Consider the following 55,742-nt stretch of genomic DNA (forward strand, 5'->3'; position numbering starts at 1 on the left):
CTCTGCCCCCTTGCGCCGTTGGCATGTGTGAACGACACAGCAGAACATGCAGCCATAGCAACAATAGCCACCAGCAGCAGCGAATTGACCACCAGCCGCGTCCTTTTCTTGTTCATGAAGTTTTTCCTTGCCTGAAATAAAAAAGGCCCCGCGTCAGCGAGGCCCCAACTCGTTTATTTAACTCATAACCGGTCGTCAATAGCACCGAACATAACAATGCTTTTAATCGTATCGGATACGACGCTAAATCGCTCAGCGGTATCAATCGGGGGGACTTGGACAACCGTAGACTTGCCTCCAAAATCTACGAACAGCGTATCGCCCTTGTACCACACGGCCATTTCAAGGATGTAGTCTTTATAGGACGTGACCAACACATCAACCATCGTTTTTAGCGAGAAGTTCAACCGATGAGCATCATCAAGCTCAAGTGAAGCAATTGGTGTGTGCCTGAACACCCCACCAACAAGAATCCCTACACGCACATAACCTTGCTCTCTTCCTGCTGCATCAACCCAGTGCGAACCAGGCAACTGTAGTGAATCTCGGTAATACCCGACAAGGTCCGATACATCTCGCTGCAGCTTTATCTTCCGCTCTGAGCGTTTGGCCTCTAACTCCCTGTACTGCTGATTTATCGTTGCATAGGTGATCGTCATTTTCTGTTCCTAGTTCATATTTACAGTAACTAACATGCTGCCTCACACTATCAACGGGGAGCGAAAAAAGGCCACACAGAAGTGCAGCCCTGAATGGGTGCCAGAGTCCGTCTGGCGGCGTATACCCTGCCGGTGATAGGGTCACAAGTTTCGCGGTCTAATTTTCAATCGTCTACTCTGCTCAATCAGCTTTCCGATCATTGATACCACTATGGAGTTTCTGGTTTCCTGATCAGCTACTTGATAAAAGCGGAACAACGCATCTTCCGGTCGCTGCGATTGCGAAAGAACCTGTTCAATTTCATTAATGATAGGAGTTAAATTTTTCATGGGAGTTATTACCTTACATGATGTCGCTTGTCCACATTGTTTACGAGAGACGCCAACACTGACTTGTTCAGCGGAAGTTCGTCTGACATTAAAACGTCTATTAGCACTCATTTTTTTATGTAGGAATTGTAACGGGATAACAGTCGCTGAAGTTATCCCTGATGATAATCTAATGAGGCACTATGGTAGCTATATCCAATGGGCGCACAGCACCCAAAGAAATCACGCTATCTTCCCAACAAGTGAAGAGCACCCTCGCGTGGTTAATATTTACCCGAAGCCCAACACGCCATCTAGCCCTGAACATGTTCCCGCCAACATTCAAGCTGTTTATTCCGAATCTGAAGATAATTTCAATCGAGGAAGATTTTCAACGTGTGTCATGTTAGCCAGAAAAACCTTAGACCTCTCTACAAAAGTCTTAGGTGTTTCTGAAGGAATTGATGTCAACGATCTTTCAAAGCGAATTTTTAAGCTCAGAGAAAGCGGAAAAATAACACCTGAAATGGCGCAGTGGGCAAAGATAGTCAGGCTAGATGGAAATACATCGACCCATACAGACGACGAGTTCAACGAGTCAGAAACAAGAGAATTACTGGATTTTGTTGAAACCTTCCTTCTATATGCGTTCACTTTACCGGCGATGGTTGCAGCAAACAAACATGAGCAACAGTAGAGCGTTGAGCGGGCTTGAATGAATACTAACCACCATCGTGGTCAGCATCCCTTTCAACTTCTTCATAGTTCTGCCCGCGCTCTACTTTACCATCGTTACACACTTCTGGGGCATCATCATGATGCTCCATGGCGATAAACGCTGCATCGACATACTCTCCAGCAGATTTGGCCGACTCAGCACCCTCAAGGCAGTCCCTCACCAATAACGAACAGAGTGCAGTACGAGCGCAATTCTTCGTCTCTTCCGATAACTCTTCAAATTTCATGGTTTTCTCCAATAAAAAAGCCCACGCATATACATGGGCCTGTAGTTGCCGCCTAAAATCGGTAACATGACGAAATAATTCACATTGTGAATTATATTGAAATCCTGATGATACCCATTATCGTTAGTCCTGCCTCCTCACTCTCCTGAGGCAGGGCTAACAGTAGTGTTATTACTGATGTTACATTGTTCCAATTTATAGCCAGCGCTTTCCTGCTGGCTTTTTTTTACTTGGCGTTGGATACCACCAGCGGCTGAAATCAATGCCAAAATCGCTTGGCCTATCCTCTCTGCCGTTGCTATCAATACCGCAACAATCAAGGGGGGATGCATGAAATTCCTGGGATTAATAATCTACTGGTTTACCATACTGGCTCTTATTACAGGCTGGTTCCTGTTCATAATCTATGACTATGACGTCACCAAGCAATAATCGATAGAACAGCAAAGGCCCCGGCAGTTAGCCAGGGCCTAAATCAGTGTTGCAGTGCTGGGTGCCTCCCAGTGAGCCGTTGGCCAGCAGTCACCATGACTCGTGATTCTGTCAAGCAAATTCCCGATTTGAAATTCCGCTGTTTCACCCCGACGCATAGTGGGATTCACTGCAACTAAAATACTTTCAGATAGGTAGCTCCGTGCAGTCAATCGCCATAAACTCGCGGTTAGCCAGGGTTAGAAATGGAGCCGATTTTCCGACTTTCAGTGTGCATCACAATGAAGGAGCGCTCACGGTATTAGGTTGCCATTGTTCGATTTTGGTAAGCCCAATAATCATAAGCGCTCCGCCATTGTCTGGAGCGGTCAGCGGGAATCGAACCCGCATCATCAGCTTGGAAGGCTGAGGTAATAGCCATTATACGATGACCGCGTTGGTCCGCCATCGAGGCCTCGAACCCCGTACCGTTATCTCCATTAGGGATAACCGCTCTTCCTGCTAAGCTAATGGCGGTTTGGTAGCCCTTGCTGGGCTTGAACCAGCGACCGAGCGATTATGAGTCACGCGCTCTAACCATCTGAGCTAAAGGGCTGGGGTGCCGGTCTTTCCCGGCTGTCAATTCAACACCAGAATAGCAAGTGAGAGCAGGCCATAAACCGGCTCACGCAGAAAATATGAACGGGAGGATAATACCGCAAGCGTTTTTTCTCGCCGCAAATACTCTTGCCGTTGGATGCCGGTCTTTCCCGGTGTCACTTCACATCAGAAGGACGCACTCAGATACCCCCACCAAGGGATGCGATAGTGCGTATCAATACCAAGTGCGCCCTTCTGGAGCTGTTAGCGGGAATCAATCAGCTTCAGGTCAGTTTTACGCTGTCGCTTTTGTTCTTGGTAGAAGTTTTCATGTGACCCCAAACTCAAGAGATAAAGCTCCAGCTTGCCTTCAACCCAACTGTACCCTAAAAGCGTAAGCTGGTTATTGAGCTGAAACTTATGCACACGAAGGTAGTTAAGATCGCCCTTCTTCAACTCACCTATTTCTGGATCAGCGATTATCCGTTCAATTTCATCTTCAACGACTTTTAACAATTGCTCGGGTAATCTTGCCAACGCTTTAGAAAAACGACTGGTTTCATAAACATCAATCTGCTGACCGTTCGGTCCTTCTGACATAGCGCGTTACCTTATGATTCTTGACTTCGCTTTGTGCAAGCAAGGCTTCGCTGATGAAACTGAATGGCAAATCAGGGTTTTCTTCGGCTATACGGCCAATTCTCGCCCAGTGCTCAATCTGCTTCGGAATGCTTCGACTAGAAGCATCAGCATAAACCTTAACATCACTGACAAAATCGTCGTCGAGTCGGATGCTGGTTGCCATTGGTGCCTCTCACTAGATAGGGGTTGTATGTCGGTATCGCCATTATAATGCAACAAATTGTCGCGTAACGCAACCCTATGCAGCAAAAAACATCCGCTATTGTCAGAACGAAAAAAACCCGCTCGCAGGCGGGTCATTTTGTTGCATCGCTTGATGGTACAGCTTCGCGAAAGCATACCTGTATTATGCAGTTCCCTTGGCTATTTTCAAGCTATTTTTGCATTTTTCTTCATTTTCGATGCAGATAGCTGCACGAACGGCGACGAACACCGCAGAATTGAATATTTCAATGCACCAGCGCACCCGGTCATCAACCTGATCGCGCGTTAGCCAGGGCGCGTAATGATTTTGCATGTAGCGCCCCAGCACCGACACTGTATTGTTCCGGCCCGTGTAGAACAGCTTGCCGATGATGTAAACCGGGTTGTCGTGCTTCATCGACGCCAGCACCGCTTTTTCCATGAAGTCGCATTCCTCGCCAGCGTCAGCAGCCACCAGCATCGACTCAAGCGAGCGGTGCGGCCAAAGAATTGTGGTTGCCTTCTTCAACTGCTCCTCCCCGCGATACCCAAGTGTGCGCAGGTCGCCCAGCACCTTCACAATTCGCGCCGCGCTTTCGTCGTCCCACTGCTCAGGCATGATTTGCCCCCATACACCGCTGCCGCCGCTGCACTTCAATTTCCCATCTGTGTTGCCGCCGTACATATCGCCCCAGGCGTTCAGCAGCGAAGTGATCCACAATGTTTGCAGCCGGGTCAGGCGCTGGTACTTACCCAGGTATTTCTTGCGAGGAACACCGGCAACAGTCGCCCAGGCGTTGTGTTTGATTTCTCGTTTCTGTTTTGGGGTCATCATGCTGCCTTCTCCTGCTTCAATGCTTTGCGTTTAGCTTTATACGTGTCGCGGATGCGCTCATAGTCACTGCGGCCCAGCTTGCCGACTTTCGGCGGTGGCCCCATTAACCGGTCAAAACGTGCCTGGCCTATCTTGGCTATCAGGTTAGGGCGGTACTCGCTCAGGTTCGCGGATTTGAAGTTGTTACAGACCGAGCACTGCTTGTGGCAGTTATCTTCATCAAAGCGCAGCTCCGGATGACTCCCCACCGTGCGGTAATGCCCTGCGTGATATTGGCCTGTGTGGTAGCGCCCACAGCTGATGCATGGCTCGTCGGCATCGCGCTCGCGGATGTAGGCGTTAAATTCGGTCTGCGCCTGGTTGATGAAGTAGCGCAGCGGCTTAACGGCCAGTTTGCGAATTTTCAGCTTGTCCTTACGTTCCCTTTCCTCAAGACGCTTACGCGCGTCACGCTGGTATGCGATAGCGCAGAGCGGGCCACATACCTTTTGCAGGTACTTCACCGGCGTGAACGTTTCACCGCATTGGGCACACTTTTTTGCCTTGTACTGCTTCGGCTTAGTTGGTTTTTTCATTGTTTTCCTCGCGTGGGAATACCCACTCGTAGACCTCTGAGCCGTTAAGCAGCAGATCGTTAAAGTCGCCGGATTGCGGCCAGCGGATAGATACTTGTTTAAGATCGTTCTTTGCCAGCAGGTTGGCGCGGGCGCACTCAAACGCCGCTGCGTGACCGGATGCGTTCTTGTCAGCGTCGGCAAAGATGATTAGATGTTGCACTCCACGCGGTACGCGGAACTTCTTCATGAATGTGGTGTTCAGCGTCGCCCATGTGTTGCACTGCGTGATTTGATGGCAGGACAGCGCGGTTTCGATGCCCTCGGCGATACCGAGCGTTGATGACGGCGGGAACATGCGGATAGCGACCGAGCTGGCGTGTTCCAGATAGCTGTCCTCCTGTAGCTTCATCATCTTTTTCGGCGCGCCAGCTACCGTGGCCTTTTTGTCCCCGTCGAGCAGGGTGCGGTGCAGGTAACACAGCTCGCCTTTGTCGTCCGTTGCCAGCGCATAGATGGATTGGTATTCGCCACCCGCTGCGCGCTGCCGGTCGCAGTAGCGCACGTTGTCTTGTGGCAGACTGGTGATACCGCGCAGCTTCAGGTAACGGTCTGCGCCGGTGCCTTTCAGACTTGTCAGCGATGCAAACTTGCAGCTCACGCGCTGGCGTTGCGAGGCTATGCCAGATGAAGGGCCACCAGCTTGATAACCCTCTTCCGGCGAGTAGACTCGGCCAATCAGCTTATCGACCTCTGCCGCCAGCGTTTTAAAGTCCTTGCCGGTTGCCCCTGTCAGCAGCGCCCAACCGTCACCCGCGCCGCATGCGCAGATGTAAGAACCGGTGCCGTTCTTGTCGTCGCAACGATATTTGCCCTTGCGGCCACACAGCGGGCATTCACCCTTAAAATGTTTTTTCCCAGTTACCGGGGGGAGGCCGTAAAACTCGAATATTTTCGGCCAATGGCCGATAGCTGCCTGTTTGGTATTCATGCGGCTTTCCCTTCGTTTTGCTTAGATTTTGCGTAGGCGATCTGCGTTGATTTGATGAAGTTGCTCACCACTGGTGTGATGGCCATCGGTGCGTGATACAGCCCTTGCGGCCATACCCCGAATTTTTTGCGGTAGACATGCGAGCACCAGCCGTCACTAACCGGTTTGCCCTGGGCGGCGCGCATGCGTTGGTAGTAGATGATTTGACTCCACCAGGCTTGTTTCACTTCTTTGGTGACAACCTCCTTGGCTTGCTTCACTTTTTTTAAGCCGCGTGACTTATCGGTTTCGACGTCCTCACCAGCGATAGGCTTGAAGCCACATTTCGGGCAGATGTAGACGCCGACCGGCTTAACGTAGTGGCATTGGGTGCATTCTTTCGGCAGGCGCTCCGGCTGATCAGTCTTAACCACGCGCGCGGGCGTTTTCTCCATCCCGTCAGAACTGGCAGGCAGGTAGTCATATTCGATATCGTCGGGATAACCGAGCTTATGCACGGTGCCGGTGTGATCGAAGATGAGGCAGTGATCTTTACCGGGCGCAGTACGCAGGCCACGGCCAAGGCATTGCAGCCAGCGGATTTCTGATTTTGTCGGACGGGCGTAGATGATGCAGCGGACATCGCTATCAAAACCGGCCACCAGCACGCCGACGTTGATGATGATCTTCGTGATGCCCTGCTCAAACCGGCGGATCGTCATCTGGCGGTCTTCGTGTGGCGTCGCCGCCGTCATAACTTCAACTGTCACGCCCGCTTTGCTGAATTCAACGGTCACGTAATTTGCGTGGGCCACGTTGACGCAAAAACAGATCGTCGGGCGGTTTTCCCCGTTCTCCAGCCAGTTCTTAATGATGTCGCCCACCAGCGTCGGGTCGCTCATCACCTCTGCCGTTTGCGTTTCGTTGTAGTCGCGGCCATAGCCTGCCTGCTCTGACGTCTTAACGTCGCTCAGGTCTGGGTGCGATGGGGCGTAAAATTCGTATTTGCTCAGCGCGCCGATAGCGATCAGCTCTTTCATCGTCGTCGGCTTGATCAGCTTCTGGTAATACGTCCCCAGCCAGGCCGAGAACGGAGTACCGGACAACCCGATCACTTTCACGCCTTTAGCGGTCAGCTCGTCGATGAACTCCAGCATTTTTTTGCGCTTCAGGTGGGCTTCGTCGATGATCAGCAGATCGATGTTTTCGGGGAAGTCCCGGCGGATCAGCGTATCGGCTGATGCGATTTGAATAAGGCGGCTCGGGTCATAGGCCGGATGGTCGCGCCAGATGTAGCCGATTTCCTCGGCTGGCAACCCGTACTCAATAAAACGCGTTGCGGTCTGGTCGAGCAGGACGGTATACGGGGCCACAAACATTATGCGCATGTTGCGGCTGATGAACCCGCTGGCGATCAGCGCCGCGATTGCGGTTTTGCCGAACCCGACCGGGGCGTACATCATGAACGAGGCGTATTGCTTCCACGCCGCGCGCAGCATGTTCAGTGCAACTATCTGTTTTTCGCGTGGCTGGATTGTAAGCGTCATCGTTATCTCCTCGTTTAATCGTCTAGCCGTCTAAATGTCCGTTTGGCGTTTTTAAACACTCGATCCCTTAAAGATCTTCTCTCTGGTAAAGCCCGTTCCTTCCCCCACACCCCAACCCGATCACCCCCCTTTCCCCCCTCTTACCCTTCCCCTCTCCCCCGTTTAAAAAACACCGGCTAAAAAATTCATGCCGCTACCCTGTTTTGCCCCACCAGCGGTGGCGCGGTTGTCATGCCCTGGCCTGCCCGTGAATACCGCTCGACGTACAGCCGCAGGCGCGTGTTAGCCGCTTTGCGGCCTGCGTTCTCCTGCCGGTAAGAAACCTCCTCGGCGTCAAACGCTGTGCGGTAAGCCTCCTCGTAGGCGTGCGCAATCTTCCCGCGCTGCCCGTGCGGTAACTTACCTAGCTGGTCTTGAATCCATGCGGCATCCTCGCGGCAATACACCGCAGGCATGGCGGTTCGAACAAACGATGCAGGCTGCATACGCTTACCCTCCGGTTGTGAAATACAGCAGTCCCTACGGCATAGGAGCGCGCCACTTCGCTGTGTGGATTGGGGTGACTTCCGCCGGGCAGAACACGCTATAGAGCAACAGGATGTGCTCCTGGAACGTCGCGATCAGGCGGTAGGTATTGCCGTCCAGCGCTTTACGCTCAGCGGCGTCTATCTCGCCGTCTTCGGTAAATTTGCGGACAAGTTCGGAGTGCTTGCCGATGTACTCAATCGCTTCCATCAGCTTGGCGTTGATGTCGTCTCGATCGACGTCTTCAACTTCGGGCAGACGCACGTTCACGCTGCGAGACTGGCGGGATACAGCGTCGGCAAAGTGGGTATTGCCACCAGCCCGCTGTAAAACCATGAACCAGCCGATCGGGAAAATTTGGTTGCTGTTTGGGCGAAGACGGTTAAACAGCGCGTCTTCCGTAACCCCCAGCCACTGCGCAGCCTCAGCATAGCCACCAGGCAGACCAGTGATGATTTTTCGGGCGGAATTGACCACCCATTCAGGCTGTTTTTCTGCCTGCCAGTCCGGCGCTTTTTGCTGTGACACAGTTGTACTCCTCGGGCTGTGGTTACTAAGCCTTGAAAATTGCGCAATACTTTCCCCATCAAATTGATGGGCTTGTTTCACGGTGGTTTGTTGGGGGGAAAACATCATCCAACCCAACAGGCTCGCCAAGCTTGTTAAAAATCGCCACGAAACTGCGACAAGTTTGTATATCCATGCTCCGTCGTCCGGCCTCGTAATGGCCTATTGCACCCGGCGTGCATCCAGCAAGTTGAGCCAGCTCTGACTGCGTAATTCCCAGGCGCTTGCGAATCACTTGTATGTTGTTCATGGAGCCTCCTATTTCGACGAAGTATACATATCGTATTCATTGATCGCAAGTTAAGTATACAAATTGTGTCTCGATAGTGGCTATACAAACCGTATAATTCAGGAATGAATATGAAATGGTATGAAGCAGCCAAGGCCAAAATGAAGGAATCGCGCATTGGCCAAGAGCAACTCGCAGAGCACCTTGGGGTTACCAAAGGTGCCGTCAGTCACTGGCTAAACGGCAGAAGGGAGCCAGGGATAGAAATCATCGCCAACATAATGAATTTTATTGGTTTGAAAGATTTTGTTGTTAACCCTGGCAATTCTCAGCCAGCTTCGCACCACACCGAAACCTCAAACGTTAAATTTGCTGGGCCTTATAAAAAAGGCAGGGAGTATCCGCTGATCAGTTGGGTTCAAGCGGGAGCTTGGGCTGAGGCAATGGAGCCGTATACCGTCGATGAGATCGATGAATGGTTCGAGTCTGATGCAAAAGTTTTCGGTAAGGCGTTCTGGCTACGTGTCGATGGCGACTCTATGACAGCGCCAACAGGGATCAGTATCCCTGAAGGAACATTAGTCCTAGTAGATACGGGTCGTGAGGCCGTCAATGGTAGCCTCGTTATAGCCAAGATGGTTGACGCCAATGAAGCCACATTCAAAAAACTCATCATCGACGGCGGGCAAAAATACCTTAAAGGTCTGAACCCTGCATGGCCGATGAAAGAGATCAACGGCAACTGCAAGATTATCGGAGTTGCAATCCAAACCATGATGCGTTTGGTTTAATCAACGCCCAGCACAATGCTGGGCTTTCTCTTAATTCCCGATTCCCTCCCTCAAAGAACCCCCCTTCCTCACTCTAGGGCGAATTGTGCACAAATAATTTTTCAATAAAAATCACCACGATACGTATACTTCTGTATTTTATGTATACATTTCGTATTGCAAGATAAAAATACAATTCGTATACTCACTCCATCAACCCGGAACGCCACCAGCAAAACACCGCCGCAAACGTTACGGAACGCTCTTTAACAATCAGGGATGGGCAGTCACAAACCACAATCCGGTGGCCCGCTGGATGTCTCTGCTAACCCGTTAAAATCGGAATGCGAGATCGGCAGGTGACGAATTACTTTGAATTGACACAATTATGAGATGAGAAGTCCTCAACCACGCAGCCACATAACACGCATATGAGTTCTATTACAGGCTTCTGGCGACGCATGGCTGTGATATTTTTCCTTCTTGGTTGCTGACTGTAGTTCTTCCTCTTTCTTGCAGGTGCTATTTGCCCAGGACCAGAGGAACTTCTAGCCTCACCAATTGCATCAAGATATCCCCAGCCACCGCAATATGAGCACTGGGGGTTTCTTCCTTCGCAAACGCATTTTTTCCCGAGCGTTTCTATTTTCACTTTTTCTTTCCCTGACCAAAAGAGCCACCAGACACTGTTTTACCAGTATGTCGGTACTGTTTATTGCCCATCAGGACATCGGTAGCGTTGATATTACGTTGCTGAATGCTTAGGCGATCACTCTCAAGCTGCTCTTCAATGTATGAGTTTCTCAACGAAACAATAACTGCATTTCTGATAAGGAGCTCTTTTTCAGGTGTTATGTCTTTGTGTGTTTTGATATGCCGGTTAACCCTCCCAATTCGAAATTTCGCTTTGCAGAGAGGGCATACAGCGTATTTATTCCAAGATTGTGTATTCATCTTTGAATCCTTTTCAGTCCAGGAATTAACACTAATTCATCGTGGGATTTAAATCCAGACCGCAGGGGGGAATAACACTAAAGGCATGCAGCGGACAGGACAGGGTGACGAATTATCAACAAAGGAGATCAAACCAATGAAGCAGTAAATCGGTTCATGGCCTACAGGCCAGCCACGCGACGACGGTGTTACAGGTCGGGTTCCCACGGCGACGCAGTGAGGGAAAGGAGGCGTAAGGCATCACTAAGTAACCGGTTAGCGCCCGGCGAACGCACAAGCAGCTTAAAACGACGAGTGGATTTACCCTGCCGCTGCCAGTGTGGGGCGGTAGGCATAAAACCACTGAGGAGCAAAGCGATGAAAGAACTTGTGTTTCAACCAGCTAGCGCAGTCCCGTTGAGCACTGCCCGTAGACAATCCTTTTTAGTTATACACCCTAGCGATGGCTATTGCCTTGGCAGAGCTTTTTTTGACGAGCTTAATGAATTTGTCTGTTTCCTTATCGATGAAGAATATGGAGAAACAGCAGAAGCACTCCATCAGGGCCAATACTTAGCGTGGGCTTCCCTGCCCAGCGAGAGAATTATTTTAGAGAGTTTATAAAGTCGTTATAGAGTCCTAAGTCCTTACGACTCACATTGTCCATTGGAAACATTTGATGGTATAGGGGTTTTAGGTTCTTCTTACGCAGGAATTTAATAGCCGATTCCTGCAGTTCTTTCGCCCTGGCGATACGGGTATCTAGCATGGAAGCTCGACGCCCTATATTAGTGAGTTGACGCCGAGATATTGCATTTAAATCCACATTTTCAAGTGCCGTCAAAACCTGCGATATCTCCTTCTCATAGAGATCTCTTAAGCTGTTATCGGAAGCTAAAATCTCTATCTGCTGTATCTGCCCAATAACTACAAACACCGTTTTATATTCAATTGGTGCATCTTCGGCGGGGTTATTGTATTCGTTTTTATCCTTTGGAACAGATTGCGGGCTCAAAACCTTAGTGTCTCGGTTGGAAGCCATGCGCGATAACTCAGTCGCGGCGTAACGTCCGACGACAAGCGGATCTTTAATTTGCTCTATTTTTTCCGCTAATTTTAGTATTCCGTTCGGGCCACTGGTCAACTCGGCCGCTTGTTGCCAATATTCAAAGACTTTCTGCTTTTTGCTAGCAACCGTTTCTTTGTAGATTTCGAGGTTAACTTCACTTTCCATCCTTTGAGCCAACACTTCGAATTTTTCTTTAAAAATCGTAGTACCGCATATGTGGCCTATGCATGTTTCCAAACCATCTTCAGTTCTTACAATGAAGCCCTTTTTATGGCCAGCATGACAATTTTTAAGGCCACAAGCTCTCGATGGTTCGTTTTTGTAATAACCAAAGACCTCATTCAATACTTTACCTTTTGAATCGATATCCACAACATAATTTGGCCGCGTATAAACTTGTTCCCAATTATCAAGCTTTATCAGAACACCGCCTTCTTTCACGTAAAGCATGCTTTTCCCTTCTTGGATTGTGGAGATCGGATAGTACCACATCAATAAGGTCAGTATGCAACCAATAACTGTATACATACCCAGCAAGTTATCCACAGGCGAAGGAGCACCAGATGGCAATCATTCTAACCACGCGCGAACGCCGAAGAGCACGGCGGGAAATGCGCTCAATACGAGCTGCCGCTATTCGCAAGTTCGGCAATAGCGACGTCACCAGCTACCTAAACCGTCTGGTGCGCTGGTACTTCTGAAATAAATAGCCCCGGCTGCAGACGCCAATCTTTGCCGGGGCATGACCAGTAGAACGGAGATTCAACATGATCAAACACAATGCTAACACAATCGTTGTAGACGGTATGCGCGTTGTCCCTTCCGTGCAGGCCGTTCGCCTCACCTTCTTTACCCGCCTGGTGAAAATCCTCTGCCAGAAAGGCCACCCGCTCTAAATCTTTGCTGTGTGTAGTCTTTGGCGGCCGCCGAGCTTCAACCAACCCAAAGGAGGATGAAGATAATGTTCGTAGGCGAGCCGCCCTTTTTCATAGAGAGAAGAATTCAGGCATCCATTTAACCGTGGAGGGCGTCACCCGGCCCGAGTTCTTCTCTGTATGTGACGAGGAGAAATAGTATGTCTGAAAGCAAATGCACTCCCTTTAGCCAGCAGCTGGCTTATATCAACAAAGGCACCTTAGACCAGGAGCTTACCGAAGCTCTGGCCGAGGTTATTAAAATGGTTCGCGAAACCGGCAAGAAAGGCGCTGTTACTTTGACGCTTAATTGCCAGATGTTGAACAGCCGCGACGAAAACACGATGAAAATCACCCCGAACGTCAAGAAATCCATTCCTGAACTGGATCGGGCTGACACCATTATGTTCTCAACCGCCGATGGCGATTTAATGCGTGATGATCCTTCTCAAGTGCAAATGGATTTGAAAGTCATTGATACAGCCCCCGCCGCAGCGCCTATTAAGCTGCAAGCCAACGGCTAATTAATTTAGCCAGCAACGTTAATATTAATTAAGGAAAATAGCATGCAAGAACTTGCAAGCCTCGCTAATGGCTCAGTACGCGAAATTCAGGAATTGGCATTGACCGCGTTCACGCCAAAAACGGATATCCCGGTAGCTGTGGTTCCTGACAACCATGAAGTACAAACGCTCGAGCATTTTCAGCTTCAACCTTCGCTGATTCGTCAGGCGGTACGTCTTCTTTCGGCGTCCTCGCTGATTGCCTACGTTAAAAAATTCGCTGATCAGCGTACTGCAATCTTCGCCGACAAATCGCAAACCCGCATTGAGGCCGTGCTGGATTACCACTCTGCGGCATACTCACCAGAGTGGGCAAACCATCGCGCTGTCTACGACTGTCCGTATTCCGATGAATGGCAGGAATGGGCAGCACGCGATAAGCGCGCGATGAACCAGACTGACTTTGCCGAGTTCCTCGAAAACCACATCCAAGACATCGCGCCGGTCAGCGATGACTACAAAGGCCCATCTGGTACGGCGTTGTTGGAAATGGTGCTGGCGTTCCAAGAAACCCGCAAAGCTGAGTTTAAATCGGTGCGCCGCCTGCAAGATGGCACGTTCCAAATGAGCTACAGCGATGAAAAATCAGGAAGTGGTAACACCTCCCTGCCGGAAAAAATCAGCCTAGCTATCGCACCATTCCACAACGGTGTGCGTTACCAAGTTGAAGCCCGTATTCGCTACCGCCTGAAAGACGGCGGCTTAGCACTTTGGTACGAACTTATCGAACCGAAAAAAATCGTTGAGCACGCTTTTACTGAGATCGTCGTAGACCTGGAAAACCAGCTCGAAATCATCCCGGTTTATGAAGGCTCAATTAAATAAAGTGCAGTCTTATGCGCCACCGTGTGTGGCGCATAGTGAAGCATTTTCACCCCCTCAGAATGGAAGATAATTATGGCAACTTTAAGTCAGCGTTATTCTGCAAAAGAAAGCATCGGTTCCGATATCACTACCCGCAAAACGTTTCTGGTTCCACTCAGTGAAATTTATGCTGAAGATGGCTATAACGTTCGCGAATTAAATCAGGCGCACGTTGAAGAGTTTAGGGATGCGTTTATTGCGGGGAATATATACCACCGCTGGCAGTTGAAGTGACCGAGCAAGGCGTGAAGGTTATCGACGGTCACCATCGCTTCCACGGTGCGCTGTTGGCAAGGTCTAGCACTTACCCCTATCGAACGTGGCGCGGCCTATCAACGGCTGGTAAATCAGGGCTGGACTAACGCGGAGATCGCAAAGAAAGTTAAGCGTTCTGAGTCCGATATCCTCCAGCATCTGCAATTGCAGGAATGCAGTCCCTATATCAAGAGCCTGGTGCGTTCTGGTTCCATTAACTATGCCCTGGCTATTCAAATTAACCGCGAGCATGGCGTATATGCCGACCGTGAAGCCGCGCGCTTGATGAAAAAGGCCGAAGAATCCGGTAAGAAAAAAATCACTAAGAGCGTCGCCCAGCCACAATTCAGCGCCAAGAAAGCCCGTCGAATGCTGGAGCTGCTGTTTGATGCTGTGCCAATCGTGCAAGGCGATACCGATTCACTGATGTTAGCCAAAGGCGTTAAAGACGAGGTCATGCAGATAATTAATGATTATCGCAATGAAGGCCACCAGCAATGAGCATCAACCTGAATAATGCGCCTTTGTGGATTACTGCGAAGGCGCTGGAAAAATTAAAACAGTTCCGCGCCGGTCGATTATTCCCCAAAAGAACCTATGGCAAAAAGTACCTGACCTTTCGTGTAAATAAACGCTGGCGCTTACTTTCAAAAGACGACGGCACTACATGGCGGTTAATGTCGCATTCCGAATACAACACATAATTAAGGAAATGAGATGACTAACTATCAACTTCTCTGTTTTCTTCAGAAAGATGGCGGTTTTTATGACGTCAAAGGACACATTGACCTGCTCAAAAGCACATTCCCTGATGCTGGGTTTGATGACATAGACATTAAAAACCTGCGAAACATCATCACTCGTTCAACATCCATCGCTTTCGAACGGCGCTGGGCGGAACGCTCAATGAAAATTAAGGTTGTTTACGTCTCTCCCAAATATGCCAATTACTCCAAGGCAGCGATTGGTATTGGTAGAAAACGGGGAGCGCCGAAATGGACCTACCTTGAGGGAGAGCATCAAGAAACCGTAAATGCCATCATACGGCGGCAAACGTTTGATCGGTTACTGAGTGAATGCCGTGGACAAAGCCCGAGATGATAACCTGCACACCACTGCACAAGAGGTTCTAAACGAATACCGCTCCCCTACCAATAATCTCACCTATCGCGAAATCCTCGACAAGCACGCAGCTAAGATCGCCCCCTACTGGCCGGCAAAGCCGCCAGCATGGATGCGACTCAGCTGTGCCTGTATGCGGATTGATACAGTTAAAAAGCAGAGGAAACAATGAATATAGAAAATAGTGGTTTTTGGCGCACATCATCAGTGTGTAAACATTTTGAAGTTAATCGACGCACCATTCATCGTTGGCGTCAAGGGAAAGGCGTTAAAGAGCCGTTCCCTGAACCTATACAACAAGCATTCAGGGAAGGTAATCGTTGGATAAGTGAAGAGGTCATTGCATGGGGGAATCGTAATATCAAGACGCGACAGAAGGCCGCTTGAACTCCGCAACCTGCGGGTCAACAATCCCCATTAGTCTTGCCCACCAAAGGCTATATGCCGTTCTCATCTCGTCTAGGTATTTGTGTTTATCATACACGCCCCAGACGCCAGGCAATTTGTGCCCCAACATCATTTCAGAAATGTGAGGCTCGGCGAGCTCCGACCAATTGGTTCTTGCTGTCCGTCTTAAATCATGAACAGTGAAATGGGGCACGCTCTCCTTGTAAACCTTCAGCATAAATTTACATAACATCCCCGTAATACTCAGATGATTTCCACTCGGCATCGGTTCCGTCCGATTTGAGAAAGCATATTTACCCGGCGCTAAATCCATAGCTGACTTAATAAGTGGCACAACACCAGGGATAATTGGCCTAATGATGGGTTTTCCTGTACTTGAGCCTGTTTTATGGTTCTGTGGCGGTACGACCCACACCATATTTTCGAAATCAAAGTGATCTTTTTCCGCTAATCTTAACTCGCTAACTCGACAACCAAAGAAAAGACATAGCTTAATTATCGCTTTATTCCTATTGCTCATCCTGGATTGGTCACAGGCTTTCCAGATAAAAGCGATCTCCTTCCTCTCCAGGGTACGCTCACCAACATTGGTTTTGATACCAAAATCGGAAGATGTAAGCGTAACGACTGGGTTATGCTCAACAGCCCCCCTTTTGTGCGCCCAGGCATAGCTATTTTTGGTTTTGTTAAGGATCCGCTTTGTTACGCCGGTATACACAGCCGCCAGCGCATCCAATAGCTCTATCCAGCGCTGTAGGGATATCTCAGAAGCCGGGTATTTGCCAACCTTAGGGAATACATGCAGCTCGAACGATCGCATCACCTGATCCGCGCATTTTTTCCCGCTCTCGACCATTTCGAACCAATCGCGGAACATCCGTTCAAACGTCATAGAGGAATTTAACCGAGCCAACTCCAGCTCGCGGTGGATTTTAGGGTTCTTTCCTATAGCCAACACAGCAGCATGCTTTGCAACCTCCTCTCTGGCTTGCTTTAACGATATGGCGGGATATGAACCGATGGTCATCTTGTCTTGCTTACCCATGAATCGGTAGCGATAGAAGAAAGTGACCGCACCCTTGATGGATAAGCGAACCCACAAACCATCACGATCGGCCTTTTCTTCAACCTTCAGACGCCCTCGCCCCAAGTTGGATTTTAAGTACGTATCAGATAACGCCATAGCCCCCTCAAGCCACCAGATGGACACACCGAGAAGAAGGATACAGCATTATGGACACAAATATGGGCAAAGATTTTATGTCCCAACGTTGGACAACGTTGCCCAATCAATTTTTCTAATTAGGTGGTTTTACCTCTTAAGGCCGCATGGTTACTGGAAAAATCGCCCCAACAAGTCCCAAAGAGTCCCCATACCACTTATATAGATAGGTTATAAATATATAATCAATTTCTCTTTTATTCAGCCCAAACGTACTCTTAGCAGCAAGAAACAGACTGAAGGACTGACTTTTATGGCAACTGATACCACTCACACCTATCCCGAGCGACGCTTTCCGCTGTTTGGCCTGCCGCGGCTGGTGCCGGGGCTGGCGCTGACCGGTGCGCTCACCGCGCTGGCCGTCTGGGCCGGCGATATTCCCTGGGTGGCGGAGCTGGGGCTGGGGGCGCTAACGCTGGCGATCCTGCTCGGTATTCTGGTGGGCAACACGCTGTACCCCCACTGGCAAACCGTTTGTCACAGCGGCGTACAGCTGGCCAAACAGCGTCTGCTGCGTCTGGGCATTATCCTTTACGGCTTCCGGCTGACCTTTCAGCAGATCGCCGACGTCGGCGCCAGCGGCATCATCATCGACGCGCTGACCCTGATCACCACCTTCCTGCTGGCCTGCTGGCTCGGCAAGAAAGTGTTCGGCATCGACAGCCAAACCGCGATACTGATCGGCGCCGGTAGCAGCATTTGCGGCGCGGCGGCAGTGATGGCCACCGAGCCGGTGCTGAAGGCCGATTCCAGCAAAGTGGCGGTAGCGGTCTCGACCGTGGTGGTATTCGGCACCCTGGCTATTTTCGTTTACCCCTGGCTGTATCAGTTGAATGAACACTTCCAGTGGCTGCCGTTCAGCCAGGAAACCTTCGGCATTTACGCCGGCTCCACCATTCACGAAGTGGCTCAGGTGGTCGCCGCCGGGCACGCCATCGGGTCGGACGCCGAAAACGCAGCGGTGATCGCCAAGATGATCCGCGTGATGATGCTGGCGCCGTTCCTGCTGCTGCTGTCGGGCTACATCAGCCGCGGCAGCGCAGGCAAGGCGGAAAAATCCGCCATCACCATTCCGTGGTTCGCCGTGCTGTTTATCGCCGTCGCCGGGCTGAACTCCTTCAACCTGCTGCCGGCCACGCTGGTGCGCCATCTGATCACCGCCGACACCTGGATGCTGGCGATGGCGATGGCGGCGCTGGGGTTGACCACCCACATCAGCGCCGTGCGCCAGGCCGGAGTGAAACCGATTCTGCTGGCGACGCTGCTGTTCGTCTGGCTGCTGGTCGGCGGCGGCGCGATAAACCAACTGGTGCAACACCTGCTGTAATCGCCCTCGGCGGCCCGCTTCGGCGGGCCGCCGCTTTTCACCATTCAATCCGCCCGCCATCAATGCCATAATGTCACCGATAACACAGGAGAATGAAGATGAAGTTTGTCGGTGCACATGTCAGCGCGTCAGGCGGCGTGGATCAGGCGGTTATCCGCGCGCACGAATTGGAGGCGACCGCGTTCGCCCTGTTCACCAAAAATCAGCGTCAATGGAAGGCCGCGCCGCTGGCCGCCGACGTGATCGATAAGTTCAAGAGCGCCTGCGCCCAGTACGGTTACGGGCCGGGGCAGATCCTGCCGCACGACAGCTACCTGATCAACCTGGGGCACCCGGTGGCCGAGGCGTTGGAAAAATCGCGCGAGGCGTTTATCGACGAGCTGCAGCGCTGCGAGCAGCTGGGGCTGACGTTGCTGAACTTCCACCCCGGCAGCCACCTGCTGCAAATCGATGAAGACAAATGCCTGGCGCGCATCGCCGAATCGATCAATATCGCGCTGGACAAAACCGCCGGCGTGACGGCCGTGATCGAAAACACCGCCGGCCAGGGCAGCAACCTGGGCTTCAAATTCGAACATCTGGCGGCGATCATCGACGGCGTGGAAGACAAAAGCCGCGTCGGCGTCTGCATCGACACCTGCCACGCTTTCGCCGCCGGTTACGATCTGCGCACCGAAGAGACCTGCGAACACACCTTCAAACAGCTCGGTGACATCGTCGGTTTCAACTACCTGCGCGGCATGCACCTGAACGACGCCAAGAGCGAGTTCAACAGCCGCGTCGACCGCCACCACAGCCTGGGGGAAGGCAACATCGGCAAAACGGTGTTCAGCTACATCATGCGCGATCCGCGTTTCGACAATATCCCGCTGATTCTGGAAACGGTAAACCCGGATATCTGGGCGGAAGAGATCGCCTGGCTGAAGGCGCAGCAGTAACGCGGCGCCCAAACGACAAAACCGGAGCCTGGGCTCCGGTTTTTTATGGCTGGCTCGCCGTTACGCCACGCTGGCCGCCGGTACTTCAGCACGTTTCAGCAGGGCATAAGCCACCCCGGCCAACAGCGTGCCGGCGGCGATCGCCACCAGGTACAGCAGCACCGGCGAAATCGCGCCCGGGATCAGCAGCACGAACAGCCCGCCGTGCGGCGCCATCAGCTTGGCGCCGAACGCCATCGACAGTGCGCCGGTCAGCGCCCCGCCGGCGATGCAGCACGGCAGCACGCGCATCGGATCGCGGGCGGCGAACGGAATCGCCCCTTCGGTGATGAAGCACAGCCCCAGCACCAACGCCGCCTTGCCGCCTTCCTGTTCGGATTTTGGGAACTTGCGGCGCGCCAGCAGCGTCGCCAGGCCCATCGCCAGCGGTGGCACCATACCGGCGGCCATGATGGCTGCCATCGGCGCATACACCGAGGAGCTGAGCAGCGCCACGCCGAAGGCGTAGGCCGCTTTGTTCACCGGCCCCCCCATGTCGGTGCACATCATGCCACCGAGGATCGCCCCCAGCAGTACAGCGTTGGCGGTGCCCAGCGATTGCAGCCAATGGGTCAGGCCTTCCATGATTTTCGCCACCGGCGTGCCGACCACGTAAATCATGATAAGGCCGGTGATCAGGCTGGCTACCAGCGGAATGATCAAGATAGGCTTCAGCGCTTCCATACTCTGCGGCAGACGCAGCTTGCTGCTGATCGCCTTGGCGACGTAACCCGCCAGGAAACCGGCGATGATGCCGCCGAGGAACCCGGCGCCGGTGCTCACCGCCAGCATGCCGCCGATCAGGCCCGGCGTCAGGCCCGGACGATCCGCGATGGAAAAGGCGATGAAACCGGCCAATACCGGCACCATCAGCGCGAAGGCGGAGCCGCCGCCGATCTGCATCAGCGCCGCCGCCAACGTGCCCTTGACCTCAAACGCCTTGATGCCGAACACGAACGACAGCGCGATGCACAAACCGCCCGCCACCACCATCGGCAGCATGTAGGACACGCCGGTCAGCAGGTGACGATACGGGCCGTTGCCCTCTTTCTTTTTCGCCGCCGGCGCCGCGTTGCCGCGCTGCTGCGGCTGGAACACTTCCGCCTCGGCCTGCGCCTTGTCCAGCTCCTGCGCGGTTTTCTTCAGCGCCAGGCCCGTCGAGGTGCGGTACATCGGTTTGCCGGCAAACTTGTCCAGATCCACTTCGATGTCCGCCGCGACGATCACCAGATCCGCCGCCGCCACTTCTTCCGGGGTGATGGCGTTGCCGGCGCCTACGGAGCCGCGCGTTTCCACCTTCACCCACCAACCGCGCTTCTTCGCTTCGCTTTCAATGGCTTCGGCAGCCATAAAGGTGTGCGCCACGCCGGTCGGGCAAGCGGTGATCGCCACGATGCGTTTTTGCCCACCGGCTTTCACCGCAGCCGCCGCCTGCGGCGCCTGATAGGTTTCAGCTTCGGCCTGGGCGCGCGCCAGAAACGCGTCCGGTTCACGCACCGCCTGTTCTACCTCGCCCACATACACCAATTTGCCGTTCAGCCCGGCGTCAGCAGGGGCAGCCTGCCCCGCCACCGCCACCAGTTCGGCGTCCTGCAGCGACTCGACCAGCGTCAGGCCGGTTTTGGCCGCGGCGGCCTCCAGCATGCGTTTCGCCAGGTGGCCACGGGCCTGCCCCAGCGAACTGTCTACCATCAGCAGCGTTTTCATTCTGCCTCCTGCTATTGATTGAAAGGTTTCAGATCGACGCGCGCCATCATCGCGGCCAACTGGGGACGATCGGTCACGCCGACGTTGCTCTGGCTGACCGCCAGCGCCGCTACCGCCGTGGCCAGACGCAGGGTGTGCTCGCTGGATTCGCGCATCAGCAGGCCATAAATCAGGCCGCCGACCATCGAATCGCCGGCGCCCACGGTGCTGACCACCTCACAGGACGGCGGTTTGGCGATCCAGGCGCCGGAAGCGTTAACCCACAGCGCGCCTTCCGCACCGAGGGAGATAACCACGTGGGCGATGCCCTGCTCGCGCAGCGCATGCGCGGCCTCAACCACGTCCGCCAGCGCCGGCAGCGGGCGGCCGGCCCAGATTTCCAACTCGCGGCGGTTCGGTTTGACCAACCACGGCGAGGCCTTCAGCCCGGCGACCAGCGCTTCGCGGCTGCTGTCGAAAATGATGCACGGGCACTTGGCGCGCAGCTGGGTCATCCAGTCGGTAAATGCGTCAGGATCGACGCCGGCCGGCAGGCTGCCGCTCACCGCCACCATGTCGAACTGGCCCAGCCAGCTCAGCGAGTCGCTGACGAAGCGATCCCAGTCCTGCGGCGTCACTTCGAAACCGGAGAAGTTGAAGTCGGTGACTTCGCCGTCTTTTTCCGTCAGCTTGACGTTAATGCGGGTACGGCCCGGCACCACCTGAAAGCGGTTGGCGATCCCCAGATCGCTGAACAGCAGCTGGAAACCGTCCTGATTGTCTTTGCCCAGGAAGCCGCCGACGGTGACGTCGATGCCCAAATCCTTCAACACCTTGGCGACGTTGATGCCCTTACCGGCGGCGTGCAGGCCGGCGGTTTTTACCCGGTTGACTTCCCCGCGTTCGATCTGCGGGCAGAAACCCACCAGATCGTACGCCGGGTTCAGGGTGATCGTTGCTACTCTTCTGCTCATGCTGCGCCCTCGCCCAGTCCTTCATTAATCGCTTCGCCAATCGCCTTCAGCGCGGCTTCAGCATCTTCTCCATTGGCGGTAAAGCGCAGGTGATGCCCTTTCTTCACGCCCAGCGCCACCACCTTCATCAGGCTGCGCCCGTTGGCCGGCTTGCCGCTGCCGTCCAGGTTGGTGACGGTGATGTCACTGTTGAAACTTTTGATCACGTTGACCAGCGCCGTGCCCGGCCGCGCGTGCAGACCGTGCTCGTTGCGGATCACGAACTCGGCGCTCAGCACGCTGCTCTCCTCAGCCACTTCGCTGGTCAGCAGCGCCAGCACGCCGGCGGCATCCGCCTTCAGCAAGCGTTCAGCTTTATTGGCCAACAGCAGATCGCTGAGGTAGTTGAGCACCGCCAGCGGCTGCGCGTCGGCGACCGACACCGTCAGCAGCAGTGCCACCGGCTCGCCGTCTTCCACGAAAGCCTGCGCCGGGCGGCTGACGGTGGCCGCGCTGGCCAGGTTGCCTTCGACGCTGTCGCTCAGCCAGATGCCCTGCCCCAGGTTCAGCGGCTTGCGGGTGATGACATCACTGACGAACTGCGCGTTGACCGCGCCGGCCTTTTGCAGCCGGCCGGCGTTCAGCGCCTGCAGCGTCATCAGGCTGTCGGCGGCGACGTCGAGCGTAATCAGCGAAACGTCGAACTGGAATTCGGCGCTCTGTTGTTCGCCCATCAGCAGGCTGCGCAGTTCCTCCGCAGAGGTGGTTTGCGCCAGCCGCTCCGCCACGCTGTCATCGCTCAGGACGTGGGTGAGCTGGCGCAGCAGCGCCAAATGCTCGTCGGAGCGGGCGGCGATGCCGATCGCCACATAGGCGGTCTGGCCTTCGCCCCACGCAATGCCCTGCGGGAACTGGAACACCTGCACGCCGGTTTTCAACACCAGATCGCGGGTATCGGTGGTGCCGTGCGGAATGGCGATGCCGTTACCCAGATAGGTGGACGTCTGCAGTTCGCGCTGCAGCATGCCGTCCACGTAACCGGCGCTGACGCAGCTGGCTTCAGTCAGGGCGGCGGCCACCAGGCGGATGGCCTCTTGCTTACCGTCGGCAACGGCGCCCAGATGAATGTCTTGAGGTGACAACTGGAACATGACTCTCCTCTCCTGCTGAATTGAATCGTTTCAGCTTCATTGAGAAAAAGGAGCGTTATCCGTTCGCCACAAGCGGCCGAACAACGCTGAAACGTTTCAAGGAGTGTGTGAGCAGCACAAGGCGAAAGCAAGCTTTCTCCCTTTCGCCATTGCAAATTTTTGAGCTTACGCACACTTTTGCCGGCGTATTGGCCAGCGCCGGGGCAAAATGACATACTGTGCTGAAACCTTGCTGACGGAGAAAAGCATGAACGTAGTAACGGGCGTCGGGGTGATCATCGTCAACCCTCAAGGCGAGATTTTGTTGGGCAAACGCTGCGGTTCCCACGCGCCCTTTTGGTCGATCCCCGGCGGGCATCTGGATGCCGGTGAAACCTTCGAGCAGTGCGCCCAGCGCGAAATCGCCGAAGAGACCGGGTTGCTCATCGACCCGCCGCGCTTCGTTGGCGTCAGCAACAATCTGCATACCTGGCGCGCCGAAGGCAAACACACGGTGTCAATCTGCCTGCAGGTGGATCACCCCGGCGGCAACGCCGAGCTGAGAGAGCCCGAGAAATGCGCCGAGTGGCGCTGGTGCGCGCCTGAAGCCCTGCCGGAACCCCATTTCGAAGCCAGCCGCACCGCCATCCGCCTGTGGCTGAGCGGCCTGGCCTACCTGCCAGCGGTCTGATCCAATGCGAGCGCGTGCTGCGCTCGCTTCCCCTGCCGCAGCGCCCTATCGCTATATAAATTAGAATATAACGCTATTTTTTGCGATATACGCCATTTTTTTGACTACGGATAACCCTATGGGGTTAACCCTCTTCTATCATTACCCCTGCAATCGACGTGGCATTCTGACCTCCGGTCGGTGGCCTTTTGGCAAGATTTTATTTTAAATTCATAATTATAAGCGGGTTTACCATGAGCAAAAAACTGACTGGCTTTGAAAAAAAGCGCCGGTGGGGATGGCTATGGCTTTTGCTGCTGGGGATTATCCTCGGCGCGGCGCTGTTGGCCGGGACCGCCACCGTCTTCCATAAAACCAGCGATACCGCCTTCTGCGTTTCCTGCCACACCATGCAACAGCCGCTGGCCGAATATCAGGGCAGCGTCCACTTCCAGAACACCAAGGGCATCCGCGCCGAGTGCGCCGACTGCCACGTGCCGCACCAGCCGATCGACTACCTGTGGACCAAGATCCGCGCGGTAAAAGACATCTACGGCGAGATGGTCGGCACCATCGATACGCCGGAGAAATACGAAGCGCACAAGCTGGCGATGGCGCAGTCAGTCTGGAAAACGCTGAAAGAGAACGACTCGGCCACCTGCCGCTCCTGCCACAGCTACGACGCCATGGACATCACCGCCCAGCGCCCTGAGGCGCGCCTGCAGCACCCGGTGGCGATCAAACAGGGCGAAACCTGCATCGATTGCCACAAGGGCGTGGCGCATATCCTGCCGGACATGAGCGGCGAAACCCAGGCCGGCGCCGCCGAGCTGGCCAAGGCCGCGGCGCTGACCGCACCGGGCGCCACCACCCTCTACACCATCGCCACCGAACCGTTCTTCCTCAGCGCGGACGACAGCCATAATGCCGGCAACCTGATGCCGTCCACCGAAGTGCAGGTGGTGAAACAGGATGGCGACAAGGTGCTGGCCACCGTGAGCGGCTGGCAGCAAGACGGGGTCAGCGAAGTATTCTACGCCGCGCAGGGCAAACGCATCCTCAGCGTGCTGCTGGGTGAGGATGCGCGCCAACAGCTGAAGACCGCGTCCACCCAGACCGATGCGGAAACCGGCCTGGTCTGGCATCAGGTCTCTCTGCAGGTGTGGCTGCCGCGCAAGCAGCTGATCGACGATCAGCAAAAAATCTGGCGCTACGCCGCCGACATGATGTCGGCCAACTGCACCGGCTGCCACGGGCTGACCGCGCTCGATCGCTTCAACGCCAACCAATGGATCGGCGTCATCAAAGGCATGGCGCCGCGTACCTCGCTGACGCAGGAACAGCTGCGCGTGCTGACACAATACGTACAAAAACACGCCAGCGACATGCCACCTGCCGCACCGGCCAAGCTTTAAGGGAGAAGCGCAATGAGCAACCAAAAACCGTTAACCATGAGCCGCCGCCGCTTCCTGACCGGCGCCGCCGCGCTGACCGCTGCCCCGCTGCTGGCGGGCTTATGGCCCAAAGCGGCGCTGGCGCAGGCCATCAGCGAAGCGCTGCCGCAGTTCATCGTCTTGCGTCAGGCGCAAAAAGGCATTCTGACCGGCGCCCACTGGGGCGCGTTTGAAGCCATCGTGCAGGACGGCAAGATGGTCGGCGTGCAGCCGGTGCAGGACGATCCGTATCCCAATGAGCTGATCACCATGGCGCCTTATCAGGTGCACGCCGAGAACCGCATCAAATATCCGATGGTGCGCAAAAGCTGGCTGGAAGGCGGCCCCGGCAGCCGCACCGAGCTGCGCGGCCGCGACGAGTGGGTGCGCGTCAGCTGGGACAAAGCGACCGAGCTGGTGTGCAATGAGATCGTTCGCCTGCAGAAAGATCACGGGCCGCAGTCGATCTACGCCGGTTCCTATGGCTGGAAAAGCGTCGGCATGCTGCACAACAGCCGCACGCTGCTGCAGCGCCTGATGAACCTGACCGGCGGCTTCCTCGGCTACGCCGGCGACTACTCCACCGGCGCAGCGCAGGTGATCATGTCGCACGTGGTCGGCTCGATGGAGGTCTACGAACAGCAGACCGCCTGGCCGAACGTGATCGAGAACAGCGAGCTGGTGATCCTGTGGGGCTGCAACCCGATGGTCACGCTGAAAAACAGCTGGAACGTGCCGGATCACGTCGGCCAGACCGGCTTCGAGGCGCTGAAGAAGAAAGGCACCCGGGTGATCAGCATCGATCCGGTGCACAACGACAGCGCCAAGTTCGTCAATGCTCAGTGGATCGCCCCGCGCCCTTATACCGACGGCGCCATGCTGATCGGCATCGCCCACACGTTGCTGACCGAGAAACTGCATAACCCGGACTTCCTGAAAACCTACACCGTCGGCTTCGACAAGTTCCAGGCCTACCTGCTGGGCGAGAGCGACGGCGTGGCGAAAACCGCCGAATGGGCGGCCGACATCAGCGGCGTCGATGCCGATACGCTGCGCGGACTGGCGCGTGAGATGGCGAAACACCGCACCATGATCATGGGCGGCTGGGGCATCCAACGCCAGCACCACGGCGAACAGCAGCACTGGCTGCTGGTGACGGTGGCGGCGATGCTCGGCCAGATCGGCCTGCCGGGCGGCGGCTTCGGCTTCAGCTATCACTATTCCTCCGGCGGCAGCCCGACCGCCAAGGGCGGCATCATCGCCGGCATCTCCGCCGGCAACGCGCCGAAGAACTCCCCGGCGCCGATCCCGGTGGCGCGCATCGCCGAATGCCTGAGCAACCCGGGCAAAACCATCGACTTCAACGGTGCCAAGGTCACTTACCCCGAGGTGAAAATGGTGTATGTGGCGGGCGGCAACACCTTCCACCAGCATCAGGACACCAATAACCTGGTCAAAGCCTGGCAGCGGCCGGACACCATCGTGGTCAACGAGCCTTACTGGACCGCCACCGCCAAGCATGCCGATATCGTGCTGCCGGCCACCACCAGCTACGAGCGCAACGATCTGGAAATGGGCGGCGACTATTCGCAGCTCTACGTGTTCCCGATGCATCAATGCGTGCCGCCGCAGCACGAGTCGCGCAGCGACTTCGACATCTTCTCGGCGATGGCGGCCAGGCTGGGCGTGCAGGAAGCCTTCACCGAGGGCAAGGATGAAACCCAGTGGCTGAAAGGCATGTACGACGACATGAAGAACCAGGCGCGCGCCGCGCGGGTGGCGCTGCCGCCGTTCGACATGTTCTGGCAATCCAACAACTACGTGCGCTTCCCGGTGCCGGAGGCCAATAAGCAGTGGGTGCGCTTCGCCGACTATCGCGACAACCCGCTGCTGAACCCGCTGGGCACGCCGTCGGGCAAGATCGAGATCTACTCCGACGCCATCGCCAAAATGCATTACGAGGATTGCCCCGGCATTCCGACCTGGATGCCGCCGCACGAGTGGTACCGCGGGCCGGAAGCGGCCAAATATCCGCTGTCGCTCAATACCGCGCACCCGACCAACCGGCTGCACTCCCAGCTCGATAACACGCCGCTGCGCGAGAAATATGCGGTAGCGGATCGTGAAGCGATCCTGATCCACCCACAGGACGCGCAGCCGCGCGGCATCAGCGGCGGCGATCTGGTGCGGGCGTTTAACGATCGCGGTCAGATCCTGGTGGGCGCGGTGGTCAGCGAAGACGTGCGGCCCGGCGTGGTGCGCATCAGCGAAGGCGCCTGGTTCGATCCGGCCGATCCGGCGCAGCCCGGCTCGCTGTGCAAGAACGGCAACGTCAACTGTCTGACCTTCGACATCGGCTCTTCCAGCCTGGCGCAGGGCAACTGCGGGCAGATGGCGCAGCTGCAGATCGAGAAGTATCAGGGGCCGGTATTGAAAAATACCGCGCACGCGGTGCCGCAAGGCGCCTGATCCCGCGATAAACAGAGGGCGCAACGCGTAATGCCGGTCAGTTAAGCCTGACCGGCATTTTTTTATCCAGTCTCTGTACGCGCCGTGCAAAAGGAATAGCCTTAAATATCCGGTAGTTCTCTGCGACCGCTATGAACGGCATCTGGGGAGACAGCCACTACGCCGGTCCCCCACACCGTTCGGGGCGGCTGCGATGGCGGCAGGCGCGATGCTGTGTCTGTGGCGGCTGAGGGCAGCTTAGGGCGCGGTGTCCGCTTCCAGTCTGGCGAGATAGATCAGCGCCTGATCGCGGTGATCGTGGCACATGTCGCGGCTCGGCTGCAGGCTGCCGCACACCTTCGGCCGCAGCGGCGAATGAAACAGGCCGCAGCGCAGCCGTTCATCCAGATGAATGCAGCGAGTATTGGCGGGCTTGCCGTTCGGCATGCCGGGGATCGGGCTGGATATTGACGGCGCGATACAGCAGGCGCCGCAGTCGCTGCGACAGTCCATCAGCGCTACTCCTGGTGGGCTGGGGGGAAAGAAGCGCGACAATAGCAGCCGCACGCAGCCACCGCCAGCAGAATCCCTGCGTCCCCGCGATCTTTACACTCATCGCTCTGCGCCGGCCGGCTGCACCCGATGGCGAATAAACGCCCAGCAAACCTTGATTTAAAGAAAAAAACGCGTGAAACGTGCAATTCCTTCGCTTTACATGCGCCATGCGCCCATGTACTATTGAGCTAGTACAAAAGAACTTCTTCCCTCAGGAGCACGCATGTCTACGGACACCATTCAGAAGCTGGCCCGCCCTTCCGTCCTCGGCGGCGCGATGATCATTGCCGGAACCGCCGTTGGCGCCGGCATGTTTTCCATTCCGATCGTCACTTCCGGTGTCTGGTTCAGCGGCTCCGTCGCGCTGTTGGTGTATACCTGGGCCTGCATGCTGCTGTCCGGCCTGATGATCCTCGAAGCCACGCTGCACTACCCGAGCGGCGCCAGCTTCAACACCATGGTCAAGGATCTGCTGGGCAAAGGCTGGAACGCTGTGAACGGCCTGTCGGTGGCGTTCGTGCTGTACATCCTGACCTACGCCTATATCTCCGCCGGCGGATCGATCATCGCGCACACGCTGGAGGGCATCGTCGGCGTCAGCCAGACTACCGCCGGCCTGGTGTTCGCGCTGGTGGTGGCGTTTATCGTCTGGCTCTCCACCCGCGCGGTCGATCGCCTGAGCACCATTCTGATCGGCGGTATGGTGATCACCTTCGTGATGTCGGTGGGCGACATGTTCACCCACGTGCAGCCCGCGGTGCTGTTCAACACCGGCGATGATCGGGCCAGCTATCTGCCTTACGCCCTGGCAGCGCTGCCTTATCTGCTGACTTCGTTCGGCTACCACGGCAACATTCCCGGGCTGGTGAAGTACTACCACAAGGACAGTGGCTCCGTGGTGCGCAGCCTGGTGTACGGCACCCTGCTGGCACTGGCGATCTACATCCTGTGGCAGTATGTGATTCAGGGCAATATCGCGCGCGACGCCTTCAAGCAGGTGATCGCCGAGGGCGGCAATATCGGCAGCCTGCTCAAGCAAATGGGCAACGTCTCCAGCAGCCAGACCGTCAGCCAACTGCTGAACGCCTTCTCCTATATGGCGCTGGCCAGCTCGTTCCTCGGCGTGTCGCTGGGCCTGTTCGATTATCTGGCGGACTTCTGCAAGTTCAAGGACGACGCCGTCGGGCGCAGCAAGACCGCGCTGGTGACCTTCGTGCCGCCGACCCTGGCCGCGCTGCTGTTCCCGAACGGTTTCCTGTACGCCATCGGCTTCGCCGGGCTGGCGGCCACCGTCTGGGCGGTGATCGTGCCGGCGCTGATGGCGCGCGCCAGCCGCCGCCGTTATCCGCAGGCCGGTTACCGTGCACCGGGCGGCAACGGCGTGATCCTGTTCGTCATCCTGTTCGGGTTGATCAACGCCGCCGCACATATTCTGTCGCTGTTCGGCCTGCTGCCGGTCTTCCGGTAATCCTCGAAGGGAGAGCACCTGCTCTCCCTTTCCTGCACTGTTTTTACGCCGGGCTATTGCCTGAAATCGGCGGCGCGAGTACCTTGTCGCAACTTCTCTAATACTCTTCATTGCGGATGAATTGAAATGGCAAGAGCTAACGAAATTAAGCGCGGTATGGCGATCAGCTACAACGGCAAGCTGCTGCTGGTAAAAGATATCGACGTGCAAAGCCCGAGCGCCCGCGGCGCCAGCACCCTGTACAAAATGCGCTTCTCCGACGTGCGCACCGGCCTGAAAGTGGAAGAACGCTTCAAGGGCGACGATATCCTGGACACCATTTCCCTGTCGCGCCGCAAGGTGAACTTCTCCTATATCGACGGCGAAGAATACGTGTTCATGGATGACGAAGACTACACCCCGTACATTTTCAAGAAAGACCAGATCGAAGACGAGCTGCTGTTCATTCCGGAAGGCGGCCTGCCGGGTATGCAGGTGCTGACGCTGGATGGCCAGGTGCTGGCGCTGGAGCTGCCGCAGACCGTGGATATGGAAATCGTCGAGACCGCGCCGGGCATTAAAGGCGCTTCCGCCAGCGCCCGCAACAAACCGGCCACCATGGCGACCGGCCTGGTGATCCACGTGCCGGAATACCTCAGCGCCGGCGACAAAATTCGCATTCATATCGCCGAACGCCGCTACATGAGCCGCGCAGACTAGTCACGCCTACGGGGCCGATACTCGGCCCCGTTTCATTTTCCGCTACGGCAATTCCGGGAAAAAGCGCCGCTTGAGCGCCAGCTCGACGCCGCGCAGTTCCGCCAGCCCTTTCAACCGCCCGATGGCCGAATAGCCCGGATTGGTTTTCTTTTTCAAATCGTCCAGCATCTGATGCCCATGATCGGGGCGCATCGGGATCGGCCGCCGATCGCCCGCCCGCTGCCGACGCAGTTCTTCGGTCAGGATCGCTTCGATCACCGCCACCATGTCCACATCGCCCTGCAGATGCGCCCCCTCGTGGAAGCTTTTCGGGTTTTCCTCGCGGCAGGTGGCGCGCAGGTGGGTAAAGTGAATGCGATCGCCGAAGGTTTCAATCATCCGCACCAGATCGTTGTCGGCGCGCACGCCGTAGGAACCGGTGCACATGGTGAAGCCGTTATGAATGCTGTCGACGGTCTGCTTCAGCCACTGCATGTCTTCGATCGTGGAGACGATGCGCGGCAGGCCGAGGATCGGCCGCGGCGGATCGTCGGGATGCACCGCCAGCCGGATGCCGGCCTCTTCCGCCACCGGCACGATGGCGCGCAGAAAGACCGCCATGTTTTCGCGCAGCCGCGCCTTGTCGATGCCGTCGTATTCCGCCAGACGGCGACGGAACTGCTCCAACGTATAGCCTTCTTCCGCACCCGGCAGCCCGGCGATGATGTTGCCGGTCAGCGTGGCTTTCTCCTCCTCGCTCATGGCGGCGAAATAGGCCGCCGCCTGACTGCGCTCTTGCGCCGTATAGTCCGCCTCGGCGCCGGCGCGCTGCAGGATATGCAGCTCGAACGCGGCGAAGGCTACCTGATCGAAACGCAGCGCTTTGGAACCGTCCGGCAGCGGATAGGCCAGATCGGTGCGCGTCCAGTCGAGGATCGGCATGAAGTTGTAGCAAACGGTGTCGATGCCGCAGGCCGCCAGATTGCGCAGTGACTGCTGGTAATTGGCGATATACCGCCGCCAGTCGCCGCTGTGGGTTTTGATCTCCTCATGTACCGGCACGCTCTCCACCACCGACCACACCAGCCCCTTTTCCGCCAGCAGCGCCTGCCGCGCGCGGATCTCGTCGATCGGCCAGACTTCGCCGTTCGCAATATGGTGCAGCGCCGTGACCACCCCGGTCGCCCCGGCCTGACGCACGTCATCCAAAGAGACCGGATCGTTCGGGCCGTACCAACGCCATGTTTGTTCCATGTTGTGTCCTTATGCCTGTCTCGCATCGCGATGTTGTTATACCAGTTTAATTTAGGTGTCAGCTAGCTTTAACTTACTCTTTCGCCGCGCGCTGTCAAAATTGAACCGTTCATTGGTTGATCCGCTTCACGATTCTGGCTTATTTTGGCCTGACCAATTCCCTTAACCTGCCGACAACTTTAGACTGGTGGCAGTTTTTTATCGCCGGCGCCCCGCTGTCCATGCGTCGGCAAACTGGTCCGCTAACTTGACGCAAGTGGCCCGCCAGCTGTCTACTCGCTTTGGAGATGAGATGAATACGATCGCCAACACCCCGCTGCCGGGCGCCGTCCGGCAACCGAATTATGATCGCCGGGCCCTGCGCAGCCGCATCGTGCACCTGGGTTTCGGCGCGTTCCACCGCGCGCATCAGGCGCTGCTGACCGATCGGGTGCTGAACGCCCACGGCGGCGACTGGGGCATTTGCGAGATCAGCCTGTCCGGCGGCGTGCCGCTGTTTGAGGCGCTGCGGCAACAGGATCATCTGTACAGCGTGCTGGAGAAAGGCGCGGACGGCCATCAGGCCATCGTGATCGGCGCGGTGCATGAGAGCCTGCACCGTAAACTGGAGGGCATCGCCGCGGTGCTGGAGAAGCTGGCCGAACCGCAGGTGGCGATCGTCTCGATGACCATCACCGAAAAAGGCTACTGCATCGAGCCCGGCAGCGGACGGCTGGACCGACAGCATTCGGGGATCGTCGCCGATCTGGCGTGGCCGCATCAGCCGCAGACCGTGCCCGGCATTTTGGTGGAAGCGTTGCGGCTGCGGCGCGAACGCGGCCTGCCCGCCTTCTCCCTGCTTTCCTGCGACAATATTCCGGAGAACGGCCACGTGTTGCGCCGGGCGGTGCTCGATCTGGCGCAGGCGCGGGATCCGTCGCTCGCCGACTGGATCGCCACCGCCGCCACCTTCCCCTGCACCATGGTGGATCGCATCGTGCCGGCCGCCACGCCGGCCACGCTGGATGAGATCGCCGCCGCGCTGGGCGGCGTGCGCGACGAATGCGCCATCGCCTGCGAGCCCTTCATTCAATGGGTGGTGGAAGACAACTTCACCGCCGGACGCCCGGCGTGGGAGTTGGCCGGCGCCCAGTTGGTCAGCGATGTGCTGCCGTTTGAACACATGAAGCTGCGCATGCTGAACGGCAGCCACTCGTTCCTGGCTTACTTAGGCTACCTGGGCGGCTACCGCTATATCAACGAGTGCATGGCGGATGAGCACTACCGCCGCGCCGCCCTGCGGTTGATGCTGGACGAACAGGCGCCAACGCTGAGCGTCACCGGCATCAGCCTGCCCGATTATGCCGCACAGCTTATCGCGCGCTTCAGCAATCCGGCGCTGCAACACCTCACCTGGCAGATCGCCATGGACGGCACGCAGAAGCTGCCGCAGCGGCTGCTGGATGCCGTGCGCTGGCATCTGCGGCACGGCGGCGACTATAGCGGGCTGGCGCTGGGCGTGGCGGGCTGGATGCGTTACGTCGGCGGCGTCGATGACGCCGGTGAGCCGATCGACATTCGCGATCCGCTGGCAGACGTGCTGCAGCAGACGATCGCCGCCACAAAGGACGATCGACGGCGCGTAGCGGCGCTGTTGGCGTTGAAATCGGTATTCGGCGAAACGCTGGCGGCGCATGCGGCATTTAGTGAAGCGGTGACGCAAGCCTATTTATCGCTGCGCGATCGCGGCGCGCGTGAAACGGTGAAGGAGTGGGTGATGCGGTGAGGAGCCTGCAGGGCCGAGAATAACCATGCCGGCGTAACGTTACGCCGGCATGGCGGAACGACTTAACGATAAACGACCGTCATAACAGCGAGTTTCTTCTGTTGGTCTACCCACTTCATTTCGGTTGTGCCTAGATTTAGCGGAAGTTCTTTGCGTGTAGTATCAAAACCTGACAACGCTTGCTGGGCCTGATAATGCTGGCCGTTGCGGTAACATTGCGTATTCGCCTTAGAATCTGCAATCTTGACCGTGCAAGGACTTTCAACGATAGAGCCGACGAAGCGAATTACCCCGCCGGCCACTCCTGCCTGACTCACTGCCGTCCATGAAAACAACATTCCTACGATCAAAAATAACCGAAAGGTATTCATGGCAACCTCATTTTTAGTTAAGCCAATTTAACCATAGAGGATCTTGTTAGGAATAATCGCAAGGAAAGGGACGAGATTTGATCGTTAATCTCGTCATTAACAATGTAAAAACAAGCTACTAACAAAAGTTAACCGCATCTAATACAGGGTTTTATCTAAGAATTTTCTTGTTATAAACGGTGGATTTTGTCGGTTGAAAAGCGCATGGTGACGTGCAAAATTTGCGAGATAGAGCACAAATTAAATCGCGGCCGTTTCACCGACACGGCTGCGTAACTCATTTATTAAGCAGGTTAATTTTTGCGCCAGGAATTATTAATGACCAAAACCAATTTGATTACCGGTTTCCTCGGCAGCGGCAAAACCACCACTATCCGCCATTTGCTGGCTCATAAGCCCGAACATGAACGCTGGGCGGTATTGGTCAATGAATTCGGCGAGATCGGCATCGACGGCGCGCTGCTGGCAGACAGCGGCGCGGTGCTCAAAGAGATCCCCGGTGGCTGCATGTGCTGCGTCAACGGCCTGCCGATGCAGGTGGGCTTGAATATGCTGTTGCAGCAGGCCAAACCGGATCGGCTGCTGATCGAGCCGACCGGGCTCGGGCATCCGAAACAAATCCTGTCGCTGCTGACCCAGGAGAGCTATGCCGGCTGGATCGATCTGCAGGCCACCCTGTGCCTGCTGGATGCCCGCCAGCTCAGCCAGCCGCGCTACCGCGACAACGAAAACTTCCGCGATCAGCTGGCCGCGGCCGACGTTATTTTGGCCAGCAAAAGCGATACCTACCGGCCGGAAGACAGGCTGGCGCTGGAGGCCTGGAAGGCGCAAGACCCACTGCAGCGGCCCTGCTACGCCATCGCGCAAGGCGAAGCGGATGTCGCGCTGTTGTCACTTCCGCGCACGAATCGTACAGAATTGCCGGACGCGCAGCATCATCATGGTCAGGCGAAAAAGCAGGGGTTGGCGGCGCTGCGGCTGCCGGAGCACGCCCGCTGGCGGCGAGCGTTGAATGAAGGGCAAGGCTTCACCAGCTGCGGCTGGATTTTTGACGGCGATACCCGGTTCGACACCGTCGGCTTCATGGAATGGGTGCGACTCGCGCCGGTCGAACGCGCCAAAGGCGTGGTACGCATCCCCGAAGGCACATTGCTGATCAATCGTCAGGGGCAGGATCTCAACATCGAAACCCGCCCGGTCGCGCCGCTCGACAGCCGAATTGAGCTTATCCACAGCGAAAATGCCGATTGGAATGCCCTGCAATCCGCCTTGTTTAAGATTCGTTTAAGTTAGACCCCGTACCGTTGCCCCCCGGTTGCCGCAGGGCTGCCGGGTTTTATTTCGTTTTCATTTTTCCAACAGGTTATGTCATGACACGCCGCAATTTACCCCTCATTCTCTTCTTCAACTTACTGGGCGTTGCGCTGTTTCTGTCCTGGTTCCTGCCGGCCAATCACGGCGGCTGGTTTACCCTGGATTCGGCGATTTTCTTCTTCTTTAACCGCCATCTGGCCACCGACCCGGCGTTTTTACACCTGGTCGCCATCACCAACAACCGCGCGTTCGATGTAATTTCGCTGCTCGCCATGGGGCTGCTGTATCTGTACTTTTATCTGAAGCAGGACGCCGCCGGCCGCCGCCGTCTGGTGATCACCGGCGTGGTGATGCTGCTGACCGCCGTGGTGCTGAACCAGCTTGGCCACCTGCTGCCGGTGAAACATCCAAGCCCCACCCTGACCTTTGACAATATCCATCGCGTCAGCGAGCTGACCGGCATCCCCACCAAGGACGCTTCCGGCGACAGCTTCCCCGGCGACCACGGCATGATGCTGATTATTTTTTCCTGCTTTATGCTGCGCTATTTCGGCCGCGGCGCCTTCGCCGTCGCCCTGCTGATTACGTTGGTCTTCTCATTGCCGCGCGTGATGATTGGCGCCCACTGGTTTACCGATATCGCCGTCGGCTCATTGTCCGTGGTGCTGGTTGGCGCCAGCTGGGTGCTGATGACGCCTTGCAGCGACTGGATCGTCGATCGGTTGAATCGCCTGTTGCCCGGTAAGCACCGCCCCGACCAACCATAATTTGTGTCTATGACTCATGCCGGGAGGCTTACGCCTCCCGCCCTCTCCCCCTCGCCGCGCGCAAAAATTTCCCCACCGTTCGTTAACGCTTTTGCAACCTGATTTCACGCCAGATTCATACATCGGACAATTGGCGTTTTTTATATGAAGATTTACATTATGTTACATCACAAATTCATATAAAAAAGACGGGAAAAAGGCTCGCAATCCCCTATTGGTTCCGGTAATCTCAGATGCGTTTGTGCCTGGTTTAAGTCGAATCAGTATGAAATCCGATAAAAATGTGCGTTCTCGCACGTTTTCAACGGTAACTGGTTGTCGATGCAACAGGTGCGGACTAGGCTCGTTTCGTTTGGCATTTTTCAGGTAGCGACTTTCGTCGTTAAGGACTTCAAGGGAAAACAACAACAATGGTCAAATCTCAACCGTTTCTGAGATATTTTTTGCGGGTAGTCCCTGCAATTGCCGCTGCGGTTATGCTGTCAGCGTGCAGCTCGACTCACACTTCGAACTTGAATAACGCACAAACTGAGATGCGTGCAGTTAATGACAAAGACGGTCTTTTACTGCAAGCCTCTCAGGATGAATTCGAAGCGATGGTCCGCAACGTTGACGTCAAGTCAAAGATTATGGATCAGTATGCGGATTGGAAAGGCGTTCGCTACCGCTTAGGCGGTGACACCAAGCGCGGCATCGATTGCTCGGCGTTTGTACAGCGCACCTTCCGCGAACAGTTCGGCATGGATTTACCGCGTTCGACCTATGAACAGGAAGATCTCGGCAAGAAAATTCAGCGCACCAAGCTGCGCGCCGGCGATTTGGTGCTGTTCCGCGCCGGTTCTACCGGGCGCCATGTCGGCATCTATTTAGGCAACGATCAGTTCGTTCACGCCTCCACCAGCAGTGGGGTCATGATTTCCAAGCTGACCGATAACTATTGGAATAAACGTTATCGAGAAGCGCGCCGGGTGCTGACCAACGGTTAACGGCGCAACGCCCTGAAGATCCTGAATACCAAACGAGCGATAAGCGCCGCCCACGGGCGGCGTTTTTTTTGGTTGTCGAACAGGTATCATCAAAATTGATCCCTGCCTTATCGTCACCTTTCCCTGCTTAACGCCGCCGCACGCCATTATTTTGATAAACTGTTGGCAGGAAATCGCCCCATCGAGGAAAAACTCGCCTATTATCGTCAGATGACGGCAACGGCGCCCCGGCGTTATTTAAAACGTTTCCGCTGATATTATGCGCATGATATTTCTGTCGGCGACGCCGCATATTTAAATGGCGCCGCCGGTTGGTACGGGATAAAAAGGCAAAAATGAAAAAAAAGCCGTTGGCACAATCCATTAACTGGCTGCGCGACACGCCTGACGCCCGGTTGCAGAGGACTCGGTTATGGGCTTGAAAAGAGCTTTCGCCCGCAGCGTATCTCACCGACAACGCAGCCTGGCTAAAAGCGGTGTCGCCGCCCTGGTATTTTTTACGCTATTCACCGCGGTCACGCTTTCTTTGATCAACCACCAGCGCACGCAATATCAACATAAGGTCGAAGCGCGCACGCAAAAGTTCACGCTGGGTTATATCTCGCATCTGACGGCGGTGATGCGGCAAATGATGCCGCTGCTGGACAAGCCTTGCCTCTCCAGCCAGTCGGATATTACCTACCAGGCGGCCTTTACCAGCGGCGTGCGCACCTTCCTGTTGGTGAAGGACGGCTACGCCTATTGCTCCTCCGCCACGGGCGACATGATGTTGCCGATGAAAAATATCTACCAGGATATCGACTGGGATCTGCCTCTGGATCTCAAGCTGCAGCAGGGGACGCCGATGGTGCCAAATAAACCGGCGGTTGCGGTTTGGCTGCGACATCCCGGCGAAAAAGCCACCGGCATCCTCGCTACGCTGGACATCGATCTGATGCCCTACCTGCTGTTCACCTCGCACGACGAACAGGCGCCGGGCATCGCCATCGTGATGGGCAACCGCGCGCTGACCACTTTCAGCCCGAACCTGATGCCGGTCAATCAGCTACCGAAGGGCAAGGCGGATACCCTGACGCTGCCCAATCTGCCGCTGACCATCCTGTTCTACAACGAGAAACTGACCCCCAACGACATTCGCCTGACGCTGCTGGGCAGCCTGGTGCTATCATTGATGACCGGCGTACTCTGCTACTACATGCTGCTGCTGCGGCAAAGCCCGGAACGCGCGCTGCTGCGCGGCATCAAGCGCAACGAGTTCTTTATCGAATACCAGCCGGTGTTCCATACCGATAGCAACAGCATCGGCGGGCTGGAAGCGCTGATCCGCTGGCAGCATCCGATCGAGGGCCGCATCCCGCCCGATGTCTTTATCCCCTACGCCGAAAGCAACGGGCTGATCGTGCCGCTTACCCGCCACCTGTTCAGGCTGATCGCCGAAGATGCGCCACAGCTCGCCAAAGCGCTGCCACGGGGAGGTAAAGTCGGCCTCAACATTTCCCCCGCCCACCTTAGCGCACCATCGTTTCACCAGGACGTGTATGAACTGTTGACGCAGCTGCCGGGCGATTACTTTACGCTGGTGTTTGAAATCACCGAACGCGGCATGGTGGAAGAAGAGAGCGCGCTGGCGGAGTTTGACTGGCTGCACAAACAGGGCATCGAGATCGCGGTGGACGATTTCGGCACCGGGCACAGCGCGCTTATTTATCTTGAGCGCTTCACCATGGATTATCTGAAGATTGACCGTGGCTTCGTCAACACCATCGGCCAGGACACGGTCACCGCGCCGGTGCTGGATGCAGTGATCTCGCTGGCGAAAAAGCTGAAAATGCTGACGGTGGCCGAAGGCGTGGAAACCGCCGAGCAGATGCAGTTTCTGCAAGAACACGGCGTCAACTTCATGCAGGGGTACTACTTCAGCAAGCCGCTGAGCATCGATGATTTCGTCGCTTACTGCAATGCTAATCAGGTCTTTGATTATCAGGAAAAAAATAGTTAACCTTTAAGCATCTTTACCCTGCGCCCGCCCGAAGAATGTTATGCTGGGCGCAGGTTGTACTTTATTCCACAGCAGGAGCTTACCGTCTGATGTCCGTGCGCATTTTCGCTGCTCTGGTGCTCTCGGCACTGAGCTTCGGTCTGCGGGCCGAAGCCCTCAACGAAAGCTACGCTTTCGCCCTTCTCGGTGAACCGAAATACGCCACCGACTTCAGCCATTTTGACTACGTCAACCCGGCGGCGCCCAAGGGCGGCAACGTGCGACTGGCGGCCATCGGCACCTACGACAACTTCAACCGCTTCGCTACCCGCGGCGTGCCCGGCGAGCGCACGATGGAACTGTACGATACGTTGTTCACCAACTCCGACGACGAACCCGGCAGCTATTACCCGTTGATTGCCGAATCGGCCCGTTTCCCGGCCGACATGCGCTGGATGGAGTTGGATATCAACGCCCGCGCCCGTTTCCAGGACGGCAGCCCGATCACCGCCGCCGACGTGGCCTTTACCTTCAATAAATTCATGACCGAAGGCGTACCGCAGTTTCGCTCCTATTACAAAGGCGTCACGGTCAAGGCCATTTCCCGGCTGACGGTGCGCATCGAGCTGCCTAAGGCGAACCGTGAGCAAATCCTCAGTCTGCTCAGCCTGCGCGTATTGCCGGAAAGCTTCTGGAAAAACCATAAGCTCAACGAACCGCTCAGCACCCCGCCGCTCGCCAGCGGCCCGTATAAAATCGGCGATTATCGCCTCGGCCAGTACATCACCTATCAGCGGGTGCGCGACTACTGGGCCGCCAATCTGCCGGTGAACCGCGGCCGCTACAACTTCGACAGCATTCGCTACGATTATTATCTGGACGATAAGGTATCGCTGGAAGCCTTCAAGGCCGGCGCCTACGATTTCCGCATCGAGCCGTCGCCCAAAAGCTGGGCCACCCAATATCAGGGCGGCAACTTCGCGCGCAACTACATCATCAAGCAGGACGAAGTGAATCAGGCGGCACAGAATACCCGCTGGCTGGCGTTCAATCTGCAAAAACCGCTGTTCGCCGATCGTCGGGTACGGGAAGCGATCGGCCTGGCTTTCGATTTTAACTGGATGAACAAGGCGCTGTATTACAACGCCTATCAGCGCGCCGACAGCTATTTCCAAAACACCGCCTACGCCGCCCGCGGCTACCCGGACGCCGCTGAACTGGCCTTGCTGGCACCGCTCAAGGGCCAGATACCGCCGGAGGTGTTTACCCGCATCTACCAACCGCCCTCCTCCGACGGTAGCGGCAACGATCGACAAAACCTGCTGAAGGCGACCCAACTGCTGAAAGAAGCCGGTTGGGTGGTCAAAAATCAAAAGCTGGTCAACGCCAAAACCGGCCAGCCGTTCACCTTTGAACTGATGCTGCTGAGCGGCAGCAACTTCCAGTACGTGCTGCCGTTCCGCCACAACCTGCAGCGGTTGGGCATCGAGATGCAAATCCGCGAGATTGACGCCTCGCAGTACACCCGCCGCATGCGCGAGCGCGATTTCGACATGATGTCGACGGTGTATATGGCGATGCCGTTCCCCAGCGCCGATCTGCAAATTCTGTGGGATTCGCAGTACATCGATTCCAGCTATAACACCCCCGGCGTCAAAGATCCGGCGGTCGACAGCCTGGTCAGGCAAATCGCCGCCCATCAGGGCGATGAAAACGCCCTGTTGCCGCTCGGCCGCGCGCTGGACCGGGTGCTGACCTGGAACAACTACATGCTGCCGATGTGGTACTCCAACCACGACCGCTACGCCTATTGGGACAAATTCTCCACGCCGCCGATCCGCCCGGCCTATGCGATCGGCTTCGACAACTGGTGGTACGACGTCAACAAGGCGGCGCGCTTACCGGCTCAGCGGCAATAAGGAGTCGGAATGGCGGCCTATCTGATACGCAGACTGTTATTGGTGATCCCCACGCTGTGGGCGATCATCACCATCAACTTTTTTATCGTGCAAATCGCCCCCGGCGGTCCGGTCGATCAGGCCATCGCCGCCATTGAGCTGGGGCACGGCAGCGGGTTTGGCAGCGGCGGTGTCGGCGAAGGCCTGGGGCACGCCCGGACGGGCATCGCGGCAGGCGACGGCCAATATCGCGGTTCGCGCGGCCTGGATCCGGAGGTGATCGCCGAGATCACTAAGCGTTACGGCTTCGACAAACCGCTGCACGAGCGCTACTTCACCATGCTGTGGAACTATATGCGCTTCGACTTCGGCGACAGCCTGTTTCGCGGCGCTTCGGTGATGCAGCTGATCGGCCAGAGCCTGCCGGTCTCCATCACGCTGGGCCTCTGGAGCACGCTGATCATCTATCTGGTGTCTATCCCGCTCGGCATCCGCAAGGCCGTGCACAACGGCAGCGCGTTCGATACCTGGAGCAGCACGCTGATTATCATCGGCTACGCCATTCCGGCTTTTCTGTTCGCCATTCTGATGATCGTGCTGTTCGCCGGCGGCAGCTACCTGGACTGGTTCCCGCTGCGCGGCCTGGTATCGAGCAACTTCGACACCCTCTCATGGCCGGCGAAGATCGCCGACTACCTGTGGCACATCACGCTGCCGGTGCTGGCGACGGTGATCGGCGGCTTCGCCACCCTGACCATGCTGACCAAGAACTCATTCCTCGACGAGATCCGCAAACAATACGTCACCACCGCCCGCGCCAAGGGGCTAGACGAGAAAAAAATCCTCTACCGCCACGTGTTCCGCAACGCCATGCTGCTGGTGATCGCCGGTTTTCCGGCCACCTTTATCAGCATGTTCTTCACCGGCTCGCTGCTGATTGAGGTGATGTTCTCACTCAACGGCCTGGGGCTGCTGGGTTACGACGCCACGCTGCAGCGCGACTACCCGGTGATGTTCGGCACGCTGTATATCTTCACCCTGATCGGCCTGCTGTTGAATATCCTCAGCGATATCACCTACACCCTGGTCGATCCGCGCATTGACTTCGAGGCCCGCCAATGAGCCGCCTTAGCCCGATCAACCAGGCGCGCTGGGCGCGTTTTCGCCGCAACCGCCGCGGCTACTGGTCGCTGTGGATCTTTTTGGTGCTGTTCACCCTGAGCCTGGCCGCCGATCTGATCGCCAACGACAAACCGCTGTTGGTGCGTTATGAAGGCCGGTTGTACCTGCCGTTTATGATTAGCTACAGCGAAACCGCCTTCGGCGGCGAACTGAATACCGAAGCCGACTATCAGGATCCGTTCGTGCAGCGGCAAATCGAACGGCACGGCTGGGCGGTCTGGGCACCGATCCGCTTCAGTTACGACACCATCAACTTCGCCACGGAGGTGCCCTTCCCTTCGCCGCCTTCGCGGCACAACCTGCTGGGCACCGACAGCAACGGCGGCGACGTGCTGGCCCGGGTGCTGTACGGTTTTCGCATTTCGATGTTGTTCGGTCTGGCGCTGACGCTGTTTTCCAGCCTGATCGGCGTGTGCGTCGGCGCGACGCAGGGGTATTACGGCGGGCGTTTCGATCTGTGGGGACAGCGCTTTATCGAAGTGTGGTCGGGCATGCCGACGCTGTTTCTGATCATTCTGCTGTCGAGCATCGTCCAGCCCAATTTCTGGTGGCTGCTCGGCATCACCATCCTGTTCGGCTGGATGAGCCTGGTGGGCGTGGTGCGCGCCGAATTCCTGCGCACCCGCAATTTTGACTATATCCGCGCCGCGCGCGCCATGGGCGTGCCGGATCGGGTAATCATGTCCCGCCATATGCTGCCCAACGCCATGGTGGCGACGCTGACCTTCCTGCCGTTTATCCTCTGTGGCTCGATCACCACCCTGACGTCGCTCGATTTCCTCGGTTTCGGTCTGCCGATAGGCTCGCCGTCGCTCGGCGAATTGCTGCTGCAAGGCAAAAACAATCTGCAGGCGCCGTGGCTCGGCATCACCGCCTTCCTGGTATTGGCAGTGCTGCTGTCGTTATTAATCTTTATCGGCGAAGCGGTGCGCGACGCCTTTGACCCCAGCAAGGCGCATTGATATGGCCACTCCTTTGCTCGCTATTCAGGATCTCAGCATCGCCTTCCGTCAGGGCGACACCGTCACGCCGGTGGTCAACGAACTCTCTCTGCAAATAGCGCCGGCGGAAACGCTGGCGCTGGTAGGGGAATCCGGCTCCGGCAAAAGCGTCACCGCCCTGTCGATACTGCGTCTGCTGCCCGCGCCGCCGGTGGTTTACCCTGCCGGCGATATTCTGTTCAACGGCGAGTCGTTGCTGCATGCGCCGGAGACTGACCTGCGCAAGGTGCGCGGCAATCAGATCGCGATGATCTTTCAGGAACCGATGGTGTCGCTTAACCCACTGCACACCATCGAGAAACAGCTGGCGGAAGTGCTGATGCTGCACCGCGGCCTGCGGCGCGAAGCCGCGCGCGCAGAGATCGTCGAATGCCTGGAGCGCGTCGGCATCCGTCAGGCCAAAAACCGGCTGCAGGACTATCCGCATCAGCTGTCCGGCGGCGAACGCCAGCGGGTAATGATCGCCATGGCGGTGTTGACCCGCCCGAAACTGCTGATCGCCGACGAACCCACCACCGCGCTCGACGTGACTATCCAGGCGCAGATCCTGACGCTGCTGCAAGAATTGAAGCAGGAGATGGGCATGGGGCTGCTGTTCATCACCCATAATCTGAATATCGTGCGCCGCCTGGCAGACAACGTGGCGGTGATGCGCCAGGGGCGCTGCGTAGAGCAAAACGGCCGCGCACAGCTGTTCAGCCGGCCGCAGCATCCCTACACGCAGCAGCTGCTGGCCGCCGAAGACGTCGGTGAGCCGCTGCCGCTGCCCACCGCGCGCCCCGGCGACGAGCGGCCGCTGCTCAAGGTGGAAGATCTGCAGGTGCGCTTCCCCATCCGGCGCGGCCTGCTGCGCCGCACGGTGGATTATCACTATGCATTGAAATCATTGAGTTTCGAGCTGCGCGCCGGAGAGAGCGTGGGGCTGGTGGGGGAATCCGGATCGGGTAAAAGCACCACCGGGTTGGCGCTATTGCGTCTGCTGGCCTCGCAGGGCGCCATCTGGTTCGACGGCGAACCGCTGCACCCGCTCACGATGAAACAAATGCTGCCCTACCGCAGCCGAATGCAAATCGTCTTCCAGGATCCTTATTCCGCCCTGAATCCGCGCCTGAACGTGCAGCAGATCATCGCCGAGGGGCTGGAAGTGCACCAGCGGCTTAGCGCCGAGCAGCGGGAACAACGCGTGATCGAGGTGTTGCGGGAAGTCGGCCTGGATCCGCAGCTTCGCCACCGCTATCCCACCGAGTTTTCCGGCGGCCAGCGCCAGCGTATCGCCATCGCGCGCGCGCTGATCCTGCAACCGCAGCTGCTGATCCTCGACGAGCCGACCTCTTCACTGGATAAATCGGTGCAGGCGCAGATCCTGACGCTGCTGAAATCGCTGCAGCAACGCCACCGGTTGGCTTATCTGTTCATCAGCCATGACCTGCAGGTGGTGCGTTCGCTATGTCACCAGGTCATCGTACTGCGACAGGGGGAAGTGGTTGAACAGGGAGACTGCCGGGCGATTTTCGCGGCGCCCGCAGCCGACTATACCCGTCAACTGCTGCAGTTGGCGGATTAGCGGCGAATTCAGAAGGGGTATTGCGCGCTGAGCGGTTCGGCGATCGCGGCACCGACGTTTTTCAGGCGGCACATGGTGGCGCTCTCGTCGCTGCGCTGCACGAACAGGCAAGGTTCCCCTTCCCATTCGACGATCGCACAGTCGACCTGAATCTCCTGCAGCGACAGATTGAGCTGTTGCATTACCTGCCAGGCCTCGGCCCCTTCATGGCTGAGCAGCTTCAGCCCAATCAGGTTGTTATCTTCGTCTATTCCGTTAAACGGAATCGGTTCGACCTTCACGCCGGTGAAACCGGATAGCCAACGATAACTTTGCGGCAAGCGATGCACTACCGAAAGTTGGATACTCTCCACATGAAATCCCTAGTTTGAAAAGGTGAAACACTTTTACCTGACAGGGTTACTAAGTTATAGCCGTTGACTCCCGACTCTGCCGCGCACAAATGTTATTTAAATGTAAATTTTGCCGCAAGCCATTAACCTGACCCCGTGCTTGCCGATGCCGTGCCACTTTTTGGCGCGCCGTGCGGTGTTATTTCACGGCATTTTGCGACTCAGCTCGCATTTTTGCGTTATATGTAACCCTTTCCCGCAGCGATCTCAACTCTTTTTTCTTGCAATGCGACTACTTTTTCGTCGCCATATTTTTACAATGAAGAAACATCTTACCCGTCACGTTAGCGCCGCCACCGTTGCTAATACCTTGATTTACATCAATCCTAATACAAACCCCCCGCGCGGCTCAGCCGACAGCGCGCCGCGCCTTTCGGGGAATATTGGGCGGCACGGCGGCGGAATTTTTTAACAAAAAGCACACAGGTGAGAAAGCGGTCAATTGATTAGCTTGCGTATATTTAGCAACAAATTTTTCATTGCCGGTTGCACCCTGAAATGGCAGGGCGCAACCCCGTGACGATGCGGAGCGACACGCCCCGAATCGGGAGAACGTCAGGCTGCGCGATCGCGCGGCCGGCTGGCGTAAACATAGAACAGCACCGCCACGATGCTGCACAGCGCCATCGAGGTGACCATTGGCCAAGCGCTTTTGCCCGGCGCCATCGACAGCACCGCTCCCACCAGCGCACCGATGCTGAAGCGCAACGTACCGGCCAGGGAAGAAGCGGTGCCCGCCATATGCGGAAAATCATCCAGGATCACCGCCATGGCGTTGGAGGAGATCATCGCGATGCACCCCAGATAGACCGCAACGCCGATCACCAGCGCCCAGAAGCCCAGGCCTACGGAACTCACCGCCATTAGCCACAGCCCCATCGCCAGCTGTACCAGCAGCCCCAGCTTGAACATCTTGACCGCGCCGAAGCGCCGCACGTTGCGGCTGTTGATCAGCGTCGTCAGGAACAGGAAGACGATGTTCAGCGCAAAATAGTAACCGAAATGCTGCGGCGAAACGTGGTTCAGTTCGATGTAGACGAACGGCCCGGCGCTGAGGAACGAGAACATGCCCGCAAACGAGAAGGCGCTGGCCAACATGTAACTAAGCACCCGCTTATGGCGGAACAGCGAACCGAAGTTGCCCAGCGTGGTGCGCAGGTGGAACCGCTGGCGCCGCTCTTTCGGCAGCGTCTCCTTGATGAACAAGGCCACCAGTAGCGAACCGATCAGCGCCGCGGCGCCCATGGTCCAGAAGATGGCGTGCCAGCTGAACCACAGCAGCAGCGCACCGCCGATCATCGGCGCCAGCAGTGGCGCAATGGTCATCACCAGAATGACGAACGACATCATGCGCGAGAACTCATCCTTGGTGAACATATCGCGCATCAGGGCGTTGATCACCACGCTGGCGGCCGCCGCCGCCAAACCGTGCAGGAAACGCAGCCCGATCAGTTGATCGATCGACTGCGCCATAGCACAGGCGCAGCCGGCGATGGCGAAGATCAGCGTTCCCCACAGGATCACCGGCTTGCGGCCGATGCTGTCCGACATCGGCCCATAGAACAGCTGCCCGAAGGCAAAGCCGAGCATATAGGCGCTGAGCGTCATCTGCACGCTGCCGGACTCGACGCCAAACTGGGCGGCGATCACCGGCATACTGGGCAGGTACATGTCGATGGCCAACGGCATCAACATGGACAACAGGCCCAGAATGAAAATCAAACCGAGATGAGAGGTTCGGTTCTGTTGCACGTTCCACGACTCCTTAATCGGCCGCAATCAATGATCGGTTATCAGTCCTGCAGGTGCGGCGCGCCCACGCTGGCGATCTCTTCTTCTGTCAAGGGGCGATATTCGCCCGGCGCCAGATCGTCATCCAGCACGATGGCGCCGATGCGCTCACGGTGCAACGCGATCACCCGGTTGCCGACGGCGGCGAACATCCGCTTCACCTGGTGGTAGCGCCCTTCGCTGATGGTCAAGCGCACCACGTGCTCGTCGACCTGCTCCAGCGTCGCCGGCCGCGTCAGATCTTTCTCGTTGTGCAGTTGCACCCCTTCAGCGAAACGCTGCGCGGTGTCTTCCGCCAACGGGTGCTCCAACGTGACCAAATAGGTTTTCTCGCAGTGGTGGCGCGGCGACGTGACACGGTGCGACCATTGACCGTCGTCGGTCATCAGCACCAGCCCGGTGGTGTCGATATCCAACCGCCCGGCGGCGTGCAGCTTGTACGCGACCGGCTCATCGAGGAAATACAGCACCGTCGGATGATCGGGATCGTCAGTAGAGCAGACGTAGCCCTGCGGTTTGTTGAGCATGAAATAGCGCGGGCCGTTCTGCTGCTGCAGCGGATTGCCGTCGAACGCCACTTCTTGCTCCGGGGTCAGTTTGACAGCCCCGCTCTTCACTACCTCACCGTCCACGGTGACGCGTTTAGCCCGAAGTTCGCGCGCGACCAGCGCACGGCTGATGCCTAACTGCTGAGATAAAAACTTGTCCAATCGCATGGGATCTGCTTTGCCTGTCGTTGTTATGATCGCATTGATCGTATTGCCAAAATATGACGCCCGCCGTTGCACCGGGTGCAAATAGCAGGTTCAGGGGGGGAATCGCGTGGGGGAACAGCGATTGCTGTCACACAAGTATAGCGACACAACGCGTTGCCCGACAGAGGTAATTTTCACGCTTCTCGCACCGCGCGAGCGCAGAAGGCATAATAGTAGAAATTTTTCGGCCGCCCGGGGCGTAAAATGTCGCTGTTTCTGTGGGAACGGGGGCGACAAGATCTGTACCCGGCGGCCCATTCCACTCTACGGCGTTCATTTATGGCCTTTACCCTACGCCCCTACCAACTGGAAGCGGTCGAAGCCACCATCAACCATTTCCGGCGGCGTCCCGAACCGGCGCTGATCGTGCTGCCGACCGGCGCCGGCAAAAGCCTGGTGATCGCCGAACTGGCGAAGCGCGCCCGTGGGCGGGTGCTGGTGTTGGCGCACGTCAAGGAACTGGTGGCGCAAAACCACGCCAAATACTGCGCCTACGGCCTGGAGGCGGACATCTTCGCCGCCGGTCTGCAACAAAAAGAGAGCGCCGGCAAAGTGGTGTTCGGCAGCGTGCAGTCGGTGGCGCGCAACCTGCCGCTGTTCGACGGCGCCTTTTCGCTGCTGATCGTCGATGAATGCCACCGCATCAGTGACGACGACGACAGCCAGTACCAACAAATCATCCAGCACTTGCAGAAAACCAACCCGCAGCTGCGGCTGCTGGGGTTGACCGCCACGCCCTATCGTCTGGGCAAGGGCTGGATTTACCAGTATCACTACCACGGTTTTACTCGCGGCGACGGCGCCAGCCTGTTTCGCGACTGCATCTATGAGCTGCCGCTGCGCTATATGATTAAGAACGGCTTCCTGGTGCCGCCTGAGCGGCTGGACATGCCGATTGTGCAGTACGATTTCAGCCGGCTGGAGGCCAGAAGCAACGGCCTGTTCAGCGAAGCGGATCTGAACCGCGAACTGAAGCGGCAAAACCGCGTCACGCCGCACATTATCAGCCAGATTGTGGAGTACGCCGACGATCGCAAAGGGGTGATGATCTTCGCCGCCACCGTCGAGCACGCCCGCGAGATCCACGGCCTGCTGCCGAACGGCGAGGCCGCGCTGGTCAGCGCCGAAACGCCGCCCGCCGAGCGCGATGCGCTGATCGAGGCGTTCAAACAGCAGCAGTTGCGCTATCTGGTCAACGTAGCGGTATTGACCACCGGTTTCGACGCGCCGCACGTCGATCTGATCGCGATCCTGCGCCCGACCGAGTCCGTCAGCCTGTATCAGCAGATCGTCGGCCGCGGGCTGCGGCTGGCGCCCGGCAAGGAGGATTGTCTGATCCTCGACTACGCCGGCAACCCGCACGATCTGTTCACGCCGGAGGTCGGCGTCAGCAAGCCGCACGGCGACAGCCAGCCGGTGCAGGTGTTCTGCCCGGCCTGCGGCTTCGCCAATCTGTTCTGGGGCAAGTGCACCGAGAACGGCGATATCATCGAGCACTACGGCCGCCGCTGTCAGGGCTGGCTGGAAGACGACGACGGCCACCGCGAACAGTGCGATTACCGCTTCCGGTTCAAGAGCTGCCCGCACTGCGGCGCGGAGAACGACATCGCCGCACGCCGCTGCCATCAGTGTCAGGAAGTGCTGGTCGATCCCGATGACATGCTGAAGGCTGCGCTGAAGCTGAAAGACGCACTGGTGCTGCGCTGCGGCGGCATGGAACTGCAGAGCGGCCGCGATGACAAGGGCGAATGGCTGAAGGCCACCTATTACGACGAGGACGGCACCAGCACCAGCGAGCGCTTCCGCCTGCAGACGCCGGCGCAGCGCAAAGCGTTCGAGATGCTGTTCCTGCGCCCGCACCAGCGCGCGCCGGGCGTGCCGTTCGCCTGGCACACCGCCGCCGACGTGCTGGCGCAACAGCAGGCGCTGCGCCATCCGGATTTCGTGGTGGCGCGCAAACGCGGCCAGTTTTGGCAGGTGCGCGAGAAAGTGTTCGATTATCAAGGCCGTTTCCGCCGCGCCAATCAATTGACCTGAGCGAACGGTCCCCAATCTGGACAGGTTTTCGTTGCCCTGCAGGCGGCTTTCCGTTAAAATGCCGCGCGCTTTACCTGGGCCTGCCCAGCGTTAAAGCGGATTTCCGAACTTGCTACTTGGGTCGCCTGTAGCAGGGTAAATTTTCTTTTAAGAGAAAAAACAATGTTCACTATCAATGCAGAAGTACGTAAAGACCAGGGTAAAGGTGCGAGCCGCCGCCTGCGTGCAGCAAACAAATTCCCAGCTATCGTTTACGGTGGCAAAGAAGCTGCAGTTTCCATCGAATTGGACCATGATTCTGTTAAGAACATGGAAGCTAAACCAGAATTCTACAGCGAAGCAGTAACTCTGGTTATCGACGGTAAAGAAACCAAAGTTAAGGTTCAGGCTGTACAGCGTCACCCGTTCAAGCCAAAACTGGCTCACATCGACTTCGTTCGCGTTTAATCGCTACGTTTTCGAACCTTTCGGGACGCCGAAATAAAGAACGCCGCAATTGCGGCGTTTTTTATTGTCTGCGATCCGGCGCGCTTACTTGCCGCTGCCGGTCCGGCGCTGCAGCTGATCGCGCAGGTTCGGCGGCGTGCCTCTGATGGTCAGCGTGTCGGTGGCCGCATCCCAGAAAATGCGCTCGCCCAACAGCATGGCGTCGAAATTCAGGCTGATGCCGCCGCCGCTGCCGGCAAATTTGGTCAGCTGGCGCAGCGTGCCGCGATCCGCCGGGAAGCTTTCCTCCAACTCATACCCTTGTTCGCTGGAGAACTGCATGAAGTCTTTCTCGCCGACCGGCGACAGCTCCTGCGACAGGGCCTGCAGTTCAATCTCTTCGCCCGCCTGCAGCTGTTCGTTGCAGTAGCTGTACACCTGTTGGCGCACCGACTGGCGCTCGTTCTTGTCCAACTGCGCATCGGCGCAGTAGTCGTCCACCGCCTGCAGCAGCCCGCGGTTTTGCGCCTTGGTGTCCAACCCTTCGGACGCCGCCAGGAAATCCATGAAGAAGTCGGCGACCTTGCGGCCTACGCGCCCGCGCAGGAAGGTCAGATAGCGGGTCGATTCCGGGTTGGTTTCCCATTCGGTCAGATCGATGCGCGCAACGATATCGGCGTTGTTGATGTCCAGATAGTGCGTGGTGTTGATATCCAGCTCTTCGTTGACACGCATGCTGTTACGGCTGTTCAGCACCGCGATCAGCAAGTACTCCACCGCCAGATAACGGTATTGGCCGAACAGCACCACGCCGCCTTCGGCAAACGGATACTTCGCCAGTTCGTCGCGCAGGCGGCCGGTCGCCGCGCGGCTGAAGGCCAGAAAGTCCTTATCGTCCTTGCGGCAAGTGCGCAGCGCTTCCGCCAGTTCGCTGCCTTCGTTGAACAGGCCCAAGGCCTTGCTCTTGGCGCTGTAGACGCGATGCAGTTCCGTCATCATTTCTTCCACCGCCGCGTTGGTGGGAAGCAAGGTATCGCGCAACACCACGTCCAGCGTTTGCTCGTCGCGTTTCACCAATTGGTGCAGAGCGATCTGGTCGATATCCAGACTCATGATAAATCCTCCTGTTCTTTAGGCGCGTATTCAAACACTGAAGACCCCGCCCTGCAATACTAAAAAGCGGCGGCAAACCGGAAAGGCGCAGCGGGGCCCCGCCCCGGCGCGGGCGAACAATTTCCCGAATGACAGGAAGTGATAAAAGAGCGGAAAATCACTGCCCTATACGGTAAGATAGGGCACTTTGCAGATTACTAAGCGCAATTTTATGCCACAATCATCCCGTTACAGTGACGAACACGTTGAACAACTGCTCTCAGAGCTGGTCAATGTTCTGGAAAAACACCATACCCCCACCGATCTTTCCCTGATGGTGCTGGGCAACATGGTCACTAATTTGATCAACACCAGCGTTGCCCCCGCGCAGCGGAAAACCCTGGCGAGATCGTTCGCGGAAGCCTTGCAGGCTTCTGTCCGTGAAGATAAAGCACATTAATATTGACTTATGGTGACAAACCGTCAGCGTTATCGTGAAAAAGTCTCCCAGATGATCAGCTGGGGGCACTGGTTCGCCTTATTCAACATCCTGCTCGCCCTTGGGCTGGGCAGCCGCTACCTGTTTGTCACCGACTGGCCCGCATCCCTGCTGGGCCGGGTCTATGCCTTTGTCAGCCTGCTGGGGCATTTCAGCTTTATCGTGTTCGCCGGCTATCTGCTGGTGATCTTCCCGCTCACCTTCGTGGTGATGTCGCAGCGGCTGCTGCGATTTATTTCCGCCGCGTTGGCCACCATCGGGCTCACGCTGTTGCTGGTCGACAGCGAAGTGTTCTCCCATTTCCACCTGCACCTCAATCCGGTGGTGTGGGATCTGGTGGTCAACCCGGATCAAAGCGAACTGTCGCGTGACTGGCAGCTGATGTTTATCTGCGTACCGGTGATCTTCCTGGTGGAGATGCTGTTCGGCACCTGGAGCTGGCAGAAGCTGCGCAGCCTGAACCGCCGCCGCTTCGGCAAGCCGCTGGCGGCGCTGTTTATCAGCGCCTTTTTCGCGTCGCACCTGATTTATATCTGGGCCGACGCCAACTTCTATCGCCCGATCACCATGCAGCGGGCCAACCTGCCGCTCTCGTACCCGATGACCGCGCGCAAGTTCCTCGAGAAACACGGCCTGCTCGACCAGCAAGAGTATGAGCGCCGTCTGGTGCAACAGGGCAACCCGGAAGCGGTGTCGGTAGAGTATCCGCTCAGCGATCTCAGCTACGGCGATAAAGGCAGCGGCTATAACCTGCTGATGATCGTAGTGGACGGCATTCGCGCCAAAGACGTGCCGCAGGACATGCCAACCCTGACCCGCTTCGCCCAGGAAAACGTGCGTTTCAGCGATCACTACAGTTCGGGCAACCATGCCGATACCGGGCTGTTCGGGCTGTTCTACGGCATTTCCCCGACCTATCTGGACAGCGTGCTCGCCGGCCGTAAGCCGTCGGCACTGATCAATGCGCTCGGCGATCGGGGCTACCAGCTGGGGCTGTTCTCCTCCGATGGCTTCAATGCCAGCCTGTACCGCCAGGCTCTGTTGACCGACTTCTCGCTGCCGACGCCGGCGCCGCAAAGCGATGCGCAAACCACGCAGCAATGGCAACGCTGGCTGACGGATCAGGGCGACAAAGAGCCGTGGTTCTCCTATATCAACTTCAGCGGCGCCGAGCCGACCGAAGGCGACAAAAAACCGGTTCCGGCCGACTTTATTCGGCGCTACCGCACCGGCGCGCAAGATGTGGACGCCCAGATAGGCCAGGTGCTGGACACGCTGAAACAGCGCGGCCTGCTGGATAAAACCGTGGTGGTGATCACCGCCGAGCACGGCGTCGAGTTCAACGACAGCGGCAAAGGCCAATGGGGCGCCGGCACCGCCTTCAACCAGGCGCAGCTGCAGGTGCCGTTGGTGATCCACTGGCCGGGCACCCCGGCGCAGACCATCAGCAAGCTGACCGGCCATAACGACGTCATGCGCACCTTGATGCAACGCCTGCTGCACGTGAAAACCGCGCCGAAAGACTATTCGCAAGGCGAGGATCTGTTCACCGCCCAGCGCCGCAACAACTGGATCGCCACCGGCGATGGCAACCAGCTGGTGATAACCACGCCGACACAAACGCTGATGCTGGACAACAGCGGCAACTATCGCGTCTACGATCAGAACGGCGATGAAATAAAAGACGAGAAACCGCAGCTTGCTCTGCTGTTGCAGGTGTTGACCGATGTAAAACGCTTTATCGCCAACTAACTGCTTAAAACTAAAGCAATCAAATGGCGAGGCGCTTGCATTAACATCGGGAATCGGTAGTATGATTTTTCATAGCGTCGGCATGTAGCGCAGCCTGGTAGCGCACCGTCATGGGGTGTCGGGGGTCGGAGGTTCGAATCCTCTCATGCCGACCAAATTTAAGAAAACCTGCTGTTACAGCAGGTTTTTTTTCGTCTGCACTTTGAGAGGATGAGAATCTCCGAAGGAGGTTTGAGCCGAACGAAGTGAGACCACGTTGCTTTAGCAACGGCCCGCAGGGCAAGCATCGAAGATGCGCAAAGAACCAACAATCAAGATCTGGCGGGGCGGTCGACGTGCCGGCGCTAGCGCCCCCATCGGCGACACGAACGCGCTACAACACGGCGAGCGAAGCCGGCGGGCATTCTTGCCGCTGTTCGATGGCGAGACATTACTCCGCTGGAGTCCTGCGAATTTGCCATCTGGTGATTGCCGAGTGTGTGGGGGGCTGTGGCGTAATATCCCCATCCCCTGCCTCTGACTCGCAGCCTGTCGCGTACCGATGCTGCTGGACGGCATCATGCGGCAACATACCAATGGCATGGTTCGGCTGGAGAAATCCGAGGCCAAATTAACGCCTGACATAGCCAGATTGGAATTGGTGCGGACAAGGGTTCGCCTTGCTCAAGCAAAAGCCGCCAGGCGCTCAGTAATATTTTGAGCGTAATCTGACAGGGCGCGAAGCCCCTCCGTAGCATAATGAGTGCGAATTCCCTTTTGTTACTTTTAAGCCCCCCTTTAATGCGGTTGCCTAACTTAATTCATTCATTTTGGTACGCGCACCGAAGCAAATGATAAATATGAGTACGATACCTACCAGCTGAGGCCAAGTTACACCACAAAAGAGTTAATTCATAAAATACTTTTATACTTAACGCAATAATATTTCGTGATAGCTATGAGCAATTAATTTAAATTTGACTACCCGCTGAAAATAGCTAATCATAAAAATCCTTACAAAGGTTTGTACAAGATAAACTTATTAATCAAAAGGAGTTATTTATAAAAGTCATTGATTTCTCAATGCTGGATTATATTGCTGGTGGCCGTGGCAATAATGGCGGTGACCGTGTTGATAATGGTGGCAGAACTAGCAACGGAAAAAGTGGGAGAAGTAACAATAGCAACGGTAACTATTACTCAAAACAAGGTGATGCCATAACCAATTGTAATAACGGCATTATCGGTGGGATGATTGCAGGATCGCTCGGAGGAGTACCGGGTCTCGCTGTTGGGCTTATCGGCGGCGCAATAGCTGGCGGTTGCTTCAATAATCAAGGTTCCAATGGGGGGCAGAGTAACAATGCAGGCAGTAAAAACAATTGCAACAACTCAATAGGCGGTTCTTGTAAGGTTTAACTTTACCTTCAAGAACATAACATTACAATATCAGACGGGACTAAGACGGTGACAAGGATTATCAGTTCATTAATTGTGTTTTTATCCATCCTGGCCGGTTCTTTTTTTCTGAGTGGTGCTGGGGTAATTGGTTACCAACCGTGGTTTTCTGCACCCGTGAATTTGTCAAAATTTGTGATTATCGTTGTCACCTACTGCTCTTTTGTTTACGGCGCATTAAGTATTTATAGAAAACTTAAAAAATAAATCCCATAAGAAAGCCATAAAACAGGCATGCCGTTTAGTTTTGGGTTAAAGAATAGAATTAACTATAAATTAACCCTCGATAATTCAGTTTTTCGTCTGCCGTTTACGCGGAAAGTTTGACGATCGCCGCCGGAATACCCTGACGCACCGCCGCACCGGTCACCCAATCCAGCCAGGTATTCGGCACTTCCCGCGTCGGATCGGCAAACCCCAGATCGTTGAGGTTGATGCCGGCGGCGATGCGCTCATCCATCGCCAGCGGTTCACCATCCAGGTAGTGCTGGCTGGCCCCCATCTCCCGGTGGCCGTAGCCGTGTTCCACCGCGAGCACGCCGGGCATCACCCCCGCCAGCAAACTGATCTGCGCCTCGCGGCTGCCGCCCGGCGTACAGATGCGCACCCAATCACCGTGTTGAATGCCGAAACGCGCTCCGTCCGCCGGGTTCAAGGCCACCAGGTTCATCGGCTTCACGTCGTGCAGGCGCCGGATCACCGCGGTGGAGCTGCTCATCACATTAGATTTGAAGGACATCAGGCGCAGCGGCCACTGCCGTTCTGGGTAGAGCGCTTCCACCGCGCGGCCGTCCGACAAACGCGCCGGGTAGCAGGTGGGGCAGCCGCTGAAACGCTCGCCGGTGATCGCATGCCGGTGCTTCGCCACTTCCGCATTCCAGATCTGCAGCGGTTTCTCCCAGCGGTTGCCCACGCTGCCGTGGGGGGGGGGGGGGGGGGGGGGGGGGGGGGGGGGGGGGGGGGGGGGGGGGGGGGGGGGGGGGGGGGGGGGGGGGGGGGGGGGGGGGGGGGGGGGGGGGGGGGGGGGGGGGGGGGGGGGG

Annotated in this window: 55 protein-coding genes, 4 tRNA genes, 1 other RNA gene and 1 pseudogene; 32 read left to right on the forward strand and 29 right to left on the reverse strand. The window is 56.8% G+C overall.

What is annotated here, in order from left to right; genetic code table 11:
• Positions 1-182 precede the first annotated feature (182 nt).
• Positions 183-659, reverse strand: a complete 477-nt coding sequence (locus tag ACJ8PN_RS24360; protein ID WP_442535304.1) for a hypothetical protein — start codon at positions 657-659, stop codon at positions 183-185.
• A gap of 328 nt (positions 660-987) precedes the next feature.
• Here ACJ8PN_RS24360 and ACJ8PN_RS24365 point away from each other — a divergent pair, with 328 nt between their 5' ends.
• Positions 988-1,665: a DUF4145 domain-containing protein gene (locus tag ACJ8PN_RS24365; protein WP_442535305.1), complete on the forward strand. Its 678-nt coding sequence runs from the start codon at positions 988-990 to the stop codon at positions 1,663-1,665.
• A 25-nt stretch (positions 1,666-1,690) separates the two neighbouring features.
• On the opposite strand, the gene ACJ8PN_RS24370 is transcribed toward ACJ8PN_RS24365, so the two are convergent.
• The 14 genes from ACJ8PN_RS24370 to ACJ8PN_RS24435 form a co-directional block, all read right to left on the reverse strand.
• Positions 1,691-1,933: a hypothetical protein gene (locus tag ACJ8PN_RS24370; protein ID WP_442535306.1), complete on the reverse strand. Its 243-nt coding sequence runs from the start codon at positions 1,931-1,933 to the stop codon at positions 1,691-1,693.
• Between the two features lie 137 nt (positions 1,934-2,070).
• Positions 2,071-2,265: a hypothetical protein gene (locus ACJ8PN_RS24375; protein ID WP_442535307.1), complete on the reverse strand. Its 195-nt coding sequence runs from the start codon at positions 2,263-2,265 to the stop codon at positions 2,071-2,073.
• 460 nt (positions 2,266-2,725) lie between these two features.
• Positions 2,726-2,800, reverse strand: a tRNA-Gly gene (locus ACJ8PN_RS24380).
• 2 nt (positions 2,801-2,802) lie between these two features.
• Positions 2,803-2,881, reverse strand: a tRNA-His gene (locus tag ACJ8PN_RS24385).
• A 2-nt stretch (positions 2,882-2,883) separates the two neighbouring features.
• Positions 2,884-2,960: transfer RNA gene (locus ACJ8PN_RS24390), tRNA-Ile, on the reverse strand.
• A gap of 248 nt (positions 2,961-3,208) precedes the next feature.
• Entirely contained in the window at positions 3,209-3,544 is a 336-nt protein-coding gene (locus ACJ8PN_RS24395) for a type II toxin-antitoxin system RelE/ParE family toxin (protein WP_420276788.1), read from the reverse strand.
• Complete coding sequence (locus tag ACJ8PN_RS24400; RefSeq protein WP_442535308.1) at positions 3,513-3,749, reverse strand: TA system antitoxin ParD family protein; 237 nt, start codon at positions 3,747-3,749, stop codon at positions 3,513-3,515. Before ACJ8PN_RS24400 ends, ACJ8PN_RS24395 begins: the two co-directional genes overlap by 32 nt.
• 183 nt (positions 3,750-3,932) lie before the next feature.
• Positions 3,933-4,604 (reverse strand): hypothetical protein, encoded by a 672-nt coding sequence (locus tag ACJ8PN_RS24405; RefSeq protein ID WP_442535309.1) that lies wholly within the window; start codon positions 4,602-4,604, stop codon positions 3,933-3,935.
• Positions 4,601-5,179: a recombination protein NinG gene (locus tag ACJ8PN_RS24410; protein ID WP_063990587.1), complete on the reverse strand. Its 579-nt coding sequence runs from the start codon at positions 5,177-5,179 to the stop codon at positions 4,601-4,603. The genes ACJ8PN_RS24405 and ACJ8PN_RS24410 overlap by 4 nt, the downstream gene beginning before the upstream one ends.
• Positions 5,163-6,149, reverse strand: a complete 987-nt coding sequence (locus tag ACJ8PN_RS24415; protein WP_049269897.1) for a DUF7146 domain-containing protein — start codon at positions 6,147-6,149, stop codon at positions 5,163-5,165. Before ACJ8PN_RS24415 ends, ACJ8PN_RS24410 begins: the two co-directional genes overlap by 17 nt.
• The gene (locus ACJ8PN_RS24420) at positions 6,146-7,675 is read right to left on the reverse strand and encodes a DEAD/DEAH box helicase (protein ID WP_442535310.1); all 1,530 of its coding nucleotides are present in this window, start codon (positions 7,673-7,675) and stop codon (positions 6,146-6,148) included. The genes ACJ8PN_RS24415 and ACJ8PN_RS24420 overlap by 4 nt, the downstream gene beginning before the upstream one ends.
• Positions 7,676-7,860: 185 nt before the next feature.
• Positions 7,861-8,160, reverse strand: a complete 300-nt coding sequence (locus ACJ8PN_RS24425) for a hypothetical protein (RefSeq protein WP_033653818.1) — start codon at positions 8,158-8,160, stop codon at positions 7,861-7,863.
• A 34-nt stretch (positions 8,161-8,194) separates the two neighbouring features.
• Positions 8,195-8,728, reverse strand: a complete 534-nt coding sequence (locus tag ACJ8PN_RS24430) for a YmfL family putative regulatory protein (RefSeq protein WP_442535311.1) — start codon at positions 8,726-8,728, stop codon at positions 8,195-8,197.
• Between the two features lie 58 nt (positions 8,729-8,786).
• Positions 8,787-9,017, reverse strand: a complete 231-nt coding sequence (locus tag ACJ8PN_RS24435) for a helix-turn-helix transcriptional regulator (RefSeq protein ID WP_072008241.1) — start codon at positions 9,015-9,017, stop codon at positions 8,787-8,789.
• A 104-nt stretch (positions 9,018-9,121) separates the two neighbouring features.
• Between ACJ8PN_RS24435 and ACJ8PN_RS24440 the strand changes: the two genes are divergently transcribed.
• Positions 9,122-9,787 carry a LexA family protein gene (locus tag ACJ8PN_RS24440; protein WP_442535312.1) on the forward strand — a complete coding sequence of 222 codons (666 nt, stop codon included), beginning with the start codon at positions 9,122-9,124 and terminating at the stop codon, positions 9,785-9,787.
• A 627-nt stretch (positions 9,788-10,414) separates the two neighbouring features.
• Here the strand turns inward: ACJ8PN_RS24440 and ACJ8PN_RS24445 are convergent.
• The gene (locus ACJ8PN_RS24445; protein WP_442535313.1) at positions 10,415-10,720 is read right to left on the reverse strand and encodes a hypothetical protein; all 306 of its coding nucleotides are present in this window, start codon (positions 10,718-10,720) and stop codon (positions 10,415-10,417) included.
• Positions 10,721-11,077: 357 nt separating this feature from the next.
• On the opposite strand from ACJ8PN_RS24445, the gene ACJ8PN_RS24450 reads away from it, so the two are divergent.
• A complete protein-coding gene (locus tag ACJ8PN_RS24450) occupies positions 11,078-11,323 on the forward strand; it encodes a hypothetical protein (RefSeq protein WP_442535314.1) in 246 nt (81 codons plus the stop codon).
• Here the strand turns inward: ACJ8PN_RS24450 and ACJ8PN_RS24455 are convergent.
• Entirely contained in the window at positions 11,304-12,314 is a 1,011-nt protein-coding gene (locus ACJ8PN_RS24455) for a hypothetical protein (RefSeq protein ID WP_442535315.1), read from the reverse strand. The two genes, ACJ8PN_RS24450 and ACJ8PN_RS24455, sit on opposite strands and share 20 nt — an antisense overlap.
• A 221-nt stretch (positions 12,315-12,535) precedes the next feature.
• Here ACJ8PN_RS24455 and ACJ8PN_RS24460 point away from each other — a divergent pair, with 221 nt between their 5' ends.
• From ACJ8PN_RS24460 to ACJ8PN_RS24485, 6 genes and pseudogenes are all read left to right on the forward strand, one after another.
• Positions 12,536-12,664: a hypothetical protein gene (locus ACJ8PN_RS24460; protein WP_442535316.1), complete on the forward strand. Its 129-nt coding sequence runs from the start codon at positions 12,536-12,538 to the stop codon at positions 12,662-12,664.
• A gap of 179 nt (positions 12,665-12,843) precedes the next feature.
• A complete protein-coding gene (locus tag ACJ8PN_RS24465) occupies positions 12,844-13,206 on the forward strand; it encodes a hypothetical protein (protein WP_442535317.1) in 363 nt (120 codons plus the stop codon).
• 42 nt (positions 13,207-13,248) lie between these two features.
• A complete protein-coding gene (locus ACJ8PN_RS24470) occupies positions 13,249-14,070 on the forward strand; it encodes a YfdQ family protein (RefSeq protein WP_171454592.1) in 822 nt (273 codons plus the stop codon).
• A 72-nt stretch (positions 14,071-14,142) separates the two neighbouring features.
• Positions 14,143-14,865, forward strand: a pseudogene (locus ACJ8PN_RS24475) (ParB/RepB/Spo0J family partition protein).
• Positions 14,862-15,068, forward strand: coding sequence for a ParE family toxin-like protein (locus ACJ8PN_RS24480; RefSeq protein ID WP_442535318.1), 207 nt, complete (start codon positions 14,862-14,864; stop codon positions 15,066-15,068). Before ACJ8PN_RS24475 ends, ACJ8PN_RS24480 begins: the two are co-directional and overlap by 4 nt.
• Before the next feature lie 13 nt (positions 15,069-15,081).
• Positions 15,082-15,465, forward strand: a complete 384-nt coding sequence (locus ACJ8PN_RS24485; protein ID WP_442535319.1) for a hypothetical protein — start codon at positions 15,082-15,084, stop codon at positions 15,463-15,465.
• A gap of 382 nt (positions 15,466-15,847) precedes the next feature.
• On the opposite strand, the gene ACJ8PN_RS24490 is transcribed toward ACJ8PN_RS24485, so the two are convergent.
• A complete protein-coding gene (locus ACJ8PN_RS24490) occupies positions 15,848-17,077 on the reverse strand; it encodes a tyrosine-type recombinase/integrase (RefSeq protein WP_442535320.1) in 1,230 nt (409 codons plus the stop codon).
• A gap of 292 nt (positions 17,078-17,369) precedes the next feature.
• On the opposite strand from ACJ8PN_RS24490, the gene ACJ8PN_RS24495 reads away from it, so the two are divergent.
• Together ACJ8PN_RS24495 and nfo are read left to right on the forward strand one after the other, a co-directional pair.
• Positions 17,370-18,443, forward strand: coding sequence for a YeiH family protein (locus ACJ8PN_RS24495; protein ID WP_351109400.1), 1,074 nt, complete (start codon positions 17,370-17,372; stop codon positions 18,441-18,443).
• 98 nt (positions 18,444-18,541) lie between these two features.
• Entirely contained in the window at positions 18,542-19,381 is an 840-nt protein-coding gene (gene nfo, locus ACJ8PN_RS24500) for a deoxyribonuclease IV (protein WP_004935697.1), read from the forward strand.
• Positions 19,382-19,441: 60 nt separating this feature from the next.
• Here nfo and fruA read toward each other — a convergent pair whose 3' ends face one another.
• From fruA to fruB, 3 genes are read right to left on the reverse strand one after another with little or no spacing between them, the layout of a single operon-like run.
• The gene (gene fruA / locus ACJ8PN_RS24505; RefSeq protein WP_060559952.1) at positions 19,442-21,127 is read right to left on the reverse strand and encodes a PTS fructose transporter subunit IIBC; all 1,686 of its coding nucleotides are present in this window, start codon (positions 21,125-21,127) and stop codon (positions 19,442-19,444) included.
• 11 nt (positions 21,128-21,138) lie between these two features.
• Positions 21,139-22,080 carry a 1-phosphofructokinase gene (gene fruK / locus ACJ8PN_RS24510; protein ID WP_004935702.1) on the reverse strand — a complete coding sequence of 314 codons (942 nt, stop codon included), beginning with the start codon at positions 22,078-22,080 and terminating at the stop codon, positions 21,139-21,141.
• Positions 22,077-23,210 (reverse strand): fused PTS fructose transporter subunit IIA/HPr protein, encoded by a 1,134-nt coding sequence (gene fruB, locus ACJ8PN_RS24515; protein WP_351109402.1) that lies wholly within the window; start codon positions 23,208-23,210, stop codon positions 22,077-22,079. Before fruB ends, fruK begins: the two co-directional genes overlap by 4 nt.
• A 247-nt stretch (positions 23,211-23,457) precedes the next feature.
• Between fruB and ACJ8PN_RS24520 the strand changes: the two genes are divergently transcribed.
• The 3 genes from ACJ8PN_RS24520 (at position 23,458) to torA (ending at position 27,761) form a co-directional block, all read left to right on the forward strand.
• The gene (locus tag ACJ8PN_RS24520) at positions 23,458-23,880 is read left to right on the forward strand and encodes a nucleotide triphosphate diphosphatase NUDT15 (RefSeq protein WP_351109404.1); all 423 of its coding nucleotides are present in this window, start codon (positions 23,458-23,460) and stop codon (positions 23,878-23,880) included.
• Positions 23,881-24,113: 233 nt separating this feature from the next.
• Positions 24,114-25,274 (forward strand): NapC/NirT family cytochrome c, encoded by a 1,161-nt coding sequence (locus ACJ8PN_RS24525; RefSeq protein ID WP_197755851.1) that lies wholly within the window; start codon positions 24,114-24,116, stop codon positions 25,272-25,274.
• Between the two features lie 12 nt (positions 25,275-25,286).
• Positions 25,287-27,761 carry a trimethylamine-N-oxide reductase TorA gene (gene torA, locus ACJ8PN_RS24530; RefSeq protein ID WP_442535321.1) on the forward strand — a complete coding sequence of 825 codons (2,475 nt, stop codon included), beginning with the start codon at positions 25,287-25,289 and terminating at the stop codon, positions 27,759-27,761.
• Between the two features lie 237 nt (positions 27,762-27,998).
• On the opposite strand, the gene ACJ8PN_RS24535 is transcribed toward torA, so the two are convergent.
• Positions 27,999-28,253 carry a YkgJ family cysteine cluster protein gene (locus ACJ8PN_RS24535; protein ID WP_015378527.1) on the reverse strand — a complete coding sequence of 85 codons (255 nt, stop codon included), beginning with the start codon at positions 28,251-28,253 and terminating at the stop codon, positions 27,999-28,001.
• A 265-nt stretch (positions 28,254-28,518) separates the two neighbouring features.
• On the opposite strand from ACJ8PN_RS24535, the gene mtr reads away from it, so the two are divergent.
• Both mtr and yeiP read left to right on the forward strand, forming a co-directional pair.
• The gene (mtr, locus tag ACJ8PN_RS24540; RefSeq protein ID WP_351109410.1) at positions 28,519-29,763 is read left to right on the forward strand and encodes a tryptophan permease; all 1,245 of its coding nucleotides are present in this window, start codon (positions 28,519-28,521) and stop codon (positions 29,761-29,763) included.
• A gap of 126 nt (positions 29,764-29,889) precedes the next feature.
• Entirely contained in the window at positions 29,890-30,462 is a 573-nt protein-coding gene (gene yeiP / locus ACJ8PN_RS24545; RefSeq protein WP_004935725.1) for an elongation factor P-like protein YeiP, read from the forward strand.
• Positions 30,463-30,504: 42 nt separating this feature from the next.
• Here the strand turns inward: yeiP and uxuA are convergent, their stop codons facing one another.
• The gene (gene uxuA / locus ACJ8PN_RS24550; protein ID WP_033632560.1) at positions 30,505-31,695 is read right to left on the reverse strand and encodes a mannonate dehydratase; all 1,191 of its coding nucleotides are present in this window, start codon (positions 31,693-31,695) and stop codon (positions 30,505-30,507) included.
• A 292-nt stretch (positions 31,696-31,987) separates the two neighbouring features.
• Between uxuA and ACJ8PN_RS24555 the strand changes: the two genes are divergently transcribed.
• Positions 31,988-33,460: a mannitol dehydrogenase family protein gene (locus tag ACJ8PN_RS24555; protein ID WP_351109412.1), complete on the forward strand. Its 1,473-nt coding sequence runs from the start codon at positions 31,988-31,990 to the stop codon at positions 33,458-33,460.
• Between the two features lie 62 nt (positions 33,461-33,522).
• On the opposite strand, the gene ACJ8PN_RS24560 is transcribed toward ACJ8PN_RS24555, so the two are convergent.
• Entirely contained in the window at positions 33,523-33,831 is a 309-nt protein-coding gene (locus ACJ8PN_RS24560) for a type 1 fimbrial protein (protein WP_004935734.1), read from the reverse strand.
• Between the two features lie 318 nt (positions 33,832-34,149).
• Between ACJ8PN_RS24560 and ACJ8PN_RS24565 the strand changes: the two genes are divergently transcribed.
• The 8 genes from ACJ8PN_RS24565 to yejF all read left to right on the forward strand — a co-directional run bounded on the left by ACJ8PN_RS24565 (position 34,150) and on the right by yejF (position 44,521).
• On the forward strand, positions 34,150-35,124 hold the full coding sequence (locus ACJ8PN_RS24565) for a CobW family GTP-binding protein (RefSeq protein ID WP_171454421.1): 975 nt from the start codon (positions 34,150-34,152) through the stop codon (positions 35,122-35,124).
• Between the two features lie 77 nt (positions 35,125-35,201).
• The gene (locus tag ACJ8PN_RS24570) at positions 35,202-35,912 is read left to right on the forward strand and encodes a phosphatase PAP2 family protein (protein WP_351109415.1); all 711 of its coding nucleotides are present in this window, start codon (positions 35,202-35,204) and stop codon (positions 35,910-35,912) included.
• Between the two features lie 410 nt (positions 35,913-36,322).
• Positions 36,323-36,898 (forward strand): bifunctional murein DD-endopeptidase/murein LD-carboxypeptidase, encoded by a 576-nt coding sequence (mepS, locus tag ACJ8PN_RS24575; protein ID WP_025303553.1) that lies wholly within the window; start codon positions 36,323-36,325, stop codon positions 36,896-36,898.
• Between the two features lie 412 nt (positions 36,899-37,310).
• Positions 37,311-38,897 (forward strand): cyclic di-GMP phosphodiesterase, encoded by a 1,587-nt coding sequence (locus tag ACJ8PN_RS24580; RefSeq protein ID WP_004935747.1) that lies wholly within the window; start codon positions 37,311-37,313, stop codon positions 38,895-38,897.
• 89 nt (positions 38,898-38,986) lie between these two features.
• Positions 38,987-40,795 (forward strand): extracellular solute-binding protein, encoded by a 1,809-nt coding sequence (locus tag ACJ8PN_RS24585; RefSeq protein ID WP_442535322.1) that lies wholly within the window; start codon positions 38,987-38,989, stop codon positions 40,793-40,795.
• Between the two features lie 9 nt (positions 40,796-40,804).
• Complete coding sequence (locus tag ACJ8PN_RS24590; RefSeq protein ID WP_004935753.1) at positions 40,805-41,896, forward strand: microcin C ABC transporter permease YejB; 1,092 nt, start codon at positions 40,805-40,807, stop codon at positions 41,894-41,896.
• Positions 41,893-42,918 (forward strand): ABC transporter permease, encoded by a 1,026-nt coding sequence (locus tag ACJ8PN_RS24595; protein ID WP_015378535.1) that lies wholly within the window; start codon positions 41,893-41,895, stop codon positions 42,916-42,918. The genes ACJ8PN_RS24590 and ACJ8PN_RS24595 overlap by 4 nt, the downstream gene beginning before the upstream one ends.
• Before the next feature lies 1 nt (position 42,919).
• Positions 42,920-44,521, forward strand: a complete 1,602-nt coding sequence (yejF, locus tag ACJ8PN_RS24600) for a microcin C ABC transporter ATP-binding protein YejF (protein ID WP_060559957.1) — start codon at positions 42,920-42,922, stop codon at positions 44,519-44,521.
• An 8-nt stretch (positions 44,522-44,529) separates the two neighbouring features.
• Here the strand turns inward: yejF and ACJ8PN_RS24605 are convergent, their stop codons facing one another.
• The 3 genes from ACJ8PN_RS24605 to rsuA all read right to left on the reverse strand — a co-directional run bounded on the left by ACJ8PN_RS24605 (position 44,530) and on the right by rsuA (position 47,420).
• The gene (locus tag ACJ8PN_RS24605; protein ID WP_004935763.1) at positions 44,530-44,874 is read right to left on the reverse strand and encodes a YejG family protein; all 345 of its coding nucleotides are present in this window, start codon (positions 44,872-44,874) and stop codon (positions 44,530-44,532) included.
• 594 nt (positions 44,875-45,468) lie between these two features.
• Positions 45,469-46,665 (reverse strand): Bcr/CflA family multidrug efflux MFS transporter, encoded by a 1,197-nt coding sequence (locus tag ACJ8PN_RS24610; protein WP_004935766.1) that lies wholly within the window; start codon positions 46,663-46,665, stop codon positions 45,469-45,471.
• 41 nt (positions 46,666-46,706) lie between these two features.
• On the reverse strand, positions 46,707-47,420 hold the full coding sequence (gene rsuA / locus ACJ8PN_RS24615; protein ID WP_004935770.1) for a 16S rRNA pseudouridine(516) synthase RsuA: 714 nt from the start codon (positions 47,418-47,420) through the stop codon (positions 46,707-46,709).
• Between the two features lie 318 nt (positions 47,421-47,738).
• Here rsuA and ACJ8PN_RS24620 point away from each other — a divergent pair, with 318 nt between their 5' ends.
• Positions 47,739-49,496 (forward strand): DEAD/DEAH box helicase, encoded by a 1,758-nt coding sequence (locus ACJ8PN_RS24620; protein WP_004935773.1) that lies wholly within the window; start codon positions 47,739-47,741, stop codon positions 49,494-49,496.
• A 162-nt stretch (positions 49,497-49,658) separates the two neighbouring features.
• Positions 49,659-49,943, forward strand: a complete 285-nt coding sequence (rplY, locus tag ACJ8PN_RS24625) for a 50S ribosomal protein L25 (RefSeq protein ID WP_004935776.1) — start codon at positions 49,659-49,661, stop codon at positions 49,941-49,943.
• An 84-nt stretch (positions 49,944-50,027) separates the two neighbouring features.
• Here the strand turns inward: rplY and yejK are convergent, their stop codons facing one another.
• Positions 50,028-51,035 carry a nucleoid-associated protein YejK gene (yejK, locus tag ACJ8PN_RS24630; protein ID WP_004935779.1) on the reverse strand — a complete coding sequence of 336 codons (1,008 nt, stop codon included), beginning with the start codon at positions 51,033-51,035 and terminating at the stop codon, positions 50,028-50,030.
• 211 nt (positions 51,036-51,246) lie between these two features.
• Between yejK and ACJ8PN_RS24635 the strand changes: the two genes are divergently transcribed.
• From ACJ8PN_RS24635 to ACJ8PN_RS24655, 5 genes are all read left to right on the forward strand, one after another.
• Positions 51,247-51,474, forward strand: coding sequence for a YejL family protein (locus ACJ8PN_RS24635; protein WP_004935782.1), 228 nt, complete (start codon positions 51,247-51,249; stop codon positions 51,472-51,474).
• 9 nt (positions 51,475-51,483) lie between these two features.
• Positions 51,484-53,265 carry an LPS biosynthesis-modulating metalloenzyme YejM gene (gene yejM, locus ACJ8PN_RS24640; RefSeq protein ID WP_131164955.1) on the forward strand — a complete coding sequence of 594 codons (1,782 nt, stop codon included), beginning with the start codon at positions 51,484-51,486 and terminating at the stop codon, positions 53,263-53,265.
• 78 nt (positions 53,266-53,343) lie between these two features.
• Positions 53,344-53,420, forward strand: a tRNA-Pro gene (locus ACJ8PN_RS24645).
• A gap of 40 nt (positions 53,421-53,460) precedes the next feature.
• A non-coding RNA gene (locus ACJ8PN_RS24650) (RtT sRNA) lies at positions 53,461-53,579 on the forward strand.
• A gap of 748 nt (positions 53,580-54,327) precedes the next feature.
• Positions 54,328-54,663: a hypothetical protein gene (locus ACJ8PN_RS24655; RefSeq protein ID WP_253718476.1), complete on the forward strand. Its 336-nt coding sequence runs from the start codon at positions 54,328-54,330 to the stop codon at positions 54,661-54,663.
• A gap of 349 nt (positions 54,664-55,012) precedes the next feature.
• Here the strand turns inward: ACJ8PN_RS24655 and ACJ8PN_RS24660 are convergent.
• Positions 55,013-55,742: molybdopterin dinucleotide binding domain-containing protein (locus ACJ8PN_RS24660; RefSeq protein ID WP_442535323.1), on the reverse strand; the 730-nt coding region annotated here is incomplete at its 5' end.

The sequence above is a fragment of the Serratia sp. CY76391 genome (assembly GCF_052166695.1).
GTDB classification, from domain to species: Bacteria; Pseudomonadota; Gammaproteobacteria; order Enterobacterales; family Enterobacteriaceae; genus Serratia; species Serratia nematodiphila.

Excerpts from the sequence above, each read along its gene's own strand:
- ACJ8PN_RS24360 (WP_442535304.1), bottom strand. The coding sequence starts at position 659 with ATGACGATCACCTATGCAACGATAAATCAGCAGTACAGGGAGTTAGAG.
- ACJ8PN_RS24365 (WP_442535305.1), top strand. The coding sequence starts at position 988 with ATGGGAGTTATTACCTTACATGATGTCGCTTGTCCACATTGTTTACGA.
- ACJ8PN_RS24370 (WP_442535306.1), bottom strand. The coding sequence starts at position 1,933 with ATGAAATTTGAAGAGTTATCGGAAGAGACGAAGAATTGCGCTCGTACT.
- ACJ8PN_RS24375 (WP_442535307.1), bottom strand. The coding sequence starts at position 2,265 with ATGCATCCCCCCTTGATTGTTGCGGTATTGATAGCAACGGCAGAGAGG.
- ACJ8PN_RS24395 (WP_420276788.1), bottom strand. The coding sequence starts at position 3,544 with ATGTCAGAAGGACCGAACGGTCAGCAGATTGATGTTTATGAAACCAGT.
- ACJ8PN_RS24400 (WP_442535308.1), bottom strand. The coding sequence starts at position 3,749 with ATGGCAACCAGCATCCGACTCGACGACGATTTTGTCAGTGATGTTAAG.
- ACJ8PN_RS24405 (WP_442535309.1), bottom strand. The coding sequence starts at position 4,604 with ATGATGACCCCAAAACAGAAACGAGAAATCAAACACAACGCCTGGGCG.
- ACJ8PN_RS24410 (WP_063990587.1), bottom strand. The coding sequence starts at position 5,179 with ATGAAAAAACCAACTAAGCCGAAGCAGTACAAGGCAAAAAAGTGTGCC.
- ACJ8PN_RS24415 (WP_049269897.1), bottom strand. The coding sequence starts at position 6,149 with ATGAATACCAAACAGGCAGCTATCGGCCATTGGCCGAAAATATTCGAG.
- ACJ8PN_RS24420 (WP_442535310.1), bottom strand. The coding sequence starts at position 7,675 with ATGACGCTTACAATCCAGCCACGCGAAAAACAGATAGTTGCACTGAAC.
- ACJ8PN_RS24425 (WP_033653818.1), bottom strand. The coding sequence starts at position 8,160 with ATGCAGCCTGCATCGTTTGTTCGAACCGCCATGCCTGCGGTGTATTGC.
- ACJ8PN_RS24435 (WP_072008241.1), bottom strand. The coding sequence starts at position 9,017 with ATGAACAACATACAAGTGATTCGCAAGCGCCTGGGAATTACGCAGTCA.
- ACJ8PN_RS24440 (WP_442535312.1), top strand. The coding sequence starts at position 9,122 with ATGAATATGAAATGGTATGAAGCAGCCAAGGCCAAAATGAAGGAATCG.
- ACJ8PN_RS24445 (WP_442535313.1), bottom strand. The coding sequence starts at position 10,720 with ATGAATACACAATCTTGGAATAAATACGCTGTATGCCCTCTCTGCAAA.
- ACJ8PN_RS24450 (WP_442535314.1), top strand. The coding sequence starts at position 11,078 with ATGAAAGAACTTGTGTTTCAACCAGCTAGCGCAGTCCCGTTGAGCACT.
- ACJ8PN_RS24460 (WP_442535316.1), top strand. The coding sequence starts at position 12,536 with ATGATCAAACACAATGCTAACACAATCGTTGTAGACGGTATGCGCGTT.
- ACJ8PN_RS24465 (WP_442535317.1), top strand. The coding sequence starts at position 12,844 with ATGTCTGAAAGCAAATGCACTCCCTTTAGCCAGCAGCTGGCTTATATC.
- ACJ8PN_RS24470 (WP_171454592.1), top strand. The coding sequence starts at position 13,249 with ATGCAAGAACTTGCAAGCCTCGCTAATGGCTCAGTACGCGAAATTCAG.
- ACJ8PN_RS24480 (WP_442535318.1), top strand. The coding sequence starts at position 14,862 with ATGAGCATCAACCTGAATAATGCGCCTTTGTGGATTACTGCGAAGGCG.
- ACJ8PN_RS24485 (WP_442535319.1), top strand. The coding sequence starts at position 15,082 with ATGACTAACTATCAACTTCTCTGTTTTCTTCAGAAAGATGGCGGTTTT.
- ACJ8PN_RS24490 (WP_442535320.1), bottom strand. The coding sequence starts at position 17,077 with ATGGCGTTATCTGATACGTACTTAAAATCCAACTTGGGGCGAGGGCGT.
- ACJ8PN_RS24495 (WP_351109400.1), top strand. The coding sequence starts at position 17,370 with ATGGCAACTGATACCACTCACACCTATCCCGAGCGACGCTTTCCGCTG.
- nfo (WP_004935697.1), top strand. The coding sequence starts at position 18,542 with ATGAAGTTTGTCGGTGCACATGTCAGCGCGTCAGGCGGCGTGGATCAG.
- fruA (WP_060559952.1), bottom strand. The coding sequence starts at position 21,127 with ATGAAAACGCTGCTGATGGTAGACAGTTCGCTGGGGCAGGCCCGTGGC.
- fruK (WP_004935702.1), bottom strand. The coding sequence starts at position 22,080 with ATGAGCAGAAGAGTAGCAACGATCACCCTGAACCCGGCGTACGATCTG.
- fruB (WP_351109402.1), bottom strand. The coding sequence starts at position 23,210 with ATGTTCCAGTTGTCACCTCAAGACATTCATCTGGGCGCCGTTGCCGAC.
- ACJ8PN_RS24520 (WP_351109404.1), top strand. The coding sequence starts at position 23,458 with ATGAACGTAGTAACGGGCGTCGGGGTGATCATCGTCAACCCTCAAGGC.
- ACJ8PN_RS24525 (WP_197755851.1), top strand. The coding sequence starts at position 24,114 with ATGAGCAAAAAACTGACTGGCTTTGAAAAAAAGCGCCGGTGGGGATGG.
- torA (WP_442535321.1), top strand. The coding sequence starts at position 25,287 with ATGAGCAACCAAAAACCGTTAACCATGAGCCGCCGCCGCTTCCTGACC.
- ACJ8PN_RS24535 (WP_015378527.1), bottom strand. The coding sequence starts at position 28,253 with ATGGACTGTCGCAGCGACTGCGGCGCCTGCTGTATCGCGCCGTCAATA.
- mtr (WP_351109410.1), top strand. The coding sequence starts at position 28,519 with ATGTCTACGGACACCATTCAGAAGCTGGCCCGCCCTTCCGTCCTCGGC.
- yeiP (WP_004935725.1), top strand. The coding sequence starts at position 29,890 with ATGGCAAGAGCTAACGAAATTAAGCGCGGTATGGCGATCAGCTACAAC.
- uxuA (WP_033632560.1), bottom strand. The coding sequence starts at position 31,695 with ATGGAACAAACATGGCGTTGGTACGGCCCGAACGATCCGGTCTCTTTG.
- ACJ8PN_RS24555 (WP_351109412.1), top strand. The coding sequence starts at position 31,988 with ATGAATACGATCGCCAACACCCCGCTGCCGGGCGCCGTCCGGCAACCG.
- ACJ8PN_RS24560 (WP_004935734.1), bottom strand. The coding sequence starts at position 33,831 with ATGAATACCTTTCGGTTATTTTTGATCGTAGGAATGTTGTTTTCATGG.
- ACJ8PN_RS24565 (WP_171454421.1), top strand. The coding sequence starts at position 34,150 with ATGACCAAAACCAATTTGATTACCGGTTTCCTCGGCAGCGGCAAAACC.
- ACJ8PN_RS24570 (WP_351109415.1), top strand. The coding sequence starts at position 35,202 with ATGACACGCCGCAATTTACCCCTCATTCTCTTCTTCAACTTACTGGGC.
- mepS (WP_025303553.1), top strand. The coding sequence starts at position 36,323 with ATGGTCAAATCTCAACCGTTTCTGAGATATTTTTTGCGGGTAGTCCCT.
- ACJ8PN_RS24580 (WP_004935747.1), top strand. The coding sequence starts at position 37,311 with ATGGGCTTGAAAAGAGCTTTCGCCCGCAGCGTATCTCACCGACAACGC.
- ACJ8PN_RS24585 (WP_442535322.1), top strand. The coding sequence starts at position 38,987 with ATGTCCGTGCGCATTTTCGCTGCTCTGGTGCTCTCGGCACTGAGCTTC.
- ACJ8PN_RS24590 (WP_004935753.1), top strand. The coding sequence starts at position 40,805 with ATGGCGGCCTATCTGATACGCAGACTGTTATTGGTGATCCCCACGCTG.
- ACJ8PN_RS24595 (WP_015378535.1), top strand. The coding sequence starts at position 41,893 with ATGAGCCGCCTTAGCCCGATCAACCAGGCGCGCTGGGCGCGTTTTCGC.
- yejF (WP_060559957.1), top strand. The coding sequence starts at position 42,920 with ATGGCCACTCCTTTGCTCGCTATTCAGGATCTCAGCATCGCCTTCCGT.
- rsuA (WP_004935770.1), bottom strand. The coding sequence starts at position 47,420 with ATGCGATTGGACAAGTTTTTATCTCAGCAGTTAGGCATCAGCCGTGCG.
- ACJ8PN_RS24620 (WP_004935773.1), top strand. The coding sequence starts at position 47,739 with ATGGCCTTTACCCTACGCCCCTACCAACTGGAAGCGGTCGAAGCCACC.
- rplY (WP_004935776.1), top strand. The coding sequence starts at position 49,659 with ATGTTCACTATCAATGCAGAAGTACGTAAAGACCAGGGTAAAGGTGCG.
- yejK (WP_004935779.1), bottom strand. The coding sequence starts at position 51,035 with ATGAGTCTGGATATCGACCAGATCGCTCTGCACCAATTGGTGAAACGC.
- ACJ8PN_RS24635 (WP_004935782.1), top strand. The coding sequence starts at position 51,247 with ATGCCACAATCATCCCGTTACAGTGACGAACACGTTGAACAACTGCTC.
- yejM (WP_131164955.1), top strand. The coding sequence starts at position 51,484 with ATGGTGACAAACCGTCAGCGTTATCGTGAAAAAGTCTCCCAGATGATC.
- ACJ8PN_RS24655 (WP_253718476.1), top strand. The coding sequence starts at position 54,328 with ATGCTGGATTATATTGCTGGTGGCCGTGGCAATAATGGCGGTGACCGT.